This is a genomic window from Pseudomonas sp. B21-054, assembly GCF_026016345.1.
In the GTDB taxonomy this organism is placed as follows: domain Bacteria; phylum Pseudomonadota; class Gammaproteobacteria; order Pseudomonadales; family Pseudomonadaceae; genus Aquipseudomonas.
This window is the reverse complement of record NZ_CP087204.1, coordinates 3322204-3379874: the sequence shown is the minus strand read 5'-3', so window position 1 is coordinate 3379874 and position 57671 is coordinate 3322204. Positions and strand designations below refer to the sequence as shown.

The window sequence follows — 57671 nt, the reverse complement described above, 5'->3', positions numbered from 1 at the left end:
GCCGACTTGATGGGCGGCGGTCTGTCGGACCTTGCCCTGATCGGTCCGCGCAGCGTGCGCTTATACGCCAATCGTCGGGAAAAGGGGTTTGGCACAGGCAAGGATGTGGCACATGACGTCGAAAGTGCTCCCGCAGACCGTCTCCCATTGTTGAGTCAGGCACAGACCGAACTGGTGGCCTTCAGCGATGTACTGGGCAGCGGTCAGCAGCATTTGGTACGCATTCGCCACAATGAGATTGTCTGTTGGCCCAATCGCGGCCATGGTCGTTTCGATCCAGGTTTTCGCTTGGGAAGTTTGCCTTACAGCTACGAGTCCTTCGACGTTTCGCGGATATTGCTGGCGGATCTGGACGGTTCCGGCGCGGCGGACCTGATCTACCTCACCAGTGAGCATGCCGAAATTTTCATGAACCGGACCGGCATGGGCTTTGAAAGCACGCCACGAATCCAGCCCTGGCCGCCGGGTGTACGCTACGACCGGCTGTGCCAGGTCAGCGTCGCCGACTTGCAAGGGCTGGGTTGTTCCAGCCTGGTGCTGACTGTCCCGCATATGAAACCGCAACATTGGCGTTGTGACTTCGTCCAGGCCAAGCCGTATCTGCTGCATCGCACGGATAACAATATGGGCGCGGTGGGAGAGGTGATCTACCGCAGTTCGGCCCAGGAATGGCTGGATGAAAAACATGAATTGCTGGCGGTGCAGTTGGAGATCGCCAGTTATGTGCCGTTTCCGATGCCGGTGGCTATCGAGCAGCGCCAGCTCGATGAAATCACCGGTAATCGACTGACCCAGCGCTTTCAATACCGCCAGGGCTTCTACGATGGGCAGGAGCGTGAGTTCCGCGGCTTTGGCCTGGTGCTGCAAGGCGATAGCGAAATCACCGGTGACGAACAGCCGCGGACGGGGTTTACCGCGCCGGTACTGCGCAAGAGCTGGTTCCATACCGGGCGCACCCCGGACCTGCCAGGCCTGGACTACGACCGGTCGGACTGCGCGGCCCAGGTGTTGGGGCCGGCATTGCTGCTGGCGCCGCAAGGTGACGAGCTCGATGAGATCATCAGCCAGGCCGATGACGAAACCTGGCACGACATGGCCTACGCCATGGCCGGCTTACCGTTGCGGGTTGAAGTCTTCGGTCGCGATGACGCGGACCCATTGCTGGTAAATCCCTATTCGGTACAGCAATACCGTTACGCGGTGCGCCTGTGGCAGGTACGGGACGAGCACCAGCCTTACTGCCGGATGCAGCCGCTGGAGCTGGAGTCCATCGCATATACCTACGAGCGCCAGCCCGACGATCCCTTGTGCCAACACCACATCAGCCTGGCCTGGGATCGTTATGGTGGCCTGATCCATGAGGTGACGGTCGACTATGCCCGGCGCAAGGAGGTTGGCGATGAACCGCCGTTCAGCGAAGCCCACGAACAAACCTGGTGGCGTGCCGCCCACGATGAGGCGCAGCACTATTACTACCTGAACGAAAGCCGCGCGAAGCTCATTCACCTGGATGATCCACAAGCCTGCCGCCTGGGCTTGCCGTACCTGGCTCGCAGTAACGCCTTGGTACTGCCGAAGGCAGTGTTACGACCAGAAGATATTGCCTATGAGGCCATGCTCGACCGTCTCAATGCCCCGCCCGGTGATGACTTCAAGCGAGTATTGAGCAAGCTGTCCGAGCAGCGATACCAAGAGGCCGGCCAAACCCTGCCGGCGGGACAGGCGAGCTTCGAGGCGTTGGCCGACTACCTTGAATCTGCCGAGCTGGATGAGGCGGCGCTGCAGGCCTATGCGTCGGTGCTCAGCCCCCAGGAGTTGGCGGACAAGCTGCCCAGGCTCGGTTACCGACCCATGGCTGCCGCGCTGCCGGAGGAACCGGACAGGGTGTTGTGGTCGACGCGTAAGGGGTTCATGACCTACGCCGGATTGGAAGGTTTTTACCGGCTGATCAGTGCCCGTCCCACCGAAAGCCAAGGGTCGACGGACGTTAGTTTCGATCCCTATTACTGCCTGCCGCTCAGCGTCACCACCGCTGACGGATGCCGCACCCGCGTGGCCGAAGTTGACTATCGGTTTCTGCTACCCCGGTGCATCGTCGATCCGAACCAGAACATCCAGGAAGCTTGTTTTGACGGGTTTGGTGAACTGCTCGCCAGCAGTTTCCATGGCACTGAGCGTGGCATCGCGGTCGGTTTCGACCCCATAGACGAGTACCAGTCGGTTGTCCGTTCGCCCGCCGAAGCCATTGCCGACCCCGACGCGGCCCTGCAAGGCGCGGCCAGTGCCTTTTTTCGCGATGCGTTCAGCTGGATGCAGCGCCGTGAGCCGGTCCACGCGGCCGTGCTGCAAGCCGACCGCTATCCGCAACCGCCGGACCATCCCGGACGCAAGATCCGTATCGCTGTGCAGTGCTGGGACGGTTTTGGCCGCAGCCTACAGAGCAAGCAGAAGGTCGAGCCGGGCACGGCCTACCAGATTGCAGACGACGGCAGCCTGGTGCTTGATGGCGACCAGCCGGTGAGCGCGCCGGCCACCGAGCGTTGGCGGGTCAGCGAGCGAGTCGAATACAACAACAAAGGATTGGCGGTGCGCGTCTACCGCCCGTACTTTGCTGACGGCTATCGCTATATCAACGATGAGTCGTTTCGCCGCTTCGGTCATTGCGACCAGCAGTTCTACGATCCCTTGGGACGCCCGACCTTGACGGTGACCGCCATGGGCTATTGGCGTCGTCAGCGTTACCTGGGGTGGTACAGCATTGCCGAAGATGAGAATGACACCTTGGAAGAGTCCCGGGCTAACGAAGAGGCTTTGAATCACTGAACGGCCGTTGTCGTAGGCGACCGAGCCAGATGATGAGTCCTGGATAGGCTGCCAGACCAGAGGGGCATTCAAGAGTGATGAGCTCCATTCACGACCACACGCCGATATTGACAGTAGTCGATCCGCGAAAGCTGGATATTCGCCGGGTGGACTATTGCCGTTCTGTCGAGATGATGGAGGCCGAAGAGCGGATCAATCGCAGTGCCTATGATGCGCAGGGACGCCAGGTTGAGCAGTGGGATCCCAGGCTCTGGGCGCTCCGCATAGAGGATGCCGAAACACCCGCCAACCTCAGCAATCGTTATTCATTGTCGGGCAAGGTCCTGAGTTCGCTCAGCGTCGATGCCAGTGAGCGAATCAGCCTGTTTGGCGATGGCGATCAACTGATTCAAGCCTGGGACAGTCGAGGTAGCGAGCGGCAAATTGAGTACGACGATCTGCTGCGTCCCCTGGCGATCTTCGAGCAGGGCGAAGACGAAACACCACGCTGCACCGAACGTTATGAATACGCCGATGCTGAAGCCGAATTCGCCACGCATAACCAATGTGGGCAGTTGATCCGCCACGATGATCCGGCGGGTACTCAGGTGCTGGACGAGTACGCCTTGACGGGCGGAGTGCTCGATCAGACTCAGCGTTTTTTAAGTTCGCTGGAAACACCGGATTGGCCGCCCGCGCTGCCGGAAAGAGATGCCCTGGTGGAACCTGTCGCACAAGCGGCCAGCAGTTCTTCTCGCTTCAACCCGCTGGGCGATGTGCTGGAACAGATCGATGCCAAGGGCAATCGGCAATCGTTCGGCTACAGCGTCGACGGTCAATTGCTCGCCACTCACTTGCAACTCAACGATCAATCCACTTCTCAAAACCTGGTCAGCAACATCGCCTACAACGCCTACGGCCAAGTTGAACGGGAAACCGCCGGCAACGGTGTGGTCAGCACGCTGACCTATCGGCCTGAAGATGGCCGCTTGATGCGGCTTGAGGCGCGACGCGGAACTGAAGCGCTGCAAGACCTGCATTACGCCTATGACCCGGTGGGCAATGTGCTGAGCATCGAAGACGCCACCTTGCCAATTCGCTTCTTTGCCAATCAGCGGGTTGAACCAACCAAGCACTATTGCTACGACAGCCTCTACCAACTGACCGAGGCGACAGGCTGGGAGGCGGGCAGAGCCAGCCGAGGCCCCGGCTTCAATCGCTTCGATGATCCAGGCGCTGTCGCCAACTACCGCCAGACTTACCACTATGACGCCGGTGGTAACTTGCTTGAATTGATCCATGTCGGACCGCAGAACCACAGCCGTAAACTGACCGCAGCCCGCTACAGCAATCGCTGCCTGCCGGAAAAAAATGACCGACCACCCACCGAAGATGAAATTGCCGCAGCGTTTGATGGCAACGGCAACTTGCTGGAACTGCAACCGGGCCAGGCGATGAATTGGGATCTGCGCAATCAGTTGCGTGAAGTGCGACCGGTTGAGCGCAAAGGGGCCGACGATGACCGTGAGTTGTACCTGTACGGCGGTGATGGCCTGCGACGGCGCAAGATCCGTTCGACCCACACCAACGCTCGCTCGCTGATCTCGGAAGTGCGTTATCTGCCGGGCCTGGAGATCCGCACCCACGAAAGCACTGGCGAAGTGTTGCAAGTGATCTGCGCGCAGGCCGGACGCAGTGCCATGCAAGTGCTGCATTGGGAAACGGCACCGCCGTCCGGTATTGCCAATGACCAGTATCGCTACAACCTGACTGACCACCTGGGCTCCAGTTGCCTGGAACTGGATAACGAGGCCGAAGTGATCAGTCAGGAAACCTATCATCCCTTCGGCAGTACGGCTTGGTTTGCTGGACGCAGCGAAGTCGAGGCCAGTTACAAGACGGTGCGCTATTCGGGCAAGGAGCGTGATGCGACAGGGCTTTATTATTATGGGTTCAGGTATTACGCACCGTGGTTGCAACGATGGATCAATCCGGATCCTGCGAGCACTATTGATGGTTTGAATCTGTTTGTGATGGTTAGTAATCGGCCTGTTTTACTCCATGATAAAAATGGGTTGAATGGTGAAGGCTCGGTTTTCGCTCCCCCCGAGAACCTCGGTAAATGGCGTCTGGAGCGTCTGCAACTATCCCATTCAGAACTAAAAACCAGGAATAGTGTAGGGCATAACATTATTGCTCAGCTGGACGTTTCATACAGACCTGGCTGGATGGATCGTTGGTTGGGGAGTTTTGAGGAACCCCCAGCTTTGGTATGGTATGAAAAAATAACACTCAACGATTTCCAAAAGCAGGAGCGCTGGCAATTCGAGGCTGATATGTTCAAGCACAGTCCTTCTAGTAGAACGATGGAAGTTTGGCCAAAGCGCTATCTTGAAGCATTCAATACGTCTGCCGGTAAACCTGGCTTGGCCCGAGGGTCAATAGTTTTGCAGGACGTTGTAGGAGAGAAAGTAAAGCTCGATGCTCTGGGGAGCGAGTCATGGGATAACGAACGCAAAGCCGAATCGGTGCGTTCTTATCTTTCAAGAAATGGCGGGATACTTGCTTTTGAGATTCATGATGTGCCCTCAATTGTATTGCGTGCGGATACTCATAAAGAGCGATTGCTGGAAATACAGGTGGGGCTTGAAGGTGCGAATACGACGGCATCAATTAAACAATATCTGTATGTGAACGATTCCAAGTCATCCATGGGGTTTCAACGAATGGTGGGTACGAAAACCTTTGAGATGCGGGAGGGTTTGAACCTTGTCGATGCGCCGGTCCAAGTAACCATGAGAAGGCCCTATATAAAATTCCCGGGAGAATTTTAATGGCCATATTTCGATCCTGTACGGCTGTTAGTATCGTGCTTGGGTCGTCATTAAAACTGGCTGTCTCCATGAGAGCTTGAGCCATGTCCAGACTGATAGGTGGTATTCATGCTCACACCCCGACGCTGACGGTGATCGATTCACGCGGGTTCACGGTACGATCCGTGGCTTATTGCCGTTCTGTTGCGGTGGCGCAGGCTGCAGAGTGGATCAACCGCAGTGCCTATGATGCGTTGGGGCGCCTGATTGAGCAGTGGGATCCCAGGCTCTGGGTCGGATCAGCGGAAGCTAAAGGAAATACTCGCCAACAGCATATCAAGCGCTGACCTATATCGAAGCCCTAACCACCAACGGACAATCCACCCGCTGGGCCCCCGACACCTCAAGTCCCTCGATCAAGTGTCGGGCCGCCTGGCGGCCGATTTCGTAGTAGGGCAGTTGCACTGTGGTCAATGGCGGGATGAACAGTTCGGCGATGCCAATCATGTTGTCATAACCCAGCACGGCAACGTCGTCGGGGATTTTCAGGCCACGGCCCAACAACAGCTGATAGGCGCAAAAGGCAATGCGGTCGTTGCCGCAAATCAGGATGTCGAATTGCGGACGACCGTCGATGATGTGCCGGTCGAGGATGGCGGCGGTTTCACCGTAGGCATCGTGATCGGACAGGTCGTATTGCAGGAGGGCGTCAGGCGCAACTCCGAATGCCTGACAGGCAGTTTGCAAGCCTTCTTGCCGCAGGCCCCAGGCCAGGCTCTTTTTCGGCAGGTTGATGCACAGCGGGCGCCGATAGCCTTGGCCCAAGGCGTGATGCACGGCGCGATGCTGCCCGGCCTCATCATCGGGCACATAACTGACCAGGCGACTGTCATCGGCCAGGCAATTGGCGAGTACCAGCGGTTTGCTCTTCAATCGCTCGGGAATGCTCACTTGGCGCAAGCCCATGGCGCTGAAGATCAACCCGTCGGGACGGTGCGACAGCATCAGGTCGATATTCTGGTCGGTGGGCGGGTTGCTCAACAGGTTGAGGATGAAGACATTCCAACCCGCCTGCTGCGCGGTCTGTTCGATGGACAGCAGCAGCTCGACCGCGAACGGTGTGGTCGCGGTGTCCAATGCGAACACACCGATGGTGCGGGATTGCAAGTTGTCGCCGCGCATCTTGCGCGCCGACAGGCTCGGTACGAACTGCAGTTCATCAATGGCGCGACGTACCCGCTGAAGGGTTTCGGGGCTCAGCTTTTCCGGATTGTTGAGCGCTCGAGAAACCGTCATCAAGGACACGCCGGCCAGCTGTGCAACGTCTTTCACTGAAGTCATGCGAGGTGCGGCCAGTCAGGTGGACGCCGAATCATGACACAGGGCCCGGGCTTGTCGCGACTCCAATGGCGACGTTCATAGCCATCCCGAGGCCAGGGGCCATGCCTGGGGAATGGAGACGCTCCCGCCAGTCCCGTTTGCCAGGAGCTTCACCCCCAGACTGTCGGGCCGAGGATAGAGGCGGCTGCTGAGGCTGAAGCGCCCGGTTTCATCAAACACCTCGATGGATGAGCGATCCAGGAACACGCGCAGTTGCAGTGGCCCTTGTTCCGGGTCTATTGAGACGCTGCGCTGGCCAGTCACTTGCTCGCCCGAACGACTGCGGTCGAGCACCAGGCGTTGCAGGGACGCATCGTAATAAAGCAGGGTTTCTTCATGTCCATCGACACTGCAGCGCAGGGCAACGCCCAGTTGGCCCTCGGTGCAGCCGAGCAAATCCAGGTGCACATGGACTTCGAGGCGGTCGCCCTGCACGTGTGGCACCCATTGGCTGCCCGACTCGCCCCACGCAGGCGTGCTCGGCAACGGCGCCTTGCGCAAAGCTGTCAGTTCCCGGGCCGGAAACACGCCAAGGCGATCGGCCTGCAATTGCAGTTCGCGCGGCAAACCGAGCATCCCGCACCAGTGATGGGCCTGGCTCGGCATCGGGCTTTCCCACATGTCGAGCCAGGCCCACACCAGGCGGCGACCGTCGGCAGCCACCAGCGTTTGCGCGGCGTAGAAGTCATGGCCGTTATCCAGCTCGATGAAAGGCCCACCGGTGAAATGCCATTGGCTGTCGAGTTGGCCCACGCGGTAGCCGGTCTGGTACTTGTTGAGCCGGTCGTACCCCTCGGGCCGCATGCCCTGGGGGGAGTACAGCAACACATCGCGCCCGTCCAGGCGAAACAGATCCGGGCATTCCCACATATAGCCATCGCCTTCATCACCGCTGGCCACATAGTCGAGGAATTCCCAGGCGTGCAGATCCGTCGAACGGTACAGCGGGAGCAGCGGCGTGTCGCCCAGGCGCGCCCCGGCAATCAGGTACCAATGCTCATCGTCCTGCCAGACCTTGGGATCACGAAAGTGCATGATCGCGTCTTGCGGTGGCGTCTCGATGATCGCGCCATGCTTGACGAACTGGACGCCGTCGACACTGGTGGCCAGGCACTGGACTTGGCGGATCTGGCGTTCGTCACCCACGTCTCCCAGCCAGGTGTGCCCGGTATAGATCAGCGCCAGGGTATCGCCACACACCACCGCGCTCCCGGAAAAACACCCGTCGCGGTCAAAGTCATCGCCCGGCGCCAGTGCAATGGGCAGGTGCTGCCAATGGACCAGGTCGGCACTCTTGGCGTGCCCCCAATACATCGGGCCCCATTTCGCGTCGAAGGGGTGATATTGATAGAACACGTGATATTCGCCACGAAAGTACACCACCCCATTAGGGTCGTTCATCCAGCCCACCGGCGGGGCGAGATGATAGTCAGGTCGATAGTCGTGGATGACGCGAGACAGGCCATCACTCGATGCCCGCTGCGCCAGCTCAAGGGGCGTGGACATAGGGGCGTTCATGGTATTCGAAGACACAGTCATAGGGCGTTTGCTCGTACCGAGCGCAGGGTCACGTTATCCGGCGGGGTTTGCGGGTGACGTTTCAAGGCGGTACCGTCGGCGTCGAACAGGTGCAGATTGTCGAACGCCAGCTGCAGTTCAACCCGGTCGCCCACCTGCCACCCGGCGTTGACTTCACAGCGACAGATCAGGGGCTCCTCCTGGCCGGTGTCGAGGTGCACATAGGTTTCGCTGCCCAGGTATTCGACAACGGTCACGGCGACGCCAGTGCTGCTTTGCGCCGCTTTGAGCGCTACATGCTCCGGTCGAATCCCCAGCGTCAGCGGGGTGTTCGGCGCCAGTCCCGAGCTGTCGAAGGGCAGGGCGGTCATCCCCAATACGAGGCTTTTAACCAGGCTGGTTGCGCCTGGGGTGTGCAGGAATGCTGGAAGAAAATTCATTCTGGGTGAACCCAGGAAACCGGCGACAAAACGGCTGACTGGGCGCTCGTAGAGTGCTTGCGGTGAGCCGACTTGCTCGATGCGCCCGCCATTGAGCACGACAATTTTGTCGGCCAGGGTCATCGCTTCAACCTGATCGTGGGTGACGTAGATCATGGTCGAGCCCAGTCGCGCGTGCAGCCGGGCGATCTCATTGCGCATCTGCACCCGCAACGAGGCGTCCAGGTTCGACAGCGGCTCATCGAACAGCAAAATGTCCGGCTCCCGGGCCATCGCGCGGCCCATGGCCACCCGCTGACGCTGGCCGCCGGACAGTTCCTTGGGTTTGCGTTGCAGCAGCTTGTCCAATTGCAGGATCTGCGCGGTTTTCAGCACACGCTCGCGCAGCGTGGTTTTTTCGGTCTTGGCCAGTTTGAGACCAAAACTGATGTTGTCGTAGACGCTCATGTGCGGGTACAGCGCATAGGATTGAAACACCATGCCGACGCCACGCTCCCGCGGTTCCAAGTCGTTGACCCGGCGTCCGTCGATCAGCAGGTCGCCGCCGCAGATCGAATCCAGTCCGGCGATCAGACGCAGCAAAGTCGATTTTCCGCAGCCCGAGGGGCCGACGAACACCACGAACTCACCCGCGGCGATTTCCAGGCTGACATCGCGAAGAATGCGCGCGCCGCCCAATTGCTTGTTCACGTTGTCTAGCTTCAACTTGATCACGATGCTGTTCCTTGTCTTTGTTGGGCATCAACCCTTTAACGCGCCGGTAGTGAGGCCGGAAACGATTCGGCGCTGGAAGATCAGCACCAGAATCACCAATGGGACGGTGACCAGCACTGATGCGGCCATCAGCAACCCCCAAGGCAACTCATGGGGGCTGCCGCCGGAAATCAGGGCGATGGCCACCGGGACCGTGCGCTGCGTGTCGGTGAGGGTGAAGGTCAGGGCAAACAGAAACTCGTTCCACGCGGCGATGAACGCCAACAGGCCGGTGGTGACCAGTGCAGGCCAGAGCAGCGGCAGCAGCACGCGGGTCAATGTGACCCAAGGGGAAGCGCCATCCATGATGGCCGCCTCTTCCAGTTCATGGGGCAGTTGGCCCATGAAGGTGGTCAGCACCCAGACGGTGAAGGGCAGGGTGAAAATCGTGTAGCTCAGGATCAATGCCCAGGACGTGTTGTACAGGCCCAGGGCCCGAATCACCTCGAACAGCCCCGACAGCACCGCGACCTGGGGAAACATCGACACGCCCAGCACCATCATCAAGACCGTGCCACGCCCCCGGAACTTCACCCGGCCCAGGGCATAGGCGGCGGTCAGGCTGAGGAACAGCGCCAACGTGACCACGCACAGCGCCACCACCAGCGAGTTACCAATCGCCCGCAGGAATGAGGCTTGGCTGAGCACTGCGGCATAGTTGGAAAAGTCGGGACGGTCGATCCAGTAGCTCACCTGGAACAAGGCGCTGGATGGTTTCAGCGACGTCACGATGGCGTAGTAGAAAGGGAAGACCGCATACAGCAGCAGTACCCCGATCAGGCACCAGAACCCGAGGCGCAGCAGCGCTTTTTTCAGCAGGCGCGGGCTCATGAGCGCACCTCCAGCTGACGGCGACCGAGGTACAGGTAAACCATGGCGATCACCGCAACGACCAGGAACAACAGGGTCGAGGCCGCGCTGCCGTAGCCGACGTCCTGGAACTCCACTAGGTGCTGGCGGGCGTAGACCGACATGCTCATGGTGCTCGACGAATTCGAGGTCAGCACGTAGATGACGTCAAACACCCGCAAAGAATCGAGGATCCGGAAGATCGCCGCCACCAGCAAGGCCGGCATCAACAGGGGCAGGGTGACCCGCCAGAACACCTTCAGCGGGTGAATGCCATCGACCCGGGCGGCTTCGTAGCAATCGCCCGGCAACATCTGCAAGGCCGCCAGCATCAGCAGCGTGACAAAAGGAACGGTCTTCCAGACGTCGACGATGATCACCGCCCACATCGACAGGCCGGCGTCTGCCGTCCAGGCCAGGGGCGCGTCAATCAGGCCGAAGCTCAGCATCAGATGATTGATGATGCCGAACTGGTCGTTGAGCATCCAGGACCAGATCTTCGCCGAGACAATGGTCGGGATCGCCCAGGGAATCAGGATCAGTGCCCGCACCAGGGCGCGTCCGGTGAACTGAATGTTCAGCAGCAGCGCCACCAGCAGCCCCAGTATGATCTCCAACCCCACTGACACCACGGTGAAATGCAAAGTGTTGCGCACCGCGTTCCACCATTGTGGATCGACCAGGATGCCTGACCAACCGGTGCTGCTGTGGAACAGATAGTTGCTCAAGCCGACAAAGGTTGCGTCACCGGTATCGGCCAGGCTGGCGTCGGTCAGGCTAAACCAGAATGTGCGCAGCAGCGGCCAGGCCGCGACCAGGGCCAGACACAGCAACATCGGCGTCAGGAACAGCCAGGCGGCGCGAACCCGACGGCGTTGTACCGGCGTTTCGCGGGTAAGCAACAGCTCGTCAGAGGGGGCAAGGGCAGTGGAGACAGACATGGTGATTTCCTTCCTTGTGGCTTACCAGTTCCGGCGTTTGATGCGCGTGAGTTCGCTTTCCAGCTCGGCCAGCGCCTGATCGACCGGCCGCTCGCCGGCGAGGACGCCATGCACCTGATCGAAGAAGGCATTGGAGACCCGTGGATAGCGATCGGCGGTGATCGAGGCAGGGCGCATGACCCCATCATTGAGGATGCTGTGCAGCTGGCTGTAATAAGGCATCGCCGCGAGCAGCTCGGGATCTTGGTAGAGCGATTCGATCACCGGGTTGTAGGCACCGACCAGCGCACGATGTTTCTGCTGCCGGGCACTGCTCAGGTAGCTCACCAGTTCCGCGGCAAGCTTTGGATTGGCGCTATAGCGCGAGACCGCCAGGCCCCAGCCACCGAGGGTGGAGGCATGGGTGCCGGCCTCGCCACCGCGGGGCAGGGGGGCGACGCCGACCTTGTCTTTCACGGCGCTGTCCGGGCTTTGCACCAAGGCCCAGACATACGGCCAGTTACGCATGAACAGCGCATTTCCCGACTGGAACACGCCGCGGCCTTCTTCTTCGGTGTAATTGAGTACGCCCCGTGGAGAGATGTCGCCCACCCAGCTTTTCGCCAGGGTCAAAGCCGTTCTTGAAGCCTGGCTGTTGACCACGATGTCGCCTTTGGCATTGACCAGGCCACCGTCCGGTTGGCTGCTGATCCACTCCAGCGCATTACACGTCAGGCCCTCGTAGGCGCGGCCCTGGAATATGTAGCCCCAAGCATTGGCGTTACCGGCGTTGCGCTCGGCCAGCTGGATATCCCTGGCAGTGGTGGTCATTTCCGCCCAGGTCTGGGGCACCGGTTTGTTGTACTTCTCGAGCCAGTCCTTGCGGTAATACAGCAGGCCCGAATCGGTGAACCACGGCATCGTCACCAGGCGTCCATTCACCGTGGCGTTATCCACCTGGGCCTGGAAGTAGCCCTGGGTCGCGTCGGCGGGAAGTACTTCGCGCAGATCCAGCAGATGCTTGGCCAGCATCCCCGGCCACACCATGTCGATTTGAATGATGTCGATGTCGCTGGACTGCGCACTCAGGATCTGTTGGTAGAACGACAATCTCTCAGTCGCCGAGTTAGGCGTGGACACCACCTCCACGCTGTTGCCGGTCTGTTTCGACCACACTTCGACAGCCTCCTTGCACAGTTGCAATTCGGCACCCACCGCGCCGCAGGAGATCGTGAGATTGGCGGCAGTCGAGAGGGATGGAAGTCCCCCACAAAGTACCAGTAACGCTGCGGGAAGGAGCGATTTGAGCTGTTTCATAAAGCCCTCTTTATTTTTGTTTTTAGAAAAGTTAACGTTAACATCGCCAAATGTAGCAGTGTATTTGCGATGAGGCATCCTTTTTTTCCTGGAGTCTGACAATTCAGAAACCACGAGAAGAAGGCGGTCGCGGGAACAAAAAAATAAAAACAAAACAGGGAAATCCACATGCAGAAAGCATCAAGCTGGCTTCTCGCAGGCGTGCTCGGCACCTCGGCGGCCACCGCTCAAGCCGCGACTCTGGAAGAACGCATGGCAGCGTTCGAGGCCCGCGCCAGCGCCGCCGAAAAACGCGCCGCCGCCGCCGAACAGCAAACCCAGGCACTGGCCAGGGAACTGCAACAACTCAAACTCGCCACACCCGCCATCCAACCGGTAGCGTCCACTGCAAACGTTGCAGCGCCGACGCTGGACACGCGATTAGCGAAACTCGAAGCCCGCCAGCAAAGCCTGGAGAAACAGGACAGCAGCCCACACCTCACGGATGGGTTCAGCTTCAAGGGTTACGCTCGCTCCGGATTGCTGGTCAACGATGGGCTGGGCGGAGGCCGTGGCGGCCCGTATACCACCCCGGCCGGTTCGGTGGGTGGCGCCGTCGGGCGATTGGGTAACGAAGACGACACCTACATGCGCATCGACCTGTCGAAAGAGCAGTACGCGCAGAACGGCACCCGTTCCATATTCACGGTATCCATTGCCGATGGCGTGGAAAGCTCCAATGATTGGACTGCCGACGAAAGCAACCTGAACGTGCGCCAGGTGTTTACCGAACTGGATCACATCGCCGCGTTCAAGGGCAATTCGATGTTCGAAAATTCCACCCTGTGGGCCGGCAAGCGATTTGATCGGGACAATTTCGATATCCACTGGCTGGACTCGGACGTCGTCTACCTGGCCGGTACCGGCGGAGGTATCTACGATGTGCAGATGAACAAGAATTGGCGCTCGAATTACTCATTGATCGGGCGTAACTACGGCGAATTCAGCGAGGGTGGCATCAATGCCGATGTGGAGAGCTACATCCTGACCTCCAACCAGTTTTTCGACAACGGGCAGTGGCAATGGATGTTCAATGCCATCGGGTCAAAGAAAAACGACATCGATATCCGCAGCAACGAAGCGGGCCTGACGCCAGCGGACTCCGGTTTGCACAGCATGGTGGCCAACCACCAGAAAAACTTCTTCGGCCGGGAAGGCTTTACCAAGGCGGCGTTGCTCTATGGGCAGGGGCTGGGCGCGGAGGTCAAGAACATCGGCTCCGATGGCGAGCTGATCGACGATGCCCGCGCGCTGCGCCTGGCGCTTTACGGCGAGACCCCCATTGCCCCCGGCTGGCGCATCGGTCCCAGCTTGCTGGCCGAACAGAGCAAGGACCGGTACGTCAAGGGTGACGACTACCGCTGGATGACGCTGAACGTTCGACTGGCCAATGAAATCAACAGCAATTTCGAGATGGCCTACGAGATGAGCTGGCAAACCATGGACCTCGATCCCAAGGGTTACCAGCAACGCAACGCGGTCGACGGTAATTTCTGGAAATTCACGATCGCCCCGACCTTCAAGCCTGACTTTGGTGACTTGCTCACACGCCCCGAACTACGGGTGTTCGCAAGCGTCATGGACTGGTCTTCGGATCTGGACCGCTACAGCGCCTCGGACTCCTTCGGCAAATCTGACTTCAATGCTGGCGGCGTGTGGCAATACGGAATACAGATGGAGACCTGGTTCTAAATGACTGAGGGCATCCTCTTCACAAACAGGGGATGCCGCTCATTTCAGCAGGGCGCTCATGACGTCTGCGACGCCAGGGATTGGAGTATTTCCCGGCGGCAGACCTCAAGGATTTCGTCCGCCAACGGCGAGTCATCCGGGCAAGCGCGGGACAACATCACCGCACCGACGGCATGGGCCAGCGTGTCGAGCATCTTCGCCCTGATGGCCTGCTGGTCCACTTCACTCTGTTGCACGCCTTCGCGCCCGAGGGCATCCAGGATGTTTTCAATGCCCTCGGCGAACGTGGTCTTGACCTCCGTTGATTGGCGCGCGGCATCCCCGCAAAGGGCGGACATCGTGCAACCCGCGTCGCGGGAATCACGATGGTCCCGGGACACGTAAAGATCGAAGAATGCCTTGGCCCCCATACCTGCGTTGTTGGTCAAGGATTGGGAAAGCCCGCACGCCGCCGCTTCCGCCATCAAATCGGCCTTGGAGCCAAAGTGCTTGTAGAACCCGCCATGGGTAAACCCGGCCGCCGCCATCAGGTCGGCGACGCCGACGCCGTCATAGCCACGCTCACGAAACAACCTGGACGCCGTTTCGACGATGTGCGCCCGGTTTAACTGCACCTGCGCTTTGCTGACTCTCATGACCCCATGCCTCTCTGCTTGGCTTGTTTCCAGAGCGCCAATATACATTGATGTTGATCAACATCAAAACTGTTGACGCCTTAGATTATGATCGTCATCCTATAAATCAAGGCCCGGCCCCACAACGCAATCCCATTGAACAAGAGAGCAAAGCCATGTCCCAATCCTCAGCTGTCCTTATCACCGGTGCGTCCAGCGGCATTGGTGCCACCTATGCCGAACGATTCGCCCAGCGCGGTCATGACCTGGTCCTGGTGGCACGCGACAAGGCCCGCCTGGAGACGCTCGCGGCGCGTTTGCGCCAGGCGCACAGCGTCAGCGTAGACGTTCTCCAGGCCGACCTGACCCAATCCGCAGACCTGGCCGCCGTCGAGGCACGCCTGCGTGATGACGGTCGAATCGGCGTGCTGATCAACAACGCCGGCGCGAACCAGACCGGGAGCTTTCTCGAGCAGACGCCGCAGAGCATCGAGCAACTGGTGGCGCTCAACATCACCTCGCTGACCCGGCTCGCCCGCGCGATCGCGCCCAGGCTGGTGCAGGCCGGCGAAGGGGCGATCGTGAACATCGGTTCGGTCGTTGGCCTGTCGCCAGAGATCGGGTTCACACTCTACGGGGCGACCAAGGCGTTCGTGCAGTTCCTTTCCCAGGGGTTGAGCCTGGAGCTCTCGTCCAAAGGCGTCTATGTGCAGGCGGTGCTGCCTGCTGCCACCCGCACCGAGATCTGGGAGCGTTCTGGCATCGACATCAATGTGCTGCCCGAGGTCATGGAAGTGGAGGAACTGGTGGACGCGGCCCTGGTCGGTTTCGACCGTCGGGAAAGCGTGACCATCCCACCTCTGCACGACGCCGCCCACTGGGATACCTTCCAGGCCGCGCGCCAAGGTGTAATGGGCAACCTGCGCCAGGCCCAGGCAGCCGAGCGCTATCGCACCGTTTGATCGGTTTGGGCGATACCCGCGTCGCGGCTGCCGGATCCACGGCAGCCCACCGAGCCAATGTCGACCATCGAGGGCTCTGACGCCTGCGCTATGCCGCTGGCAAGGCGCAGGCCAGCTACAGTTCATGCAAAGCATGCAAATCGGGTGGATAACCAGCTCATCCACACAGGAGAAAAACAATGACATTCAAGGCTCTGCTTGCCACCAAAACCGGTGATGCAATCTCGACTCGCCTGGTCGACTTCAAGGAGGAGGACCTGATGCCGGGCGACGTGACCGTCGTGATCGATTACTCCACCGTGAACTACAAGGACGCCATGGCCCTGAGTGGTCGTTCCCCGGTTATTCGCCAGTTTCCGTTGATCCCCGGCATTGATTTCGCCGGTATCGTCGAGGCCTCCAGCCACCCCGATTTCAAGGTTGGCGAGCGCGTGCTGGTCAACGGCTGGGGGCTGAGCCAGACCCACCACGGCGGCTTTGCGCAGAAAGCGCGGGTGAGCGGCGACTGGCTGGTGAAGGTCCCGGAGGTATTCTCGACCCGGGAAGCCATGGCCATCGGCACCGCAGGCTACACGGCCATGCTCAGCGTGCTGGCGTTGGAGCATGGCGGCCTGACTCCCGATCGCGGCGATATCCTGGTGACTGGCGCCAGCGGCGGTGCCGGCTCGGTGGCGATCGCGCTGCTGTCAGGCCTGGGATATCGCGTGATCGCCTCGACCGGGCGTCAAGAGGAAGCCGACTATCTGCGCGACCTCGGCGCGGCACAGGTCATTGACCGCCGGACCTTGTCCGAGGCAAGCGCCCCGATCGCCAAGGAACGCTGGGCGGGGGTCATCGATTCAGTCGGTAGTCATACCCTGGCCAATGCATTGGCACAGACCCAATACCGGGGTGTCGTCGCCGCTTTCGGTTTGGCCCAGGGAGCCGATCTGCCCGGGTCGGTGCTGCCCTTCATCCTGCGTAACGTGACCCTGGCGGGCATCGACTCGGTCAATGCCCCTCAGGCTGTCCGCTTGCAAGCCTGGTCGCGACTTGCCCGGGACCTTGACGTGGCCAAGCTTGCCCGCACCACCCAGGTTGTCGGTCTCGCCGAGGTTCCGGCAGTCGCCGGTCGGATGCTGGAAGGGAAGGTTCGCGGACGCACCGTCGTCGATGTGAATGCATGACTGTTTGTTCCGTTGATCATGCTGGCCAATATCCGCCCTGTCTTTCTACACCGTCACCCTACAAAGAGCTGTATCCATGAAGGCATTTTTCATCGAGCGTTATAAAGACACAGGCCGCGTTGGCCAGTTGCCTGATCCCGAAGTCGGGGAGGACGAAGTGCTGGTCCAGGTCCATGCGGCCAGCATCAATCCGCTGGACGCCAAGATAAGAAGCGGCGAGTTCAAGCTGATCCTGCCGTATTCTTTTCCGTTGGTCTTAGGCAACGACTTGGCTGGGGTTGTCGTTCGTGTGGGGCCCAAAGTCCGGCGCTTCAAGCCTGGCGACGAGGTTTATGCGCGTCCTGCCGAGGATCGCATCGGTACCTTCGCCGAACTGGCTTGTGTGAAGGAAGAGGCCCTGGCGCTCAAACCCAGCAACTTGAGCATGACGCAGGCGGCTTCCTTGCCCTTGGTCAGTTTGACGGCCTGGCAGGTATTGGTGGAGACCGCCAAGTTGAAAAAGGGCCAGAAAGTGCTGATTCATGCCGGCTCGGGCGGTGTCGGAACGGTCGCCATTCAGCTTGCCAAGCATCTGGGCGCCTTTGTCGCCACGACAACGAGCACCAGCAATGTCGATTGGGTCAAGGCTCTGGGCGCTGATCTTGTCATCGACTACAAGCAACAGGACTTCGCCTCCGTCCTGCACGATTACGACGTGGTGCTCAATAGCCTGGGCCCAGACGTATTGGCCAAATCCCTGAAGGTCCTCAAGCCCGGTGGACAGCTGATTTCCATTTCCGGCCCGCCGACTCCGCAGTTCGCGCAGGAGCAAGGACTGTCTTGGGGGTTGAGGCAAGTGATGCGTTTGCTGAGTTACGGCATTCGCAGCAAAGCGCGTAAATGCGGTATCAGCTATACGTTCGTTTTCATGCGCGCAAGTGGCCGGCAATTGCGTGAGATCACTGCGCTCGTCGAGTCTGGCGTCATTCAACCTGTGGTGGATCGCTCCTTTGCGTTTGATTCGACGGCGCAGGCTCTGGCCTATGCGGGGCAGGGAAGTGCGAAAGGAAAAGTCGTGGTCAACGTAATCTGAATCTCGCGGCGTTTCGCCCGACTGGCTGGCCAAGCAGGCACGTATCAATGGGGCGCGCTTTCATAGTCGACATCAGCCGCCGCGCTGTATCTGCTCCAGTATCAGGCTGTCGGTGATGTTCATGTCGTCCAGCAGCAGGAACATCTTGCTCAGCACCTCGGCCATTTTCTTGTCGGTGTCGGCGAAGGGCAGGTAGAAGTCCGTGACGCCGCTGCCTGCGGGCACGACGCACAGGTAGTTACCGGGTTCGATATGGATGGCTGCGCTACCCAGATGAACGCGGTAATTCGCACGCTGGCCGATGATTCGCAGAAAATGCCCGTCACATTTAACGTTCTGCAACCCTAGTCCTTGAATCAACTCGCCGACCAGTTCGGCGCGCCGTTGCAGGGTTTCGTTGCTGGTGTTGTAGCCGTCAGCGGCGTGGGCCACGGAGACCAGCAGATCGGCGTCACGCATGATTTCTGAGAACAGCAGCGGCGGTACTTGCTCGAGGGCAATGGCTTGCTGGTCGCGGTAGAACGCAATCGTGTCGAAGGTAAAGTGTTCTGTTTCCGAAAGGTAATGGCCGGTATCCAGAAAGTTGAACATCGCGTAGATGCCGTGCTCTTTGCTCTCGTAATAGATGTCCTCGACGCTTGAAGTCGACCAGTTGCGGACTTGCAGCAAACGGGCGGCTACTTTGCCTTTCAGAAGATGACCGGCAAATCGATTGGACCACAGGCCGCTGTCTCGTTCGGCCGGTGTCAGCAGGTACAGCTCGCGAAAGGCCTGTTTGAACGGCTGCACCCGGCGATGGCTTACCACTTCTTTCTGCCAGTCCGACAATTGTCCTGCGGTGAACAGATGAAAAGGGTGAGCAATCCGCAGGTTCTTTGCCGCGACGTGTTGGCGGCCTTCAAGGTCAGTCACGGTCAGCGTCGCGGTATCGAGCCAGCCCAGCACAGCGTCGTCGGCCAGCACGATCAGTTGTTCCAGCAGCAGACGAACCGCCGGCATTTTCAACAGCGGCTTCAGGTCGTCCAGGGCCAGGGTTTCGCCGCTGCTCATCATCGCTTCCAGGGTGCTGCAGAAGCGTGCGATCTGTTCCTTGAGCTGGGTTTGCTGCGTTTTGAGGGCGACGAAGTCTGGGCTCTTGCGAATCGCAGGCGGTGCGGTCTTGAGCGTCTTTCCGGCTTTGCCGATGTGCAGCGTGGGCGACAAGCCGTCGATCACCAGCCTGACGTCATAGCCATCGATGGTGGCGGCCGTCAGGGCGGACTCGGCGATCTCCGATTCCATGGCCCATTCCAGGCGAATCGCCGAGGGGTAACCGGCGACACGCGCCAGGTTTTCCAGGCCTGCCTGCACGGCTGCATGGGAATTGGCCTGTCGCTGAGGGCCGTACTTTCGCACCTCTTTGTGCAGTTTCTTGAGCGTCAGATAACGCTGGCGTACGTCGTCCGAATCCATGACGGGGAGTACGCCATAGATGCGCATGGCCGCCTGTGCGTGGCGGGCCAACTTCTTTTCCAGCGCCGGTCGACCGATGCCCTGGTAGGCATCGAGCAGCACGCGCGTCTCGGGGAACGCCCAGTGCGAGGGTTCGAGTGCCGCGAGGTACTCGCGCAAGTGGTCTGGGTCGGCCTCGGCCAGCGCCTTGTCCAGCAGGTAGCGGTCCACCACACCGACGGTTTCATCCAGCGTATTGGGCAGGTCGGTGCCCCAGCCAGAGCGAGGTGCCAGGGCAATGTTCAGGTATTCGCGCTGGAAAGCTTGCAGATCACTCCAACCGAGCGCGTCGAGCACCACTCGGCTGGCTTGTCCGGCATAGGGCAGGGCGGTCAGCAGGGTGTTTCTCGAAAAGCCGGACAGCGCCGCGAGCAGCTCTGCCGATTGGTTGTTTGGCAAATCCTGAAGCAGCAGGAAGCATTGGAGCACGGCGGCCGTATCGCCGAAGCTGTCAAAGTCATCCGGCGTCATGCCCAGTCGTTCGATCACCGCCAAGGCCTGCAGCAACCAGCGGGGCTGATACACCTCGACCGAGCGGAAGGTGTCCGCCAGCTTCGTGGCGTTATCGGGCAATCGAGCCAGGGCGTCCTCGACGTAACGAACGGTGAAGTTCACCAGTTCAGCAGGCACTGCAATGGGGTCTTCAGTGGGCGGCTCATCGCCCTGGGACGACTCGTTATCGACGGCTTCGTCTTGCGGTTCCTCGTCGTTTGAATCGTCCTCGTCGAACGCTTCATCAGTGTATCGATCCAGCTCCACATCATCGCTGTACAGTCCGCTGTCGTCTGAGTAGAACATCATGGCGCGGCCCCAGGTATCGGCTGCCTGGACGAAGCGAGGGTAATCGAGGCGGCCCGCTTCCTGCAGGCCCAGAGCGATGCGTTTGATGTCTTTGTGCACGTAGATATACGCGTCGGCGATTGTCCTTTCGTCGTCAGGCGGGGAAGGCGGCTGTACGCGGTTCCAGCTGCCGTCCAGCAACCATTCGGCGAAGGTTTGCCAGACCGGGGTGCACGGGAAATTGCTCAAGCGATTGATGCAGGCCTCAACGTCAGGGAAAGCCCAGGCCTGCTCCGGTCTTCTTCGGTAATAGGCCGGGCCATCTTCGTCGGTGGGCAATGGATAGTCACTGTCCTCGAAGGCCAATTGCAGCATGTGCTGCAGCCGCGCGCCGATCTGCTCCAGCCCATAGGCATCCGGGTGAGCCGTGATCCACGCATCGCAGAGTCGATATTGCAGGCCGTAACGCTGCTGATCGCGGCGGTCTTCCAGATCGTCCCAAACGGTCGGGAACACAAAACCATCCGCCAGTGCCTTGGGACCATCCGTGGGATGCTGCCTGACCCAGTCATCGGCGATGCGCAGCAAGTCGATGCCGTCCCAGAAATCGGGCTCGAATTCGTCATATCGGCTGAGCTCGGGATAGTCATCCAGCGCCTTATCGCAGAATGCTCGCAGCGCAGCGAGGCGCGTGGCTTGTTCGGGCACAGGACGGCGTGATTGCATGAAGGTATCCGAGGGAAGTAAGCGACGAGGATCAACCGCCAATCAGCGGCACCAGGCGGATAAACGCGAGCGTGGAAGGAGGACTCAATTCGATTGACTCATCCAGGCTTTGCAGCATGACGCCGTTGTGCAGAACGCGAAATGCACGGGTTTCAAAACCGTTCAAGGCTCGCTCGACCTCAACGCCGACATCCAGGTCTAGGGACGCGCTGGCCTGAGGCATGACAACCGCGCCTTCGCTGGCTTGCTGAAGAATCTCCCGCTCGCTCAGGTATTGGCGGTCGAGCACTTCACGTACCGACACTTGTTCCTCGCAGTGCCGGATCGACAACGCGGCGATCTGCTCGGCAACGGCCAGGCGAATCAGCTCGGCGACCGTCAAGGTCAACGAGGCCGGCGTCACGCTGACAGGGGGCAGCAAAGGCTCCTGGCGTGCACCTTTGAGGCAATAACTATGAACCACGAACTCCATGACGCATGTCTCGCAAGCCAGCCCAGCCGGGCGCAGGGCTGCCTAGCATATCCCGGTCTGCAATAAACTTCATCGCGATGCGCTCGGGTGCAGAATCACACCGTCAGCTTAACCTCCGCAGCTTCGTCGAATTTCGACCGTGCCGCTTCAACCTCAGGCAATTTGTCGAGCGTCCATTTATGCAATTGGCGAAATGGCTGCTGCAGAGTTCGCCCCAATGGGGTGATCTCGTACTGCACTGCCACGGGCGAGAACGAAATGATCTGGCGCGAGACGAGACCATTTCGTTCCAGCCGCCGCAGGCACTGTGTAAGTGCCTTTTGGGTGACGCCTTCCAGGCGGCGTTTGATGGCATTAAAGCGATGCGGCCCGTCGTCAAGCACCGCCAGAACCATCATTGACCACTTATCCGCGATTTGGTCGAACAATGCCCGGCTTGGGCACTCCGACGAAAAACATTGCGGCTTTAATTCCAGCATCGAAGTTTCCTCGTGTATACCTAGGCGACTCTAGGTGCCTAATTGACATCTGGTTTACAAAATATACTTATATGGCTTCCCAAAGCAAATGGAGCCCATCCAATGTCGAACCCTGATACCAGCATTTTATTTCGTCCTCTTTCCATCCGGTCGCTTGAACTGAAAAACCGGATTGTCATGGCGCCGATGACGCGTCTGTTCTCACCCGAAGGCATCCCGGGTGAAGCGAGCACTGCCTATTACCGGCGCCGGGCGGAGGGAGGTGTTGGCCTGATTCTGTCGGAAGGCACCGTGATTGATCGCCCAGCATCGCGCAATGATGCCGGCATTCCTTTTTTTCATGGCGAAGCGGCGCTGGCTGGATGGAAGAACGTGATCAATGCTGTCCACACGGCTGGCGGGCGCATGGCACCGCAAATCTGGCACACCGGCTCCACGCGTTACATCAACGACTGGGAGCCAGATGCGCCAGTGGAAAGCCCGTCGGGCCTTGTTTCGCCAGGTGACCTGCGTGGCGTGGCGATGAGTGAAGAGGACATTGCCGACACGGTGGCAGCGTTCGCCAAGGCCGCAGCGGATGCCAAGCGACTGGGCTTCGATACCGTCGAGATCCATGGAGCCCATGGTTACTTGATCGATCAGTTTTTCTGGTCTGGTAGCAATCTGCGCACCGACCGCTACGGCGGCCCGACAATCAAGGAGCGCTCGCGTTTTGCCAGTGAGGTCGTCTCTGCCGTTCGCCAGGCTGTTGGCCCGCAATTCCCGATCATCATGCGCGTCAGCCAGTGGAAGCAACAGGACTACGGGGTGCGCGTTGCTGAAACGCCAGCGGTGATGGAGGACTGGTTGCTGCCACTGGTCGAGGCCGGTGTCGACGTCCTGCACTGCTCGCAGCGCCGCTTCTGGGAACCTGAGTTTCCCGAAATTGACGGTGAGAACGGGATGAACTGCGCGGGCTGGGCGAAGAAAGTCACTGGAGCCACAACCATCAGCGTCGGTTCGGTTGGGCTGGACAATGATGTCACTAACGCCTTCGCCGGCAAGGGATCAGCCCCTGCGAGTCTGGATCGGCTCATCGAGCGCATGGAGTGCGAGGAGTTTGATCTGATCGCTGTAGGGCGTGTTCTGCTGAGTGACACGGATTGGGTCGCCAAAGTGGAAAAAGGCGATTATGCGGATCTGAAGGGTTTCAATCCGGCATCTTTAGCTGAATTGGTTTGAAGCAATTGTTGGCCAGCTTGAGCGCTAACAACTAGCGAAAGGAGGGCGATCTAGCTCGACGCCCTCACTTCCAAGTAGAGACCAGGGACTTCGCCGTCGACGTGTTTGTCGGGTTTGGTCAGCGAGCGACGAAGGCTATCAAGAGTTTCTGAAAGTGGGTGGAATTCTATTGCAGGCTTTCGAGCTCCCTACCTAACCATACAACCGCTGTTCAATCTCTTCGAGGGTGCTGCCTCGTGTCTCCGGTACCCATACCGCGACGAAGGTCAGAGATAGAAGTCCTGCTCCCACGAACACAAAGAAGGTTTGGCCGATCCCGATCGTCGCAACCAAAGATGGAAAGAACATGCCGATCATCACGTTGGTCAACCAGAACGCTGCGATCGCCATACCCATGCATCCGCCGCGGATGCGCATTGGGAAGATTTCCGCCAAAAGCACCCAAAAGGCAGGCCCGATCAGCCCTTGCATGGAGGCAAGGAACATCGCCATGGCGCCGAGAATGAGCATGGCGCGGGTAACGGAGGGATCGACAAAAACTGAAACCAGGCCAATCAACAGTAAAGACAATGTGGTACCAGTGAAACCGAGCAGCATCATTGGGCGACGGCCCACGCGGTCCAGCAGCGCAATGCCAATCGAGATAACGCCGTTTACGACATTGGCGATCAGTGGCCTGCTTCTGTGAGGATCTGGGTGCCGAAGTACATGATTGAATTGACTCCGGTCAGCTGCGACGTAACAGCGATACCGATGCCAATCAAAAAGATTCGTCGCGCGCCCTTTTGAGACAGGTCGCGCCAGCCGCCTTTTTTGATGAATCGTTCGTTGCTGATCTGCTGGGTGATGGCCTCCATTTCAGCCTTGGCGTAGTACTCCTCCCGTACCAGTTTCAATACCTCCAGGCCCTCTCTGAAGCGCCCTTTGGTGGCTAGCCAGCGCGGGCTTTCCGGCATGTAGAGCATTCCCAACCAGAGTGCCACTGCTGGCAGGGTTGCCAAGGCAAGCATCCATCTCCAAACACCGTCGAGATCGCTAAACAAATTGCCCAGTGTGGCGTTGGTGGTGAAGGCCAGGAACTGCCCAGTGACGATCATCAACTCGTTGCGAGTGATGATGCGACCGCGGATGCTGGATGGGGCCATCTCCGCCAGATACGCCGGCACGACGACCGATGCGCCGCCCACCGCTAACCCCAACGTGAAGCGGGCGGCCACCATGACGTTGAGGGTGGGCGCCAGCGCACAAGCCAACGCGCCAAGAAAAAACACTACGGCGAGGAAAAGAATGATACGGCGGCGACCCTAGAGGTCCGATAGGCGACCGCTGAACAGCGCCCCCATCATTGCGCCGATCAATAGGGCGCTGGCGACCAAACCTTCCGTGAAGGGGGTCAGCGCCCATCCAGAACAGATGCGAGGGATCAAGGTTGGCGCCAATCACCGGTCCGATTGCATTGCGCAGCTTCAGCAGCGAGCGGACGTTGTAGACGCACTGGTTACCGTGCAACTCCAAAGCGATGCGCTCCACGCCGTTCTCCTTGGCCAGATCAGCTATTTCGCTCCAGAAGGGCAGCAGGCGTTCTTCCCATTGATAGCGCAGCATTGCCTGGGTTTCGGGAGGCCATGAGGCAACCACCCAGTTCGGCATCCTGTCGCCGGCCCGCCCTTCAGGTAAGCCAGACATGGTGCAGACGGTCTTGACTCCCAGTTCACCGGCTACGCGTATCGTATCCCTGAGGCATTGACCTTGTTCGGGCTGCGTGGGATGCAAAGGGTTGCCGTTGGCGTTCAAGGAAATGATTTCCAGACTGTGTTCCTGGAAGCTACGTTTGAGGGCCTTGCGGTCATCGGCGCTGGCGAGCATCTGCGCCAAGTCAAAGTGCGGCGCGGTCGACCATCCGCCGGTGTTGATCTCCAGGCCCGACACTCCCAGCCGTTCAGCCTGCTTGAGCATCTCCCGCAGGGGCAGGTTACCGAGGCTGTCGGTGACGAATCCCAGCCTGCACAGCCTCATACCGCTGGCGAGCCGAGGTCACCCTACCTTGTGCAAACGCCTGCCGGCTTCCGTGAGTCGTCGTTCGCAGGAAAATAAAAAATCATCCACACGGTTGACACATCAAATCGTGCGCCACGGTGGCCGATATATCTATGAAGAGCTGCGCAAGCAGATCCTCACGCTCAAGCTCAAACCAGGGTCGCCACTGGACGAAGTTTCGCTCGCGGCGCAGTTCGGTCTTTCCCGTTCGCCGGTCAGAGACGCCTTGGCACGACTGATAAGTGAGGGCTTGGTCACCATCCTGCCCAACCGGACAACACTGGTCACACCCTTTGAGATCGAGGATTTCCCCAATTACGTGTCGGCGCTGGATCTCATCCAGCGAGCGGTGACTCGTCTGGCTGCGACGCAGCACGACGAGGAAGACCTCAAGCGCATACGTGCGGCAGACGCTGCCTACCTTGAGGCCGTGACGTCGGGAGATTTCCAGGCGATGTCCGAAACAAACAAAGCATTCCATATCGCGATTGCCGAGGCGGGCAAGAACCCCTACTTCATCAGCTATTACGAAAAACTGCTGGGCGAAGGCCAGCGGTTGCTGCATCTGCATTTCGACTACATCATCAGCACAGCGTGTACCACCACGCGCTTGGGGCGTGACCATGATGTCATCGTTAACGCTATTGCGGCGCGTAACGCCGACGACGCTGAGCAGGCAGCGCATGAGCACACGATGTTGTTCCAGCGGCGTTTTCTCGCTTATATGCAGCAGAACCTGACAAAAGCAGTTTCGGTGAAGTAGCGGCGCTTACCAAGCATCTCAATCATGCCGTCGAGCGCAGCTAAACAGCCTGCCCAACGACGCCTATAGACTCTCAGGGTCACCAAAGAACATCTGAATCCGCGAACGCAACCAGCGTTCACCCGGATCATTGTCCTGAGAACCACGCCAGGCCATGTGCAGCTCGAAGCTGCGTACCGGGATCGGTGGGTCTTCGGCGCGCACGCCACCGGCGGCGGTCAGGGCGTCGGCAGTGTAGTCGGGGACGATGGCGATGATGTCAGTACCCGCCAGCAGCGTGCTCAGGCCGTTGAACTGGGGCACCGCCAAGACCACATGGCGTTTGCGATCGAGTTTTTCCAGCTCTTCATCGATAAAGCCGCTCAAGTCACCGGCGAAGGACACCAACGCATGGGGACGGGCGCAGAATTCATCCAGGGTCAGTCGTCCTGGCGCGGTGTCGGCCCGTAGCACTTTGGGCAAGCTGCGCCGCAAGACCTTACGCTTGGCGTTGGCTGGCAAATCTTCGGTATAACTGACGCCGATGGAGATTTCACCGGAGGCCAGCAAGCCGGGCATCAAGATGTAGTTGACCCGACGCACCACCAGCACGATGCCTGGTGCTTCGGCTCGCAGGCGCTTGAGCAGCATGGGCAGCAGGGCGAACTCGGCATCGTCCGACAGGCCGATGCGGAACACTGAGGTGCTGGTGGCCGGGTCAAACTCCGCCGCCCGGCTGACCGCCGTGGAAATCGAATCCAGGGCCGGGGAGAGCAGGGCGAAGATTTCGACCGCCCGGGCCGAAGGCTCCATGCTGCGACCGGTGCGCACGAACAATGGGTCATCGAACAGGCTACGCAGGCGCGACAGCGCGGCGCTGATGGCTGGCTGGCCGAGAAACAATTTCTCGGCCGCGCGGGTCACGCTGCGCTCATGCATCAATGTTTCGAACACGATCAACAGGTTCAGGTCGACACGACGCAGGTCATTACGATTCATCTGGGGTCCTGGCAGGTTCAGCAAGCTTGACGTCAGCGGCCATATGGGAACAATGGCCGGCATGAATCTTACGGGGAAAGGCTGGTACTCTGCACCGGCTAATTACTTTTTCCTACAGAACGGACCTGATTTCTTGCTGCGGAATCAATGACAGGCATGTCGACTATTAATAGCCACTGATGGTCTTGGGTGCAAAGCCCGGATAGAGTTCATGGCATTAGAGGTTACTTTGACGAGGTTTGCGATGTCCCGCACGATCCGTTTTCACAAGTTTGGCGGTGCCGAGGTGCTCAAATGCGAAGAGCATGCGGCGGCCCTTCCTGCCCCAGGAGAAGTGCAGGTCCGTGTCGAAGCGATCGGCATCAGTTGGTACGACACCCTGTGGCGCCAGAACCTGGCGTCGTCCCAGGCGCGCCTGCCATCAGGCCTGGGCCATGAAATGGCCGGCGTGGTCACGGCTGTCGGCGACGGTGTCGATGATTTGGCCGTGGGCGACAAGGTCGCCAGCTTCCCCGCCGAGAGCCCGAACGATTATCCGGTGTACGGCGAGGTCATTGTGCTGCCGCGCACCGCCCTGACCCGCTATCCCGACGTGCTCACCCCGATCGAAGCTTCGGTGCACTACACGCCGCTGCTGATCGCATATTTCGCCTACATGGACCTGGCGCGGGTCAAACCCGGGCAATTTGCCCTGGTGACCGATGCCAGCCATTGTGCCGGTCCTTCCTTCGTGCAACTGGGCAAGGCCTTGGGTGTGCGGGTGATCGCGGCCACCAAGACGGCTGACGAGCGTGAGTACCTGCTGTCGCTGGGCGCGGAAAAAGTCATCGTCACCGAAGAGCAGGATTTGCTGATGCAAATCAACAAGCTCACCGACAACCGTGGTGTCGATGTGGTGTTCGACGGCCTTGGCGGGCCGCAGATGTCGCTGCTCGGCGATGTCCTGGCGCCGCGAGGCAGCCTGGTGTTGTATGGCCTGCAGGGTGGCAACCAGACACCGTTCCCGGCGTGTGCGGCGTTCCAGAAGAACATTCAGTTCTTTGTGCACTGCATCGGCAACTTCACCGGCAAGCCGGAACTGGGCATCGTCCAGGACCAGGTGGCTTTGCAGCGGGCACTGCGTGATATCAATCAACTGACCGCCGATCGGGTGGTGGTGCCACTCAAGACCCGGGTGTTTCCGTTCTCCGAGTTTGTCGAGGCCCACCGTTACATGGGCGAATGCCCTTGCCGTGAGCGCGTTGCCCTTCAGGTCGTCGATCCTTCCTGATACCTGTCTTGCGCAAGAGTCTTTGTCCGGACTCTTGCGTTGCCTTCGGCTGGACCGGCCCTCCCTTTCTCCATGATTGCTACGCCTCTCGCCTGACGGTGGTGCACTCGCGCCCGGCAAGCGAGCGCTTGTGCGGGCTGCCCCTATTCGCGGGAAACCAGAATCGAATCTGTTTGCCCGTCGACATCTGAACTGGTTTTTGTCCCTAATCTGTATCTTCTAATCATTGTTTAAGTCCTGATAATTGAACGCTGATTTCCATCTCAAGGAAGAAGGCGTGGCGCGGTATAACTTTTTCGAAGGTTTCGAGCCTTCATTGCCTAATCAAGGCGCTTCAAGCGTTACTTGGTATAAGGCTATCTATCGACTATGGGGAAAACAGGATGAGGCGGGCGGTCAATTAAAGATCAGCTTGTTCTTTATTTCTCGTACTCATTGTCTGTGGGACGTTGTCGGAATTCTCCTAGGACGTGCCGCCGGATCGGCTAAGACCAATGATTTAGCGGTGTTCAGGGCGATCCTGAAATGGAACGGGCCGGCACCCAACGTATGTATCAAATAATTACGACAAGCAATGCTTGAGCGTATTGCTAATACTCTCTGCAGTACTAGAACACTTCATTCAGATCTACACGTCGCACGATCACATTGGTGCGGGTGCGACGCCGATATTCGAATTCCAGGTAAATGGCTATGAGTGCAATTCACGAGCAGGCAATGACTCACGTGTATCAGCAGATATTGCAACGACTGTTGGGTTTTTATTCCCGGGCAGAGCGTACCGCGTTGCAGCTTTTGATCCAGCGTTTAATTGTCGCCGCCGGAGGCATTGAGCGGATTGGCGATTATCGCGTGCTGACGGTCCAGAACGGCAGTCGGGACAGCTTTTACGTGCTGACGGCCTTGCGGGCCGCGCAATTAAGTATCGCTGGCAGGCATCCGGTGACCTTCGACTTGCGTGTCGCCACACCGCGCCTGAGCGAAACCACCCACTCGGCCCTGGAAAACATCCATCGCTGCTACAGCGCACTGTTTGTCTACGACGATCCCCGGGTCGAGCTACTGATGGCGGATAACCGTGAGGTGCTGCCCTTCAATCATAACCAGCCGCTGTCGGTGGCCGGGCATGAGGCCTGCCGCACGGACATGCTGGTGCTGGGGCATCTTCGCTCACCGGACAGTCCCTTGGAGGTGGGCGACGACAGTTATCTGGCGATGGCGGAGTTCTATCGGCATGTGGCGCGCTGGGAGGCGGGGGTGGATTCGTTGGTCAGCAGCGAGACGCCGCGCCAGCAGAAACAATTCATGTCGGGTCTTCGCCGCGCGGCCCGCAAGATCGACCTGGCCATCGACAACGGCGGCTTTGACAGTCTTTTTGCGCAACTCGATACCCTGGGCAACGATCCCTACCAGTCATTTTATGGTCAGGATCGCCTCCGTGGATGGCAGCCCGAAGGTCATTTCGAGGCCTGCCGGCGAGTCGGGCACATTGGTATCGACGACCTGTTCCTCGACCGCTCGGAAGAAACCAACTGGCCGCTTTTCAACGAGTTCCTGCGGATACAGACCGAGAGTCTCATCGTATCGGCACCCGAAAACGAATATGTCAGTCCTCTGCTGTCGGCGCATTTACATGGCTTGCAGGCCTGTTACCTGCAAGGGCGCAGCTACGAAACGGGCTACGGGGATTACGTACAGCGGGCGATCATGCTCATGCATCGCAAGCAACTGCCGGAACATGCCTGCCAGCACACTCGGGAGTTGTTTGGCACGCCTTCGACTGTCCCTGAGCGCCGCGCCCAGGCCGCCATCGAAGCGCAGAAAAACCTGGGGCTCAACGAAACGCAACTGGTGTGCATGCTGTTCGCCCCCTTCGTGGCGCAAGGTGCAGGCCTGGAGCATTTCCTGCGTTGCTGCCACCCTGGCATGCTGGTGGCTTTGCCGGATCTGCACAGGGCCATGCAGGGTGCGCCCATTACCGATCAGGTGGCGCAGTGGATGATCGACGTCAGCGGCCTGTCCATCGATCTGCTCGGCAAGTTGTACCGGGCCAGCATTGCGCTGCCGGAACAGGACACCGTATCGGGGATCGAGCCGCAAGCTGTAGACGCTGAAGAAGCCGGGCAGGGCGCCGATGGCCTGTGCGAACGCTCGGCAAGGCACTGAGGAACGCGGTTTGGCGGATTCATCCTCCCCATATCCGGCCATTGTTCCCGGTGTTCCGGCTGGGCCGGTCATGGCCTGTTTTTTGGGGCAGACCCCATGAAAAGTTGCCGGGAACCAGACTTCGCCTACCAGGCGGTGTATCGATACCTGACGACCCTGATCAACGAATTGGGTGCCGATGCCCGGGTACGCCTGCCGTCGCTGCGACAGTTGGCCGAGCGTCTTGACGTGTCGATTTCTACCATCCAGTACGCTTATTCGTTGCTGGAAAAGGAAGGCCGGGTCTACTCGATCGCCAAGTCCGGTTACTACGCGCTGCCAGTGCCTTGCGTTGCCACCCTGGACGGCGGCGATGATTTGCTCGAGACCCTGTACGTCAATGCGCGGCGACCGGGCATGCTGGTGCTCAGTGCGGATGAACCGGCGTCGATGCAACCACTGGATAGCCCATTGTTGTTGCTCGAGCGCGAGCTGCTACGCCAGTACCCGCGGTCCTCGCAGGCGCCTTCGCAACCCTGGGGCGAGTTGGAGCTGCGTGCGGCACTGGCCGCCCGCTACACCTCTTCTGCATCCCGCTGCTGGAGTGCCGATGACGTCTATATCGGCGCCGATCTGCGCGGCGTCCTGGAAATCCTCATTGCCGCGCTGGCGCTCAAGGGCGCCACGGTACTGATCGAATCACCCTGCGACTGGACCATCCTGCGCCTGCTGCAGGCCGCCGAAATCCGAGTCATCGAGCTGCCGTTGCGGACGGACGGCCAGATCAATACCGAGCAGTTGGAGCAACTGCTGGTGAGCGAAACGGTGCGCCTGGTGGTGCTGTCTTCGGTCCTGAGCATGCCGAGGGGCACGCTCATGCTTGAGCACAACCGCCATGCCGTGGCACATCTGCTGGCGTTCCACGGCACGTGGGTGCTGGAGAACGACAGCTACGCCGACCTGGCCTTCGAGGCAGGCGTGGTGCCTTTTCGGGATTTGCTCGACCCGGACCGGTTGATTGTCTATTCCACGTTCGAGAAAACCATCGGCCCGGAGGCCCCCTATGGGTATGTGTTGTCGCGCCAGTTGACCCTGCAATTGCAGCGGCATTTCCTATTGCGCGCCTTTCGTTTATCGCCGATTCGCCAGAAAGCCATTGCGCGCTTGTACAGCAACGGTCGGATCGATCAACACTTGCTGGTTTTGCGGCGTTTGCTGCGTGAAAGCGCGGTTTCGGCAACGCAATTGCTGCGTGAACGGCTCGGGGACAGCCTCCAATGGGTCGCACCCGAAGGCGGTGCGACGATCTGGATGCGATCCTCGCGTCCGGTCGATCTACGGCGGGTTTTCCAGCGCCTGCTTGCCCAGCGAATCGTCATCGCGCCAGGCGAGCTGTTCAGCATCCAGGGGTTATATGCGCAACACATGCGCTTGACTCACGCCTTGAACGGGTCGGACGACCTGGACACAGCGCTCTGCGCGCTGGCCGATGCCTTGAGGCTCGAGCAATCCTGATGAGGATGGATCGAACCCATCGCGCCATGGTCGAACTGTCAGTAAACTGCATCCCATTTCTCGAGCCATTCCATCCAGAGGTATTGCATGACAGTCAGTCCATTTGCGGGCAAGCCGGCACCGGCAGAGTTGTTGATCGATATCCCGCGACTGGTGACGGCCTATTACACCGGCCGACCCGATGCCTCAGTTGCCACCCAGCGCGTGGCGTTCGGCACCTCCGGTCACCGTGGCAGTTCCTTCGATCTGGGGTTCAACGAGTGGCACGTGCTGGCAATCAGTCAGGCGATCTGCTTGTACCGTGAAGCCCAGGGCATCAATGGGCCGCTGTTCATTGGTATCGACACCCATGCGCTGTCGACCCCGGCGGGCGCAAGCGCACTGGAAGTGTTCGCCGCCAACGGTGTAACCGTGATGATCGCCGAAGGTGATGAATACACCCCGACGCCAGCGATTTCCCACGCCATTCTCTGCTACAACCGAGGTCGCACCTCAGGCCTGGCGGACGGCATTGTCATCACACCGTCCCACAACCCGCCGCAAAGTGGGGGCTACAAGTACAACCCCACCAATGGCGGCCCGGCCGATACCCATATCACCAAATGGATCGAGGCCAAGGCCAACGAACTGCTGGCCAACCAGCTGGCGGGGGTCAAGCGCATCAGCTACGAACAGGCCCTGAAGGCCGATACCACCCACCGCCACGACTACGTCAACACCTACGTGGCAGACCTGGGCAACGTCATCGATTTCGATGCCATTCGCGGTGCCGGGTTGCACTTGGGCGTCGACCCACTGGGCGGCGCGGGTGTGCGCTACTGGCCGGCCATCGCCGAACACTACCGCCTGGACCTGGAAGTGGTGAACACCCATGTGGACTCCACCTTCCGCTTCATGACCGTCGATTGGGACGGGCAGATCCGCATGGACCCGTCCTCCAGCCATGCCATGCAAGGGCTGATCGGCCTGAAGGAACGTTTCGACGTGGCCTTCGCCTGCGACCCAGACCATGACCGCCATGGCATCGTGACGCCGTCCGGCGGCCTGTTGGCGCCGAACAGCTATCTGGCGGTGTCCATCGACTACCTGTTCCAGAATCGCCCGCAATGGCGCGCTGACGCCGCCGTGGGCAAGACGGTGGTCAGCAGCGGCCTGATCGATCGCGTCGCCAAACGCCTGGGTCGGCGCCTCTATGAAGTGCCGGTCGGCTTCAAGTGGTTTGCCGACGGGTTGTTCGATGGCTCCCTGGGCTTTGGTGGCGAAGAAAGTGCCGGCGCTTCGTTCCTGCGCAAGGACGGCGGCGTTTGGAGCACCGACAAGGACGGCCTGATCCCGGCGTTGCTGGCGGCTGAAATGACTGCCCGCACCGGTCGCGACCCAAGCCAGGCCTACCGCGCCCTGACGGATGAGCTGGGCGAACCGTTCTCGGTACGCGTGGACGCCAAGGCCAGCCCGCAGCAGAAGGCGTTGCTAAGCAAACTGTCGCCAGACCAGGTGGCGTCCACCGAGTTGGCCGGGGAGAAAATCCAGAACATCCTCAGCAATGCGCCAGGCAATGACCAAGCCATCGGCGGCTTGAAGGTCATGACCGAAAACGGCTGGTTCGCGGCGCGACCGTCCGGCACCGAGGACATCTACAAGATCTACGCCGAGAGCTTCATTGGCGATGAGCACCTCAAGCAATTGGTGGTTGAGGCGCAATCGTTGGTGGATGCAGCCATTGCCGGCAAGTGACCCCGCTGTGGCGAGGGGCTTTGCTCCCTCGCCAGTGATCTCTTGTATCGCAGTATTATCTTTAGATAATTCCTCTAACTGGTTGATCTACAAATTTTTAGTCTTTGATCGCCTCATCGCGAGCAAGCTCGCTCCCACATTTGGATTTGCAGTGATTTGCGATTCCGACTCCGCCGCAAATCCCTGTGGGAGCGAGCTTGCTCGCGATAGCGATCCCTAGCCTACGATGATGCCAATGTGGGATACCACTTTCACTTCATCGCCTAAATACATGACTTAAAAGCTTTTTGGTGGAACCTGACGGCAAATCCAGACACCATAGCCGTCATGATTCAGAACACCGGAGTCTCCCAGCGTGTCGCAACACACTCCCGATCTTCCCCCTGACTTGCTGCCTTTGGCTCAGATGCCGTTATTCAAGCGCCTGGCCGCCCGATTTTTTGGTCATGGCCTGACGCGCCTGCGCGCCCAGCACCGGGCGTCCTGGCTGCACGGTCAGGCCGATGGCTTTCGCAGCGGGCATACCGCCGGTTTTGACTATGGTTATCAAGAAGGCAAGGCCGAAGGGCTGGAAGAGGGGCGCCAGGTCCTGCTGATCCGCGACTCGCGCAGCACCGAACATCCAGCTCCGAAGGTCGATGACCTGCTGTTTGACGATTGGCGCCTGCCGTTGCCAGCTGAACTGAAGAAACGCATCAAGGCGGATGTCGCTCGATTGCTGCCGGCACAGGCGCAACCCAGTGCGGCGCAATGGAAAATGATTTTCAGTGATACGCCCGCGACATCGGTGGTGGCCGGCGCGGGTGCGGGCAAGTCCACCACATTGGTGCTGCGTATCGTGCTGCTGTCGCATTACCTGGGTTTCGAGCTGGACTCGATGACAGTGGTGACCTTCACCCGTGAATCGCGCAAGGACTTCATCCAAAAACTGATTGAAGTGTTTGCCCTGTGGGGGCGAACGATCAGCCTCAAGCAAGCTCGCGACCTGGTGCGCACCTTTCATTCGCGCATCTTGCCCATGGTGCGCAACCTGCCCGGATTCGAGCGGCTCCAGGCCTTCGAGACCCTGAGCCCTCGTGCAGGACAGGGCGATGACGATGCCCTGGACAATCCATTCGACTTGCGCATCAACGAGGCTCAGCGCCAACAACTCAACGCCTGTTATCACGCGCTTTACCAGCGTGACGAGCGCTTCCGCGGGCTGATCAAACCGTTGTCGCGGCATGCATTGCAGCTCAAGGAGTTGGAGCGGGACCACCCGGATGTGCAAAAACGCGTGGCCGTGACCGAACTGGCCGCCCAGCGTGACGAAGAACTGTGCGACGGGATCGAAGACCTGTGGTTTCGGGCTGGCGCCTGGCCAATCAAGGGGATCGAACCCAAACGGCAGACATTCGAGATCAATGGCTCGACATTCCATTGCCACGGCTACGTCCCCGCCTTGGACGCCTGGGTGATGTTGGGTTTCGACCCGCGAGAGGACGCCCGACTGAGCCGGCCGGGCGCCAAGTTGAGTATCCGTGCGGAATGGGCGGTAAAGCGCACCCTATTTCAAGCTTTCTGTCGCAAACCACTGATATGGCTTGAAAGTTATGAAGCGTCAAAACGCGTATTGGCGTCTCTAGCGGGCGATGCCAGCGCGGGGCCCGGGTTCGATTACAAGGTCAAGGGCGAGCTGGGCTCGGCGCCGCTGCTGGATTGTTTTGTCGCCGCCGCGGGGTTTATCGAGAACCTTGGCCTGGACGTGCCGGATGCCGTGGGAAGGATGTGTTTTTCCCAGGATGACCCGGATCGCTATTTCTTCGAGGCATTGAGCCGTTACTGGCGGGCATTCGAAGATCATTTACTTGATCAGTCGCCACCGATCATGACCTACAACCGGATGTTCGCGTTGTTCAGCGAGCACTCCCCGGAAAATTTCAAATTGCTCAGCGATTCATTGCTGCGGCCCTTGTCACACCTGATGATCGACGAATTCCAGGACGTTTCGCCGCAGATTGTCTCATGGCTTCGCGCCAGTCTTCGCGAAGTGCGCCGCCGTGGCCCGGCCATGCACGTGGGGCGCGGCGCACAGCGCTCTTCCTTGCTGTGTGTCGGAGACGATTGGCAATCGATCTACGGCTGGCGTGGCAGCTCCCCCAGCTATTTCATGGGGTTCGACAAGCAATTCCCATCGCCGAAGAGCACCCGGGTGATGCTCACCGACAACTACCGCAGCCACCAGCACATCATCGATGCCGCTGAGCACATCGTGCGCGCAGCGACGGCTATCCCAGGGAAAAAGGCCAAGGCCAGTGGCAAGCCTCGTTCGCTGAGTCCGGTCAACGTGCTGGATCGCGACGACGAAGCCTTGGCGCAGCGGCTGGATGAGCACTATCGAAAGGGCGATTCAATCTTGATGCTGTATCGAAAAAGTAGCGATAAGTTAATGATTCAAAATCATATTAGCTCGACAGTTAATGTGGATTCTAACTTACCTTACGAGGAACGACGCCTGCGGCAGATGACCTATCACAGCGCCAAGGGGCTGCAGGCCGATGCGGTATTTTTGCTGGGCGACTGCCAGCATCTGACTAGCTCGCCCTACAAGAATCAGGTCTACCGAATGGCCGGGTTGGGCCGGGACGGTGATGCCGAGCCCTACGACACCGCGCAAAAAGACGAGATTTTGCGCCTGGCCTACGTGGGGATTACTCGCGCCGTGCAGCATTGCTACTGGTACGTTGACGGCCAGGATGGGCAGACTGCCAATGGGCCGAAAGCGTCGGACTGTATCGGAGCGGGCAAGCCGTTTTTTGCTGATCATCGTCGGACTCGCGGTTGATCGAGCCCTTAGCGGGAGTTGGTGCTAAGCCCCACAAAAAAGCCCACTTGATGTGGGCTTCTTTTTGTCAGGAGGCAAATCGCCGCAAGCCAACCGGTGGCACAAAAGCTTCCAGCTCGGCCTCCACCGCCTCGATGATTCGCTCCACATCCGGGGCGTTCATCACGGTCGCGCAGGGGATGCCCGCAATAGCGATCATGGTCTCGCCGCTGGCACGGTCAAACAGCCGGGCAACCATGCTCCCCGGTGCGTCCATACTGGCTTCAAATCCCATGGGATGGAAATGCCAGCGCATCAACTGGCAGGCATTGGGGAACGTAACCTTGCTGAAAGATCCTTTATTCATGTATTGCCCGCCTTCTTCAATCGAGCGCTTCCTTTAGCTCATGTCAGGAAGGAAGAGCCGTCATGGCTCTACCAGTGAGAACTAAAAATAGCACCTGAAAATGAAAGTCATATGGCTTTTTTCAGTCCGTTTTGCGATTGGTTCAGTTTTTTTGATCTGCATCACGACCTAACCAGGAATACTCACAATGCCATCATCCTTCGCAAGGGGTGTCCTGGTGTTGGTTCGAAGGCCCTGGCACGCGGCATTTCAGGGCGATTGCACCTGCCAGAACCATCAGCGCCAAAGCGGTGGCGAAGGTGATTTGCAAGCCGTTTGCGACGGCTTCCGGCGTGGCGGAAGTGATCCCGTTCGTCGGTAATGCCATCGCAAATATCGCACCGAGGACCGAGGCCCCTGTAAAGAAACCCAGGTTGCGCGACAGATTGAGCAGCCCGGCGATGACGCCACGCCTGTCGGCGGGAACGTCCGCCATGACCGCCGTGTTATTGGCCGTCTGGAACAACGCATAGCCAAGGGTCGTGACCACGATCGCGGCGACATAGCCACCTACGCCAAAGACCGGTGACATCAGCGACAGCATCAGGCAGCCGAGAACCATGATCCCCAGCCCGACGAGCCGCATGGGACGCACGCCGAACCGGTCTGCCAGGCGCCCGGCCGGCACTCCGGCGAGCGCGGCAACGGACGGTCCGGCCGCCAGCACCAGCCCGACCAGCGCTGCGGGCAACCCAAGGGCGATGGACAGGTAAAAGGGCCCGACCAGCAACGTCGCCATCATGACCGCCGCGACCAAGGCACTGGTGGCCAGCCCCGAAACCAGCAGTCGGTCTCGAAACAACACCAAGGGGATCAGTGGCGACGCAACCCGGCTCTGCGCCAGGATGAACAGTCCACCGCCGAGGATCGCCGCAAGCAACAGCGCGACATTCGATCCGCCGAAGTGGCCGCGTCCCGAAGTCATCGCCAGGGCATAAGCCGCCAGTGTTGCTGCCAGCAGCAGGGTACCTGTCACATCGAAGCGGTTTTTTTCCACCTTGGCCGGCGGCTGCCGGGCAGGCAGTGAACGCCATGCCAGCAACAACGTCAGCAGCCCAAGGGGCAAATTGACCAGGAACAAGGCTTGCCAGCCGAATTGAGTGATCAGCACGCCACCGAAAGAGGGCCCCAGGGCCGTGCCGACCGCCGACAGCGTAGCCAGCAGCCCCATTGCGCTGCCGGTCTTATCCTTGCCAACGGTTTCGCCAACCAAGGCCAGGGTCAGCGTCATCATGATGGCTGCTCCCAGGCCTTGCAGCGCTCGGCCCGCGATCAATCCGCCAAGCGACGGCGCCAGGCCGCACAGGGTCGAGGCGAGGGTGAACAACAGAATCCCGGCCAGGAGCAGCGGCCGACGCCCGATCATATCCCCCAGTCGCCCGACGCTGACAATCAGCGTGGTGATCGCCAGCAGATAGGCGAGCACCACCCATTGAACCTGCTGGAAGGAGGCGTTGAATGCCTGCGCCAGCGTCGGCAGCCCCACGGTGGCGACACTGGCGCCCAGGGACGCCAGCAGCGTCGAGAGCGCCAGGCTGGCCAACGCCCAGCGCGTTGAAAAGATCCGTTCCACGCCCGCTGCCGTCGGCAGGGGGTGTTGCGTATTGACTGGCTTCATCGTGTCCTCTTCTCTGTCGCGGCCGAATCGGCGCTACCCGAACCTTACGCCTGGGCATAACATGGCGGAAGACGCACCATTTGCATGTTATAGCTGCACTTAACGCCATCTATCACGCCAGGGCCCAACCATGTCCACACCCGACCTCAACTTGCTGGTCACCCTCGATGTATTGCTGTCAGAAGGCAGCGTGGCCCGGGCTGCTCGGCGGCTGCAGCTCAGCCCGTCGGCCATGAGCCGGGCGCTGGCGCGGTTACGGGAAACCACCGGTGACCCGTTGTTGGTGCGGGCCGGGCGTGGCCTGGTGCCGACGCCTCGGGCCTTGGCGTTGCGCGACCAGGTCAGCCAACTGGTCCAGGATGCCCAGGCGGTGCTGCGACCGGCGCAGGTGCCGGACCTGCGCCGGTTGAGCCGGACCTTTACGCTGCGCACCCGCGAAGGGTTCGTGGAAAACTTCGCCCTCGACTTGATGGCCCACATCAATGCACAAGCGCCTGGTGTACGTCTGCGCTTCGTGGACAAGGCGGACCGGGATAGCAGGGCGCTGCGCGAGGGCTCCGTGGACTTGGAAACCGCCGTTGTGGACGCGAGCACCAGCCCGGAACTGCGAACGCAAGCGTTGTTCGACGACCGTGTCATCGGTGTGGTGCGTTCAGGGCATCCGCTGAGTCGGGCAGCGGTGAGCCCTTCCGAGTACCTGGCAGGCGGACACATTGGCATTTCCCTGCGCGGGTTGGATCATGGCCCCGTTGACGACGCCTTGGCCCCTCTGAATCTTGCACGGGACATCGTCACGACCGTCCCGGGATTTTCCACGGCGCTGGGGCTGGCCCGCTCCAGCGACCTCATCGCCAGCGTCCCGGAACGCTATACCGCCAGCCTGCGCGTGGGGATGCACAGTTTTGCGCTGCCGTTTGCGGTGCCCGGATTCACCATCTCCATGCTTTGGCACCCGCGCCTGGATGCCGACCCCGTGCACCGTTGGTTCAGAGGCTGTCTGCGGGAAGTGTGTGGGCGCAAAACCGCCGAGATTTAGTAGATATTAATTAATAGCGTTTCACTGGCACTTAGTTGGCGAAACTGCGACACGGTGCGCATTTGAGTGTTTATCGATATTTAATATTTAAATAGAGTTTTGTCCGACAATCTTAAAGTTTTCGCTGTAAGCGAGTATTAGCTGGGAACCAAAGCCTATTGTCTGTGGGGGTTGAAGGCTTATCCGTGCAATTGAATAAAAAAATGGCTGGACGATTGATTTCGAATTGTGTCAGCTTTCTTGCGTCCTCATTGGGCGAGTGATAGGACGATCTCGCCAGAGATTGTCTGTCTGACAAAAACGGTTCCATTACAAACAAGGAAGTGTGTTTATGTCGAAAGTCAAAACCAACGCTATTGATTCTTCCGAACAACTGCTCTGGGCCCCGCAACCCTTGGCGGCCTCCAGCAGTGCATTCAACCAGATCAATAATTTCAGCCATCAATACGACCGTGGCGGCGACCTGACCGTCAACGGCAAACCGTCGTATTCCGTCGACGAGGCGGCCACTCAGTTGCTGCGCGACGGCGCGGCCTATCAGGATCGGGATGGCAGCGGCAAGATCGAGCTGACCTACACGTTCCTGACCTCCGCCTCCTCAAGCACCATGAACAAGCACGGGATCAGCGGTTTCAGCCAATTCAGCGCCCAGCAGAAAGGCCAGGCATTCCTGGCGATGCAATCCTGGGCGGACGTGGCCAACGTCACCTTCACCGAGAAGGCCAGCGGTGGCGACGGCCACATGACCTTCGGCAACTACAGCGGCGGCCAGGACGGCGCGGCGGCATTCGCCTATTTGCCGGGAACCGGCGCCGGTTATGACGGGACGTCCTGGTACCTGATCAACAGCAGTTACACCCAGAACAAGAACCCGGACCTGAACAATTACGGCCGCCAGACCTTGACCCACGAGATCGGCCACACACTGGGCCTGGCGCACCCCGGCGACTACAACGCCGGTGAAGGCAGCCCGACCTACGATGACGCCACTTACGGCCAGGACACCCGTGGCTACAGCGTCATGAGCTACTGGAGTGAAAGCAATACCGACCAGAACTTCAGCAAAGGTGGGGTCGAGGCCTATGCGTCGGGTCCGCTGATGGATGACATCGCGGCCATCCAGAAACTCTACGGCGCCAACACCAACACTCGGACCGGCGACACCACCTACGGTTTCAACTCCAACACCGGCCGGGATTTCCTCAGCGCTTCCTCGTCCTCGGACAAAGTGGTGTTCTCGGTATGGGACGCAGGCGGACGCGACACCCTGGATTTCTCCGGTTTTACCCAGAACCAGAAAATCAACCTCAATGACGCCTCGTTCTCCGACGTTGGCGGCATGGTGGGTAACGTTTCCATTGCCAAGGGCGCGATTGTCGAGAACGCCACTGGCGGCTCGGGCAGCGACCTGCTGATCGGTAACTCGGTGGCCAACGAACTCAAGGGCGGTGCCGGCAACGATATTCTCTGGGGCGCTGGTGGCGCGGACAAGCTGTGGGGCGGTTCCGGTTCGGACACCTTCGTGTTCGCCGCCAGTACCGACTCGCGGCCGGGGGCAACGGACCAGATCCTCGATTTCGTCAGTGGCTTTGACAAGATCGACCTGACCGGTATCACCAAAGGCGCGGGCCTGCATTTCGTGAATGCCTTCACGGGGGCGGCGGGTGACGCGGTGCTGTCGAGTTCGGGTGGCAACAGCCTGCTCTCGGTGGACTTCTCCGGGCATGGTGCGGCTGACTTCCTGGTCAGCACCGTCGGCCAGGCAGCGCTCTCGGACATCGTGGCCTGATCATCCGATCCCGTGGGAGCGGCTGCTCCTGCGGGATCCCCAGCCAGGATCAGAGCCGTGCGCAGAGAATCGATACCGTGTAGCGTCCGGGCAATCGCCTGGTTAAGCGCTACGTTGATGATGTTTTGTGGAGAAGTCGCCATGGCGCGCAGCCTGTTGTTAGCAGAACCCTCACAGTTGGCCGGTCAGTGGCAGGCCGTTTTGTCGGGGCCGCAGGAAAATGCGCAAACCCAGGCGTTGCAGGATAAGCCGTCCAATACGTGCCTCGTCGAACTCAGGGCGGACCAGACCCTGGGCGGGCAAACCGATTGCCTGGGCCATTGGCTGGGGGATGAGCCGGTCCATTGGTTCACCGAGCCCGACGGTCTTTCACTGATTGGCAAACAAAACTCCAGGGTTCATCTGGGGCTGCGCCAAGCGCAGCACTATCAAGTCACCTTAAAGTCAGGCCTGATCATTACGTTGGAACGAAGCAATAGCCAAGACACTCGTTAACGAACGAGGACAACTTGGAAAAGACGCTGGTTGATCAGCGCAGGCTGGTTAAACAGATCTGCGGATCAGCATGATCCGATTTAATTATTAAAGATGGGTAAGTTGAGTCCCTGTCGGGTATCTGGCTAAGCCTACAGCAAGGAAGATTCATGAATACGGCAAGGAGCAATGCCGCAGTGCCACTCTTTAAGGCGCTGGGCGACTACAAAAATATTCTGATCAGCGTGGGTTGTTTCACTGCATTGATTAATGTCCTGATGCTGGCGCCTTCGATTTATATGTTGCAGGTATATGACCGGGGACTGTCATCGCAAAACGAAACCACCCTGGCGATGTTGTCATTGATGGTAATCGGATTCTTTGTCTTTATCGGGCTGCTGGAAATGGTGCGCAGCTTCATTGTCATCCGTATCGGCAGTCAGTTGGAAAGGCGTTTCAACCTCCAGGTGTACAAAGCGGCGTTCGAGCGCAACCTGCTCCAGGGCGAGGGCAATGCCGGGCAATCCCTGGGCGACCTGACCCATGTTCGTCAGTTCGTCACCGGACCTGCGTTGTTCGCCTTCTTTGACGCGCCGTGGTTTCCCATCTACCTGCTGGTGATCTACCTGTTCAACGTCTGGCTTGGGGTATTCGCCACTGTCGGCACGCTGTTGCTGATTGGCCTGGCCTGCCTGAACGAAGCCATGACCAAAAAACCGTTGGGACAGGCCAGCATTTACTCGCAACAGTCCAGCCAGCTCGCTACCAGCCATTTGCATAACGCCGAGACCATCCAGGCCATGGGCATGCTCGGCGCGCTGCGCAACCGCTGGTTTGCCGTGCACTCGCGCTTTCTCGGCCTACAGAACCAGGCCAGCGACACCGGCGCGGTGATCAGTTCCTTGAGCAAGACTCTGCGCCTGTGCCTGCAATCCCTGGTGCTGGGATTGGGTGCACTGTTGGTGATCAAGGGCGACATGACCGCCGGGATGATGATCGCCGGTTCGATTTTGATGGGCCGGGTGCTGAGTCCCATCGACCAGTTGATTGCTGTGTGGAAGCAGTGGAGCGGCGCCAAGCTGGCATATCGTCGTCTCAATGCGTTGCTGCAGGCTTACCCACCGCAGAACGACGCAATGACGTTGCCGCCGCCCAAGGGCCAGGTGAGCTTCGAGCAAGTGAGCGCGGGGCCGCCGGGGCAACGCAATGCGACGTTGCACCTGCTCGGCTTCAGCCTCGCGGCCGGGGAAGTGCTCGGGGTGCTGGGGGCTTCGGGCTCCGGGAAATCCACCCTGGCCCGGGTGATGGTGGGCGTGTGGCCGACCCTTGGCGGCACCGTGCGGCTCGACGGGGCCGACATCCACCGCTGGAAACGCGATCAACTCGGCCCGCATATCGGCTATCTGCCCCAAGACATCGAACTGTTCAGCGGCAGCATCGCCGAGAACATCGCGAGATTTAGCGAAGCCGACCCGCAAAAAATCGTCGCCGCCGCGCAACAGGCCGGTGTGCATGAGCTGATCCTGCGCATGCCCCAAGGCTACGACACGGTGTTGGGGGAGGACGGCGGTGGGTTGTCAGGCGGGCAGAAGCAACGGGTGGCGTTGGCCCGGGCGATGTATGACCGGCCGTGCCTGGTGGTGCTCGACGAACCCAACTCCAACCTGGACACGGTGGGCGAGGCGGCACTGGCCAGCGCCATCGCGCAGATGAAGGCCCAGGGCACCACCGTCGTGCTGGTCACTCATCGCTCCTCGGCGTTGGCCCAGGCCGACAAGCTGCTGGTGCTCAACGAGGGCCGACTACAGGCCTTCGGCCCGAGCCAAGAGGTGCTGCGGGCATTGTCCGGCCACTCGGAGTCCCAACGGGACTCACAGCGCGGCTCACAGCAGGGCTCACAGCAAGAAAACCCCCAGCCGACCCCCAACGGACTGAGCATGAGTCGCCAGTACCAGGCCGCCAGCAAACCCAGCGGCGCATGAGCAAGGATCGCGACATGAACCTCGAACACACTCAAATACCTGAAACCCTCGAACGCTGCGAACATGACGCCCGTTTCTACACTCGCCTGGGCTGGGCACTGGCGATCCTGGGTGCCGGCAGTTTTTTCATCTGGGCCAGCCTGGCACCGTTGGACCAAGGTATCCCGGTACAAGGCACCGTCGTGGTTTCCGGCAAGCGCAAAGCCGTGCAGTCCATGAGCAGCGGGGTGGTCAGCCGGATCCTGGTGCGCGAAGGCGAGACGGTGAAGCAGGGCCAGCCGTTGTTTCGGCTCGACCAGACCCAGGCCGCCGCCGACGTGCAGTCGCTGCAAGCCCAGTATCGGATGGCCTGGGCCAGCCTGGCGCGCTGGCAAAGCGAGCGGGATAACCTCGGGCAAGTGATTTTCCCGGCGCAACTGAGCCACGACCCGGATCCGCAGTTGGCGCTGGTGCTCGAAGGCCAGCGGCAGTTGTTCAGCAGCCGCCGCGAAGCGTTTGCCCGGGAGCAGGCCGCGTTGCGCGCCAATATCGAAGGCGCCACGGCCCAACTGGCGGGCATGCGCCGGGCCCGCAGTGACCTGAGTGCCCAGGCCGAATCCCTGCGCCTGCAACTGGGCAACCTGCAACCCTTGGCGGACAACGGCTACATCCCGCGCAATCGCCTGCTGGACTACCAGCGCCAGCTGTCGCAAGTGCAACAGGAGCTGGCACAAAACAGTGGCGAAAGTGGCCGGGTGGAGCAGGGCATCGTTGAGTCTCGCCTGAAACTGCAACAGCACAATGAGGAATACCAGAAAGAAGTGCGCAGTCAACTGGCCGACGCCCAGCTCAAGGGCGAGACCCTGCTACAGCAGCTGAAATCCGCTGGATTCGAGCTGCAGCACAGTGAAATCCTCGCCACCGCTGACGGTATCGCCGTCAACCTCGGGGTGCACACCGAAGGCGCGGTGGTGCGCCAGGGCGACACCCTGCTGGAAATCGTGCCCCAAGGCACGCGGCTGGAAGTGGAAGGGCACCTGCCGGTGCACCTGATCGACAAGGTTGGCAGTCATTTGCCCGTGGACATCCTGTTCACCGCCTTCAACCAGAACCGTACGCCGAGGGTCTCGGGAGAGGTCAGCCTGATTTCCGCCGACCAAATGCTCGATGAGAAGACCGGTGCGCCGTATTACGTCCTGCGCAGCAGCGTCAGCGATGTGGCGATGGAAAAGCTCAACGGCCTGGTGATCAAGCCGGGCATGCCGGCGGAGATGTTCGTTCGCACCGGCGAGCGCTCGCTCCTCAACTACCTGTTCAAACCGCTGCTCGACCGAGCCGGCTCCGCGTTGACCGAAGAATAAGGATGGCAGCTGGTATGAAGCGCTTTTATTGGCTCGCCGCATTGACGGCGGCTGTCTGCAGTAACGCCTGGGCCATGGGACCGTTCGACATCTACGAACAGGCGCTACGCAATGACCCGGTGTACCTGGGCGCGATCAAGGAGCGCGATGCCGGCCTGGAAAACCGTGCCATCGGCCGCGCGGGACTGCTGCCGCAGCTGGGCTACAGCTACAACAAGGGCCGCAACCAATCCAAGGTCACTTACCTCAATGACCGCGGCGCCAGCCAGCATGACGACCGCAACTACAGCAGCTATGGCTCCAGCCTGACCCTGCAACAGCCGCTGTTGGACTACGAGGCGTACGCGGCTTATCGAAAAGGCGTGGCGCAGGCGCTGTTCGCCGACGAAAACTTTCGCGGCAAGAGCCAGGAGCTGCTGGTGCGGGTACTCAGCTATTACACCCAGGCCCTTTTCGCCCAAGACCAGATCGACATCGCCCAGGCCAAGAAAAAGGCCTTTGAACAACAGTTTCGCCAGAACGAGCACCTGTTTCGCCAGGGGGAAGGTACGCGCACCGACATCCTCGAGGCCGAGTCTCGCTATGAGCTGGCAACCGCCGAAGAAATCGAGGCGCGCGACGAGCAAGACGCCTCCTTGCGCGAACTGGGCGCGCTGATTGGCGTTCCGGCCCTGAATATCGCTGACCTGGCCCCGCTGAACGAAACCTTCCAGACCTTCGCCCTGCAACCGGCCAGTTTCGACACCTGGCACGAACTGGCGGTGAGCAACAACCCGAACCTGGCGTCCCAGCGTCAGGCCGTGGACGTGGCGCGCTTCGAAGTCGAGCGCAATCGCGCCGGGCACCTGCCCAAGGTCAGCGCCTACGCGACGATGCGCCAGAACGAGTCGGAAAGTGGCAACACCTACAACCAACGCTACGACACCAACACCATCGGCCTGGAAGTCAGTGTGCCGCTGTACGCCGGTGGCGGGGTCTCGGCCTCGACCCGCCAGGCCAGCCGCAACATGGAACAGGCCGAGTACGAACTCGACGCCAAGACCCGGGAAACCCTGATCGAACTGCGCCGTCAGTTCAGCGCCTGCGTCTCGGGGGTGAAGAAACTGCGGGCCTACCAGAAAGCCCTGGCCTCCGCCGAAGCGCTGGTGGTGTCGACCCGACAAAGCATCCTCGGCGGCGAGCGAGTCAACCTCGACGCGCTCAACGCCGAACAACAGCTCTACACCACCCGCCGCGACTTGGCCCAGGCCCGGTACGACTACCTCATGGCCTGGACCAAGTTGCATTACTACGCCGGCACCCTTGGCGCGCAGGACCTGGCGAAGGTGGATGAGGCGTTTGTGGTCCGGGAGCAATGACCGATCCACAGACAACCGTGCAAACCAAAGGATTATTGCAACAACTAAGGATGGTTCACGATGAAAGCGGACAACAAAAAACAGCCCGGCCAAGCGACTCGCCCACACCTGCTCAAACCCTTCAGCCATGCCATGCTCTGCACCCTGGCGGCCGTGGGCAGCGCTCAGGCGGCGCCGTATGTCGAGAGCGGCACGCCAGGGAATCCGGACAGCTGGCGCAGTGCTGAATTCAACGCCGAGTGGGGCCTTGGGGCAATCAATGCGCAGCAGGCCTACGCCGCCGGCTACACCGGCAAGGGCGTCAAGCTGGGGATTTTCGACCAACCGGTCTATGCGGCTCATCCGGAGTTCTCCGGCAGCGACAAAGTCGTGACCCTCGTCACCAGCGGCATCCGCGAGTACACCGACCCGTACATCCCGGTGAGGGCTGGAGACCCGTTCCGCTACGACGGCTCGCCCACCGTGGGTTCCGACGGCAAGTTGGGTTCCCATGGCACCCACGTCGGCGGGATCGCCGCCGGCAGTCGCGATGGCAGCCCGATGCACGGCGTGGCGTTCGATGCGCAGATCATCAGTGCCGACAACGGCGATCCCGGGCCCGAAGACGGCATCATCCTGGGCAACGACGGTGCGGTGTACAAGGCCGGTTGGGATGCACTGATCGCCAGCGGCGCGCGGATCATCAACAACAGTTGGGGCATCGGCATCACCGACCGCTTCGACCAGGGCGGCCGCGACCCGGCGTTCCCGCACTTCACCGTGCAAGATGCGCAACTGCAATTCGACCAGATCGAACCGTTGCTGGGTACCCGGCCGGGTGGCGCCTACGAGGGGGCTATCGCCGCCGCCCGCAGCGGTATCGTGACGATCTTCGCCGCCGGCAACGACTACAACCTCAACAACCCAGATGCCATCGCGGGCCTGGCGTACTTCGTGCCGGATATCGCGCCAAACTGGCTCACCGTGGCGGCGCTGCAAGTCAACCCGGATACGGCCAGCCCTGACCCATACACCCTCAGCACCTTCTCGTCGCGCTGTGGCTACACCGCCAGTTTCTGTGTGTCGGCGCCGGGCACCCGAGTCTACAGCGCCGTGATTGGCGGTACCGGGGCCGATGACCTGACCGTGGGATACGCCAATAAGAGCGGCACCTCCATGGCCGCGCCTCACGTGGCCGGCAGCGTGGCGGTGCTGATGGAGCGCTTCCCCTACATGACCGGCGCCCAGGTCGCCAATGTACTGCGCACCACCGCCACCGATATGGGCGCACCGGGCGTCGATGCGTTGTATGGCTGGGGCATGATCAACTTGGCCAAGGCCATTGACGGCCCATCGATGCTGGTGACCGAACAGGACATTGCCGAGGAGTTTCGGATCGACGGTGCCTATGGCACAGGCCAGTTTGTGGCGGACCTGCCTGGCGTCGGCGCGATCATCGATGCCGGTAAACCTACGGAGCGCGTGTGCAGCGGCATCCAGTGTGGCCTGGACGTCTGGCGCAACGACATCTCCGGTCACGGCGGCCTGACCAAGGAGGGCGTCGGGACCCTGGTGCTGACCGGGGAGAGCACCTACAGCGGGCCCACCCTGGTCAATGAGGGCCGCCTGGCGGTCAACGGTTCGCTGGCGTCGGCCGTCACCGTCAACGACGGCGGCATCCTCGGTGGCACCGGGCGCCTGTCCAGCCTGACGGCCAATCGCGGCGGCGCCGTGGCGCCAGGCAATTCCATTGGCACCTTGCAAGTGGCTGGGGACGTGACGTTCCAGCCCGGCTCGACCTACGCCGTGGAAGTGTCCTCCACGGCCAGCGATTTGATTGTCGCGGGCGGCAAGGCCTCCATCGAAGGCGCAACGGTGTCATTGTCCCTGGAAAACAGTTCGACGCTGCTCACCGCCAGCGAGGTGAAAAGCCTGCTCGGTCGGCAATTCAATATCCTCCAGGCGGCCGACGGTATTGAAGGGCGCTTCGGTGAAGTCCTGCCCAACTACGCGTTCCTTGGCGGTGACCTGGCGTATTCAGCCAGTGGCGTTCAACTGGCGGTGGCGCGAAACGCCAGGTCTTTCAGCAGCCTCGGCCTGACGCCGAACCAGCGTTCGGTGGCGACTGCCGCCGAGCAACTGGGCGCGGGCAACGGCGTGTACGAAGCCTTGTTGTTGTCACCCAGCGCCGCCGTGGCGCAACAGGCATTCCAGCAACTGTCTGGTGAGATTCATCCGGCCATCGGCACGCTGTTGATCAACGACAGCCGTTACCTGCGCGAAGCCGTAGGCGACCGCCTGCGTCAGGACGCGCTGTACGACGCCAATACGCCCACGGATACCCATAGCAATGCCTGGGTCAAGGTGCTGGGTGCCTGGGGTAAAAACGATGGCGGCGGCGATAACGCCAATTCCACCCGTTCCATTGGCGGGCTGCTGGCGGGTGTCGATGGTTTGATCAGCGACCAGACACGGCTGGGTTTCGTCACCGGTTACAGCGACAGCTCCTTGAGCCTGGGGGACGGCACGCATTCGTCGGCCAAGGCTGACAGTTATCACCTGGGCGCGTACCTGGGCCATGAGATCGAGCACCTGCGCCTGACCGTCGGCGGTGCCTATAGCTGGCATCGCATCGACGTCAAGCGTGAGGTTCAGTTCGACGCGGTGAGTGGCCAGGAAAAAACCAAGCGCGACGCCCAGACCGCCCAGTTGTTCACCGAAGCCGCGTATCGCCTCGATTTTCAACCAGTGTCTCTGGAGCCGTTCGCCAACCTGGCCTACGTACACCTGGACAGTGACAGTTTCCGTGAAAAGGGCGATGCCGCGGCCCTCAAGGGTGGCGACGAGCGTCGTGACGCCGTGCTCTCGACACTGGGCGTGCGGGCCAGCCATACCCTGGCGCTGTCGGAGCAACAGCAGTTGCAGTTGTCCGGATCCCTCGGCTGGCAACACAACCTGAGCAATACCCGTTCCGAGCAGGACCTGGCATTTACCGGCAGTACCCACACCTTCGCGGTGCAGAGCGTGTCGATGGACCGCAATGCCGCGGTGATCGGTGCCCGTGCCGGGCTGGCGGTGGCCAAGGATGTCCGGGTCAACCTGGATTACAACGGCCTGCTGGGTCCACGGGATAAAACCCATGGCGTGGGCCTGACGCTGGATTGGCAGTTCTGACCCAAGGCGGGGGGCACATGCCCCTTCATCCTGCAAATCACTTGAACCCGGTTTTAGCATTCCAACAACAAAAGCGAGTAACCACGATGGGTGTCTACGACTACAAGAACCTCAGTACCACCGAGTCCAAAGCATGGGTCAGCGATGCAATGGCGATCATGCTGTATTCCTACCACAACCTCGATCACGGCTTTGCCGCCGGCTATCAGCAGAACGGTTTCGGTGTCGGCCTGCCAGCGACCCTGGTGACGGCGCTGCTGGGTGGCACCGATTCCCAAGGGGTGATCCCTGGCGTGCCGTGGAATCCCGACTCGGAAAAGCTCGCGTTGGAGGCGGTGCAGAAGGCCGGCTGGACGCCCATCAGTGCGTCGCAACTGGGCTACACCGGCAAGGTAGACAGTCGCGGGACGTTTTTCGGCGAGAAAGCCGGCTACACCACCGCGCAGGTGGAGATCCTTGGCAAGTACGACGCCGAGGGGCACCTGAAGGAAATCGGCGTGTCGTTTCGCGGCACCAGCGGCCCACGGGAGAACCTGATCGGTGACGCCATTGGCGACATCATCAACGATGTCATGGCCGCGCTGGGCCCTAAGGATTACGCGAAAAACTACGCAGGCGAAGCCTTTGGCAACCTGCTGGGTGACGTCGCGGCATTTGCCCAGGCCCATGGCCTGACGGGCAAGGACGTGCTGGTCAGCGGTCACAGCCTGGGCGGGCTGGCGGTCAACAGCCTGGCGGACTTGAGCGCGAGCCAATGGTCGGGGTTCTACACCGACGCTAACTACATCGCCTACGCCTCGCCGACCCAGAGCAGTACCGATAAAGTACTGAACATCGGCTATGAAAACGATCCGGTGTTCAGGGCGCTGGACGGCTCGACGTTCAACCTGTCTTCAGTGGGCGTGCATGACGCACAGCAGGAATCGGCCACCAACAACATCGTCAGCTTCAACGACCACTACGCTTCAGCGACGTGGAATGTGTTGCCGTTTTCCATCCTCAACATTCCCACCTGGATTTCCCACCTGCCCTCCGGTTACAGCGATGGCATGGGTCGGATCCTGGGCTCGGCGTTCTACGACCTTACGGAAAAGGACTCGACCATCATCGTTGCCAACCTGTCGGACCCGGCGCGTGGCAATACTTGGGTACAGGACCTCAATCGCAATGCCGAAACCCATACGGGCAGTACCTTCATCATTGGCAGCGACCGTGATGACCTGATCCAGGGCGGCCAGGGCAGCGATTACCTGGAAGGCCGCGCCGGTAACGACACCTTCCGCGATGGCGGGGGTTACAACGTGATCTTGGGCGGGCAGGGCAGCAATAGCTTGCAACTGCAGCAATCGATCAAGGAGTTCAGCTTCGCCCATGACGGGGCCGGGACCTTGTATGTCCGCGACGCCCAGGGCGGGCTCAGCCTGACGCGGGATATCGGCACGCTGGTCAGCAAAGAGCCGGGGTTGCTCTGGGGGTTGTTCAAGGATGAGGTCAGTCACAGTGTCACCGCCAACGGGTTGCTGGCGGGGGGCAACCTGGCGGCGTACGCGTCATCGGTCAACGGCAGCGCGGCCAACGATACGTTGGTTGCCCGGCCCACGGGCGACTGGTTGTTCGGCCAGGATGGCGATGATGTGTTGGTGGGGGGCGCGGGTAACGACACCTTTGTCGGCGGCGCGGGCAATGACGTGATGCAATCCGGCGGTGGCAGCGACACATTTGTCTTCAATGGCGCGTTCGGCCAGGATCGGATCAGCGGTTATGAGGCGGGCGACAAACTGCTGTTCATCGGCGTGCAGGACGCCGGGGCGGGTTACGACTACAGCCAGCACCTGTCGCAGGTGGGCAGCGACACGTTGCTCAAGGTGGGCGACAGTTCGGTGACCTTGGTGGGTGTGGGCCTGGGGCAGGTGGGAGGCGAGGGCATCGTGTTCGCCTAGTTGTTATCCGTCAACGTGACGAGAGGCCGTTGGCGTTCTCGTCACGTCATGGCGATGATTTGACAACCGGCGCTCTCGTTAAAGGCAAGGGCTCGGAGAGAATCAGTCTTCCTTGCGGATCGTCGCCACGTCATCGGCGCGGACCCGGACTTTCTTGCCGGAAATGTCTTCGAATTCGTAGAAGCCGTCAGCGGTACGGGTATTGGGGGTGTCCTTGGTCAAATACTGGGTACCGTTCTGCAAGGTCACCACGGTAGGTGAAGCGCAGCCGGCCAGAGCCAGGAATGCCACTGCGGCCAGGGGTAGGCCCAGAAACCTGATCTTCATATCCATAACCTCTCAATCAAAAATACGCGGGCAGCTGATTCGGCCACGCCATCACAATAGCCAACCGCCATTGGTCTCGCTTGCCGTAGGAAAGTTCATCACCGACTGAGGGATTTCACCTCAAAATATAGGAGACCGCTCATCTTTTGCAGTTGCCTGGGCCGTTCGTAGCTGATATCTGTACGCATAACCAGTACTCCAGCATCCGTGGCGCTTCTCTCCGTGACAGCCAACCCTCTCGACGATCCCTTTTACTACCTGAACAATTTTCAGCGCGTGCTCGCCTGGCTGGCGCAACGTTATGCCGATGTGCTCAGCGCCGAAGAACAGCGCTTTATCGACGATTTTGCAGCATTGCCGCGCTCGTCACAGGGCTTGCTGGTGCGGATGGTGATGCGCAAAGGGCTGCGGTTCCGCCACAGCAAGCTGCATTACCCGGAAATCGGTGACATCGGCCGCGCCGTCGAGCCGTTGCTGGCGCTGGGCTGGATCGAAGAACAGGCCCACCTGAGCCTCGTTGAGGTGTTCGACGTGCTGCTCAAGTCGGAAATCCTCCAGTGCCTGGGCCACCTGATTGAACAACCCAAGGCGAAAAAGACCGAATGGCTCCACGCCCTGAATGACGGGTCCAGCCAGCCACAACCCTTTCGCGCCTGGTGCCCGCAGCTTGAGGATCGCCTGTTCAGCCTAACGATCATGGACCTCTGCGACCGGTTGCGGCTGATGTTTTTCGGCAATCTTTACCAGGACTGGTCAGAATTCGTGCTGGCGGACCTGGGCATCTTCACCTACGAAACCGTCGAGTTCAGTGCTGAATCTCGCGGCTTGCGCAGCCGCCAGGACGTCGATGCCTGCCTGTTCCTCCACGCCTGCCAGCAGTGCTTCGAAGCCGGCGAGCCGGTTGAAGACATCGTCGCTCAAGTCAACGCCCAGGCCCTGGATAACCCATGGTTGGAACGACGCCGGGGCAAGTTGCTGTTCCAGATCGGGCAATATGGCGAACGCATCGGTGATTTCGCCCTGGCCCTGTGCATCTATCGCGAGTGCACTTATCCCGGTGCACGGTTGCGGATGATCCGCGTGCTGGAGCGGATCGGTGAGTACGCCCTGGCCCTTGAGCTGGGCGAAACCGCCGCGCAATCGCCGCAAAGCGCCGCCGAAACCCAGGCCTTGCTCAGGATCGTGCCCCGGCTGCGACGCAAGCTTGGCGGGCCGCCGGTACCGCGAACCATGGCCCGAGAGGTAGAACGGCTGGATCTGCATTTGGCTCGGGTCGATCCAGCCTTGTCGGTGGAGTATCACGTCCAGGCCCATCTGCACGACGACACCGCGCCAGTGCATTACGTGGAGAACAGCCTGATCAACTCACTGTTCGGCCTACTGTGCTGGCCAGCGATTTTCGCGCCATTGCCAGGGGCGTTTTTCCACCCGTTCCAGCGCGGGCCGGTCGACCTGCTCAGCGAAGACTTCCATGCCCGGCGCGCCGAGCTGTTCGCGGCCTGCCTCGCAGAGTTGGACGATGGCCGCTATCGAGCCACCATCGGCCGTCGGTTCGTGGAAAAGTGGGGCGTGCAATCGCCTTTCGTGTTTTGGGGGGCGCTGTCCGAGGACCTGTTGAACCAGGCCCTCGATTGCCTGCCGGCCGAGCACCTCAAGCAGTGGTTCAGCCGCCTGCTGTTGGACATCAAGGCCAACCGCGCCGGCATGCCGGACCTGATCCAGTTCTGGCCGCAGCACAAGACCTACCGGATGATCGAAGTCAAAGGCCCTGGCGATCGCCTGCAAGACAACCAACTGCGCTGGCTGGAGTTTTGCCATGAGCACCAGATGCCCGTTGCCGTTTGCTACGTGCAATGGGCGGAGCAGGGCGCATGAACCATGCGCCGGGCTACAGCATTGCCGTACGGGCGTTGTGTGAATTCACCGCCAAGGTGGGCGACCTCGACCTGCGCTTCACACCGTCGCCCACGGCCCTGGAAGGCATCGCCGGCCATCGCACCGTGGCGTCACGACGCAGCGAGGGATACCAGGCTGAAGTGGCCCTCGAAGGTCTCTACCAAACGCTGAAAGTCAAAGGCCGGGCCGACGGCTATGACCCGGCCCGCAACTGCCTCGAAGAAGTGAAGACATACCGGGGCGACCTGAGCAAGCAACCGGCCAATCACCGCCAGCTGCATTGGGCCCAGGCGAAAATCTACGGCTGGCTGATGTGCCAGAAACTGCAGTTGCCGCGCATCGACATCGCCTTGGTGTATTTCGACATCGTCAGCGAAAAGGAAACCTGCCTCACGCAAAGCTTCGAGGCGGCGCAATTGCTGGCTTTTTTCGAAGAACAGTGCGCGCTATTCCTCGCCTGGGCCGAACAGGAAATGGCCCACCGCCAGGCCCGCAATCTCGGCGCCCAGACGTTGGCTTTTCCTCACGCCAGCTTCAGGCTAGGGCAGCGGCACTTGGCTGAGTCGGTGTTCAAGGCGGTCAGCACCGGCCGTTGCCTGATGGCCCAGGCGCCCACCGGCATCGGCAAGACCGTCGGCACGCTGTTCCCGATGCTCAAGGCCCTGGCGCCGCAGCAACTGGATAAAGTGTTCTTTCTCACCGCCAAAACCCCGGGACGCAAGCTGGCATTGGACGCCGCTCAAGTGATTACCCGCAGCGCACCGTCGATGCCGTTGCGCGTGCTGGAAATGATTGCCCGGGACAAAGCCTGCGAACACCTGGACAAAGCCTGCCATGGCGAATCCTGCCCGCTGGCGCGCGGGTTCTATGACCGTTTGCCCGGAGCCCGGGCGGCGGCGAGCCAGGTCACGCTGCTGGATCAGGCCGCGTTGCGGGAGATCGCACTGGCCCATGAGGTCTGTCCGTACTACCTCAGCCAGGAAATGGCCCGTTGGGCCGACGTGGTGGTGGCTGACTACAACTACTATTTCGACTTTAGCGCCTTGCTCTTCGGCTTGGCCCAGGCCAACGGCTGGACGGTGGCGACCCTGGTGGACGAAGCCCACAACCTGGTGGAGCGGGGGCGGCAAATGTACAGCGCGACCCTCGATCAGTCGACGCTGGCGGCGGTGCGCAAAACCGCCCCCGAGCCCCTGAAGAAATCCCTGGAGCGGGTCAATCGCCAATGGAACGCCTTGCATGCGTCGCAGGTAGCGGCCTATCAGGCTTACGAAAAAACGCCGGAAAAATTGCTCCAGGCCTTGGCCACCTGCACCACGGCCATTGGCGACTACCTCAACGATCACCCACAGGGCCTGGACAGCGGATTACAGGCGTTTTACTTCGACGCCTTGCAGTTCGGCCGCGTGGCCGAGTCCTTTGACGAGCACTTTCTGTTCGACATCCACAAGCGCGAACTCGGTCGCCAGCGCAGCTTGTCGACGTTGTGCCTGCGCAATGTAGTGCCGGCGGCGTTCCTGCGACCCAGGCTGAAGGCGGCCCGTAGCAGCGTGCTGTTTTCCGCGACCCTGAGCCCTCGCCACTATTACGCTGACCTGCTGGGCACGCCGGCGGACACGGTATGGATTGATGTTGAATCGCCGTTCCAGGCCGAACAGCTGGATGTCCGGGTGGTCAGCCGGATTTCCACCCGGTTTGCCCACCGCCAGGCGTCCCTGGAACCCATTGTCGCGTTGATGGCCCGTCAATTCAGCGAACGCCCGGGCAACTACCTGGCATTCTTCAGCAGCTTCGATTACCTGCAACAGGTGGCCGGGCTGTTTGCCGAGCGGCACCCGCAGATTGCCACCTGGGCGCAATCGCGCGGCATGGGAGAAGCGCCCCGGCAGGCCTTTCTCGAGCGCTTCATGGAACACAGCCAAGGCATCGGTTTCGCCGTGCTGGGCGGGGCATTCGGCGAAGGCATCGACTTGCCGGGCTCGCGCCTGATCGGGGCATTCATCGCCACTCTGGGGCTGGCGCAGTTCAACCCGGTCAATGAGCAGATGAAACAGCGTATGGCGGCGATCTTCGGCGATGGCTACGATTACACCTATCTGTATCCTGGCTTGCAAAAAGTCGTGCAGGCCGCGGGCCGAGTCATTCGTACCCAGCAGGACCGTGGGGTGGTGATGCTGATTGATGATCGGTTCGGCGAGGCGAGGGTGCAGCACTTGTTGCCGCGTTGGTGGTCTGTCAGTCAGGAGGAGTACAGCCTCAATCAATTTTCCTGACACTCGACTTGCTCCATAATCCGCCAAAATCCACACGGATGCCCCGGCCAGATGCTCGACAATGACCCCAAGACCGCGCTCATAAACGAAGACCAGCGTTTTCACCTGCTCATCGACGCCGTGGTCGACTACGCCATTTACATGACCGATCCCTCGGGCATCATCACCAGTTGGAACTCCGGCGCCAGGCGTTTCAAGGGTTACGAAGAGTCCGAGATCCTGGGCCAGCATTTTTCCCGTTTCTATACCGATCAGGATCGCGCCGCCGGCCTGCCGCAACAGGCGCTGGACACGGCCCTGCGCGAGGGTCGTTTCGAGGGTGAGGGCTGGCGGGTACGCAAGGACGGCACGCTGTTCTGGTCCCACGTGGTCATTGATCCGATCATCGACAGCCAGAGCGGCGCATTGCTCGGTTTCGCCAAGATCACCCGCGACCTGACCGATCGCAAGATGGCCGAGGAAACCCTCAAGCAAAGCGAGCAGCAGTTTCGCTTGCTGGTACAAAGCGTCACCGATTACGCCCTCTACATGCTCGACCCGGACGGTCAGGTGACTAACTGGAACCTGGGGGCGCAGCGGATCAAGGGCTATCTTCCGAGCGAGGCCATCGGCCAGCATTTTTCCATGTTCTACACCCCTGAGGACCGCGACGCCGGTGAGCCGCAACGGGCATTGAGCATTGCCGCCAGCGAGGGGCGTTTCGAAAAAAAGGGCTGGCGCATGCGCAAGGACGGCACCCGGTTCATGGCGCACGTGGTCATCGACGCGATCCGCAGCGACACCGGTACACTGCTGGGCTTTGCCAAGATCACCCGCGACATCACCGATGCCACCCAGGCGCAGCAGGCCCTTGAACAGACCCGTGAAGCCTTGTTCCAATCCCAGAAACTGCAAGCCATCGGCCAGCTCACCGGCGGCATCGCCCATGACTTCAATAACCTACTGACAGTGATTCTCGGCAACCTGGAAATCGTGCGCAAGCGCATGCCCGCTGAGCCGAAACTCGCCCAGTTGCTGGACAACGCGACCCAGGGCGCGCTACGCGGTGTGTCACTGACCCAGCGCATGCTGGCGTTTGCCCGTCGGCAGAAACTGACCTCCGAATCGGTCGAGCTGTCGGCGCTGGTGCGCGGCATTAGCGGCTTGCTGCAAAGCTCCATGGGGCCTTCGATTCACATCCAGACCGACTTCACCGAGGCGTTGTCGCCCGTATGGGCTGACGTCAACCAGTTGGAGCTGGCGATCCTCAACCTGGCGACCAATGCCCGGGACGCCATGCCCCACGGCGGTCGCATCGTGATTGCCGCCGATGAACGACAGGGGAACGA

42 protein-coding genes and 1 pseudogene (2 of these 43 only partly in view) are annotated in these 57671 nt (G+C 60.3%); 26 read left to right on the top strand and 17 right to left on the bottom strand.

Features of this window, described 5'->3' with window-relative positions; all coding sequences use genetic code 11:
* The 3 genes from LOY70_RS15150 to LOY70_RS15140 all read left to right on the top strand — a co-directional run.
* On the top strand, positions 1–2823 hold the 3' portion of the coding sequence (locus tag LOY70_RS15150; RefSeq protein WP_265037900.1) for a SpvB/TcaC N-terminal domain-containing protein. It extends 1512 nt beyond the left edge of the window; the window shows 2823 of its 4335 coding nt (coding positions 1513–4335); the start codon falls outside the window, past its left edge; it ends in the stop codon at positions 2821–2823.
* A gap of 77 nt (positions 2824–2900) precedes the next feature.
* Positions 2901–5636: an RHS repeat-associated core domain-containing protein gene (locus LOY70_RS15145; protein ID WP_265037898.1), complete on the top strand. Its 2736-nt coding sequence runs from the start codon at positions 2901–2903 to the stop codon at positions 5634–5636.
* Between the two features lie 83 nt (positions 5637–5719).
* Complete coding sequence (locus tag LOY70_RS15140; protein ID WP_265037896.1) at positions 5720–5962, top strand: hypothetical protein; 243 nt, start codon at positions 5720–5722, stop codon at positions 5960–5962.
* 1 nt (position 5963) lies between these two features.
* Here the strand turns inward: LOY70_RS15140 and LOY70_RS15135 are convergent, their stop codons facing one another.
* The 6 genes from LOY70_RS15135 to LOY70_RS15110 form a co-directional block, all read right to left on the bottom strand.
* Positions 5964–6956, bottom strand: a complete 993-nt coding sequence (locus LOY70_RS15135) for a LacI family DNA-binding transcriptional regulator (RefSeq protein WP_265037895.1) — start codon at positions 6954–6956, stop codon at positions 5964–5966.
* Positions 6957–7031: 75 nt separating this feature from the next.
* Complete coding sequence (locus tag LOY70_RS15130; RefSeq protein ID WP_265037893.1) at positions 7032–8534, bottom strand: glycoside hydrolase family 32 protein; 1503 nt, start codon at positions 8532–8534, stop codon at positions 7032–7034.
* Positions 8531–9667: an ABC transporter ATP-binding protein gene (locus tag LOY70_RS15125; RefSeq protein ID WP_265037891.1), complete on the bottom strand. Its 1137-nt coding sequence runs from the start codon at positions 9665–9667 to the stop codon at positions 8531–8533. The genes LOY70_RS15130 and LOY70_RS15125 overlap by 4 nt, the downstream gene beginning before the upstream one ends.
* A gap of 27 nt (positions 9668–9694) precedes the next feature.
* On the bottom strand, positions 9695–10537 hold the full coding sequence (locus tag LOY70_RS15120; protein ID WP_123417397.1) for a carbohydrate ABC transporter permease: 843 nt from the start codon (positions 10535–10537) through the stop codon (positions 9695–9697).
* Entirely contained in the window at positions 10534–11496 is a 963-nt protein-coding gene (locus tag LOY70_RS15115) for a carbohydrate ABC transporter permease (RefSeq protein ID WP_265037889.1), read from the bottom strand. The genes LOY70_RS15120 and LOY70_RS15115 overlap by 4 nt, the downstream gene beginning before the upstream one ends.
* 21 nt (positions 11497–11517) lie before the next feature.
* Complete coding sequence (locus LOY70_RS15110; RefSeq protein ID WP_265037887.1) at positions 11518–12792, bottom strand: ABC transporter substrate-binding protein; 1275 nt, start codon at positions 12790–12792, stop codon at positions 11518–11520.
* 168 nt (positions 12793–12960) lie between these two features.
* Between LOY70_RS15110 and LOY70_RS15105 the strand changes: the two genes are divergently transcribed.
* Positions 12961–14523, top strand: coding sequence for a carbohydrate porin (locus tag LOY70_RS15105; RefSeq protein ID WP_265037885.1), 1563 nt, complete (start codon positions 12961–12963; stop codon positions 14521–14523).
* Positions 14524–14579: 56 nt separating this feature from the next.
* Here LOY70_RS15105 and LOY70_RS15100 read toward each other — a convergent pair whose 3' ends face one another.
* Complete coding sequence (locus tag LOY70_RS15100; protein ID WP_265037883.1) at positions 14580–15158, bottom strand: TetR/AcrR family transcriptional regulator; 579 nt, start codon at positions 15156–15158, stop codon at positions 14580–14582.
* A 155-nt stretch (positions 15159–15313) separates the two neighbouring features.
* Here LOY70_RS15100 and LOY70_RS15095 point away from each other — a divergent pair, with 155 nt between their 5' ends.
* The 3 genes from LOY70_RS15095 to LOY70_RS15085 all read left to right on the top strand — a co-directional run bounded on the left by LOY70_RS15095 (position 15314) and on the right by LOY70_RS15085 (position 18337).
* Positions 15314–16099 carry an SDR family NAD(P)-dependent oxidoreductase gene (locus LOY70_RS15095; RefSeq protein ID WP_265037881.1) on the top strand — a complete coding sequence of 262 codons (786 nt, stop codon included), beginning with the start codon at positions 15314–15316 and terminating at the stop codon, positions 16097–16099.
* A 179-nt stretch (positions 16100–16278) separates the two neighbouring features.
* Positions 16279–17265 carry an MDR family oxidoreductase gene (locus tag LOY70_RS15090; RefSeq protein WP_265037879.1) on the top strand — a complete coding sequence of 329 codons (987 nt, stop codon included), beginning with the start codon at positions 16279–16281 and terminating at the stop codon, positions 17263–17265.
* Positions 17266–17341: 76 nt separating this feature from the next.
* The gene (locus LOY70_RS15085) at positions 17342–18337 is read left to right on the top strand and encodes an NADP-dependent oxidoreductase (RefSeq protein WP_265037877.1); all 996 of its coding nucleotides are present in this window, start codon (positions 17342–17344) and stop codon (positions 18335–18337) included.
* Between the two features lie 72 nt (positions 18338–18409).
* On the opposite strand, the gene LOY70_RS15080 is transcribed toward LOY70_RS15085, so the two are convergent.
* The 3 genes from LOY70_RS15080 to LOY70_RS15070 all read right to left on the bottom strand — a co-directional run bounded on the left by LOY70_RS15080 (position 18410) and on the right by LOY70_RS15070 (position 22285).
* The gene (locus tag LOY70_RS15080; protein WP_265037876.1) at positions 18410–21334 is read right to left on the bottom strand and encodes a DUF4132 domain-containing protein; all 2925 of its coding nucleotides are present in this window, start codon (positions 21332–21334) and stop codon (positions 18410–18412) included.
* Between the two features lie 31 nt (positions 21335–21365).
* The gene (locus LOY70_RS15075; protein WP_265037875.1) at positions 21366–21806 is read right to left on the bottom strand and encodes a hypothetical protein; all 441 of its coding nucleotides are present in this window, start codon (positions 21804–21806) and stop codon (positions 21366–21368) included.
* Between the two features lie 95 nt (positions 21807–21901).
* Positions 21902–22285, bottom strand: a complete 384-nt coding sequence (locus LOY70_RS15070; RefSeq protein ID WP_265037874.1) for a winged helix-turn-helix transcriptional regulator — start codon at positions 22283–22285, stop codon at positions 21902–21904.
* A 102-nt stretch (positions 22286–22387) separates the two neighbouring features.
* Between LOY70_RS15070 and LOY70_RS15065 the strand changes: the two genes are divergently transcribed.
* The gene (locus tag LOY70_RS15065) at positions 22388–23506 is read left to right on the top strand and encodes an NADH:flavin oxidoreductase (protein ID WP_265037871.1); all 1119 of its coding nucleotides are present in this window, start codon (positions 22388–22390) and stop codon (positions 23504–23506) included.
* 192 nt (positions 23507–23698) lie between these two features.
* On the opposite strand, the gene LOY70_RS15060 is transcribed toward LOY70_RS15065, so the two are convergent.
* The 3 genes and pseudogenes from LOY70_RS15060 to LOY70_RS15050 all read right to left on the bottom strand — a co-directional run.
* Complete coding sequence (locus LOY70_RS15060) at positions 23699–24106, bottom strand: MFS transporter (RefSeq protein ID WP_265037869.1); 408 nt, start codon at positions 24104–24106, stop codon at positions 23699–23701.
* A gap of 68 nt (positions 24107–24174) precedes the next feature.
* Entirely contained in the window at positions 24175–24777 is a 603-nt protein-coding gene (locus tag LOY70_RS15055) for an MFS transporter (RefSeq protein ID WP_265037867.1), read from the bottom strand.
* Between the two features lie 178 nt (positions 24778–24955).
* A pseudogene (locus LOY70_RS15050) lies at positions 24956–25462 on the bottom strand (sugar phosphate isomerase/epimerase family protein); the annotation flags it as partial.
* A gap of 88 nt (positions 25463–25550) precedes the next feature.
* On the opposite strand from LOY70_RS15050, the gene LOY70_RS15045 reads away from it, so the two are divergent.
* Positions 25551–26306, top strand: coding sequence for a GntR family transcriptional regulator (locus LOY70_RS15045; protein ID WP_265037865.1), 756 nt, complete (start codon positions 25551–25553; stop codon positions 26304–26306).
* A gap of 63 nt (positions 26307–26369) precedes the next feature.
* Here LOY70_RS15045 and LOY70_RS15040 read toward each other — a convergent pair whose 3' ends face one another.
* Positions 26370–27284: a LysR family transcriptional regulator gene (locus tag LOY70_RS15040; protein ID WP_265037863.1), complete on the bottom strand. Its 915-nt coding sequence runs from the start codon at positions 27282–27284 to the stop codon at positions 26370–26372.
* Between the two features lie 244 nt (positions 27285–27528).
* On the opposite strand from LOY70_RS15040, the gene LOY70_RS15035 reads away from it, so the two are divergent.
* The 6 genes from LOY70_RS15035 (at position 27529) to LOY70_RS15010 (ending at position 36772) form a co-directional block, all read left to right on the top strand.
* Entirely contained in the window at positions 27529–28554 is a 1026-nt protein-coding gene (locus LOY70_RS15035; protein ID WP_025213738.1) for a zinc-dependent alcohol dehydrogenase family protein, read from the top strand.
* Between the two features lie 244 nt (positions 28555–28798).
* Complete coding sequence (locus LOY70_RS15030) at positions 28799–29116, top strand: hypothetical protein (RefSeq protein ID WP_265037860.1); 318 nt, start codon at positions 28799–28801, stop codon at positions 29114–29116.
* Positions 29117–29247: 131 nt separating this feature from the next.
* Positions 29248–30720: a hypothetical protein gene (locus LOY70_RS15025; RefSeq protein WP_265037858.1), complete on the top strand. Its 1473-nt coding sequence runs from the start codon at positions 29248–29250 to the stop codon at positions 30718–30720.
* 96 nt (positions 30721–30816) lie between these two features.
* Positions 30817–32214, top strand: a complete 1398-nt coding sequence (locus tag LOY70_RS15020; RefSeq protein ID WP_265037856.1) for a PLP-dependent aminotransferase family protein — start codon at positions 30817–30819, stop codon at positions 32212–32214.
* 87 nt (positions 32215–32301) lie between these two features.
* Positions 32302–33948, top strand: a complete 1647-nt coding sequence (gene pgm / locus LOY70_RS15015) for a phosphoglucomutase (alpha-D-glucose-1,6-bisphosphate-dependent) (RefSeq protein WP_123344192.1) — start codon at positions 32302–32304, stop codon at positions 33946–33948.
* A gap of 355 nt (positions 33949–34303) precedes the next feature.
* Entirely contained in the window at positions 34304–36772 is a 2469-nt protein-coding gene (locus LOY70_RS15010; protein ID WP_265037854.1) for a UvrD-helicase domain-containing protein, read from the top strand.
* Positions 36773–36839: 67 nt separating this feature from the next.
* Here LOY70_RS15010 and LOY70_RS15005 read toward each other — a convergent pair whose 3' ends face one another.
* Both LOY70_RS15005 and LOY70_RS15000 read right to left on the bottom strand, forming a co-directional pair.
* Entirely contained in the window at positions 36840–37118 is a 279-nt protein-coding gene (locus tag LOY70_RS15005) for a DUF1652 domain-containing protein (RefSeq protein ID WP_003201764.1), read from the bottom strand.
* A 193-nt stretch (positions 37119–37311) separates the two neighbouring features.
* Positions 37312–38775 carry an MFS transporter gene (locus LOY70_RS15000; protein ID WP_265037853.1) on the bottom strand — a complete coding sequence of 488 codons (1464 nt, stop codon included), beginning with the start codon at positions 38773–38775 and terminating at the stop codon, positions 37312–37314.
* Between the two features lie 130 nt (positions 38776–38905).
* Here LOY70_RS15000 and LOY70_RS14995 point away from each other — a divergent pair, with 130 nt between their 5' ends.
* The 8 genes from LOY70_RS14995 (at position 38906) to LOY70_RS14960 (ending at position 51847) form a co-directional block, all read left to right on the top strand.
* Positions 38906–39811: a LysR family transcriptional regulator gene (locus tag LOY70_RS14995; protein WP_265037851.1), complete on the top strand. Its 906-nt coding sequence runs from the start codon at positions 38906–38908 to the stop codon at positions 39809–39811.
* Positions 39812–40142: 331 nt separating this feature from the next.
* The gene (locus tag LOY70_RS14990; RefSeq protein ID WP_265037849.1) at positions 40143–41600 is read left to right on the top strand and encodes a serralysin family metalloprotease; all 1458 of its coding nucleotides are present in this window, start codon (positions 40143–40145) and stop codon (positions 41598–41600) included.
* 117 nt (positions 41601–41717) lie between these two features.
* Positions 41718–42095, top strand: coding sequence for an AprI/Inh family metalloprotease inhibitor (locus tag LOY70_RS14985; protein ID WP_080712551.1), 378 nt, complete (start codon positions 41718–41720; stop codon positions 42093–42095).
* Between the two features lie 149 nt (positions 42096–42244).
* Positions 42245–44056: a type I secretion system permease/ATPase gene (locus LOY70_RS14980; protein ID WP_265037848.1), complete on the top strand. Its 1812-nt coding sequence runs from the start codon at positions 42245–42247 to the stop codon at positions 44054–44056.
* Positions 44053–45396 (top strand): HlyD family type I secretion periplasmic adaptor subunit, encoded by a 1344-nt coding sequence (locus tag LOY70_RS14975; protein ID WP_265037846.1) that lies wholly within the window; start codon positions 44053–44055, stop codon positions 45394–45396. The genes LOY70_RS14980 and LOY70_RS14975 overlap by 4 nt, the downstream gene beginning before the upstream one ends.
* 14 nt (positions 45397–45410) lie before the next feature.
* Positions 45411–46754 (top strand): TolC family outer membrane protein, encoded by a 1344-nt coding sequence (locus LOY70_RS14970; RefSeq protein WP_265037845.1) that lies wholly within the window; start codon positions 45411–45413, stop codon positions 46752–46754.
* Between the two features lie 132 nt (positions 46755–46886).
* Complete coding sequence (locus LOY70_RS14965) at positions 46887–49907, top strand: autotransporter serine protease (RefSeq protein WP_265038074.1); 3021 nt, start codon at positions 46887–46889, stop codon at positions 49905–49907.
* 86 nt (positions 49908–49993) lie between these two features.
* Positions 49994–51847 carry a polyurethanase gene (locus LOY70_RS14960; RefSeq protein ID WP_265037843.1) on the top strand — a complete coding sequence of 618 codons (1854 nt, stop codon included), beginning with the start codon at positions 49994–49996 and terminating at the stop codon, positions 51845–51847.
* Between the two features lie 102 nt (positions 51848–51949).
* Here LOY70_RS14960 and LOY70_RS14955 read toward each other — a convergent pair whose 3' ends face one another.
* Positions 51950–52174: a YgdI/YgdR family lipoprotein gene (locus tag LOY70_RS14955; RefSeq protein WP_123344327.1), complete on the bottom strand. Its 225-nt coding sequence runs from the start codon at positions 52172–52174 to the stop codon at positions 51950–51952.
* Between the two features lie 222 nt (positions 52175–52396).
* Between LOY70_RS14955 and LOY70_RS14950 the strand changes: the two genes are divergently transcribed.
* The 3 genes in view from LOY70_RS14950 to LOY70_RS14940 are tightly spaced (at most 51 nt apart) and all read left to right on the top strand, a layout consistent with a single transcriptional unit that may run on beyond the window.
* Positions 52397–54049 (top strand): VRR-NUC domain-containing protein, encoded by a 1653-nt coding sequence (locus LOY70_RS14950; protein WP_265037840.1) that lies wholly within the window; start codon positions 52397–52399, stop codon positions 54047–54049.
* A complete protein-coding gene (locus tag LOY70_RS14945) occupies positions 54046–56343 on the top strand; it encodes an ATP-dependent DNA helicase (protein WP_265037838.1) in 2298 nt (765 codons plus the stop codon). The genes LOY70_RS14950 and LOY70_RS14945 overlap by 4 nt, the downstream gene beginning before the upstream one ends.
* Positions 56344–56394: 51 nt before the next feature.
* Positions 56395–57671, top strand: partial view of a PAS domain-containing sensor histidine kinase gene (locus LOY70_RS14940; protein ID WP_265037836.1) — the 5' portion only. Its footprint extends 655 nt past the window's final position; the window shows 1277 of its 1932 coding nt (coding positions 1–1277); its start codon is at positions 56395–56397; the stop codon falls past the right edge of the window.

Excerpts from the sequence above, each read along its gene's own strand:
- LOY70_RS15135 (WP_265037895.1), bottom strand. The coding sequence starts at position 6,956 with ATGACTTCAGTGAAAGACGTTGCACAGCTGGCCGGCGTGTCCTTGATG.
- LOY70_RS15065 (WP_265037871.1), top strand. The coding sequence starts at position 22,388 with ATGTCGAACCCTGATACCAGCATTTTATTTCGTCCTCTTTCCATCCGG.
- LOY70_RS14975 (WP_265037846.1), top strand. The coding sequence starts at position 44,053 with ATGAGCAAGGATCGCGACATGAACCTCGAACACACTCAAATACCTGAA.
- LOY70_RS15035 (WP_025213738.1), top strand. The coding sequence starts at position 27,529 with ATGTCCCGCACGATCCGTTTTCACAAGTTTGGCGGTGCCGAGGTGCTC.
- LOY70_RS15145 (WP_265037898.1), top strand. The coding sequence starts at position 2,901 with ATGAGCTCCATTCACGACCACACGCCGATATTGACAGTAGTCGATCCG.
- LOY70_RS15000 (WP_265037853.1), bottom strand. The coding sequence starts at position 38,775 with ATGAAGCCAGTCAATACGCAACACCCCCTGCCGACGGCAGCGGGCGTG.
- LOY70_RS14995 (WP_265037851.1), top strand. The coding sequence starts at position 38,906 with ATGTCCACACCCGACCTCAACTTGCTGGTCACCCTCGATGTATTGCTG.
- LOY70_RS15115 (WP_265037889.1), bottom strand. The coding sequence starts at position 11,496 with ATGTCTGTCTCCACTGCCCTTGCCCCCTCTGACGAGCTGTTGCTTACC.
- LOY70_RS15080 (WP_265037876.1), bottom strand. The coding sequence starts at position 21,334 with ATGCAATCACGCCGTCCTGTGCCCGAACAAGCCACGCGCCTCGCTGCG.
- LOY70_RS15105 (WP_265037885.1), top strand. The coding sequence starts at position 12,961 with ATGCAGAAAGCATCAAGCTGGCTTCTCGCAGGCGTGCTCGGCACCTCG.
- LOY70_RS15090 (WP_265037879.1), top strand. The coding sequence starts at position 16,279 with ATGACATTCAAGGCTCTGCTTGCCACCAAAACCGGTGATGCAATCTCG.
- LOY70_RS15100 (WP_265037883.1), bottom strand. The coding sequence starts at position 15,158 with ATGAGAGTCAGCAAAGCGCAGGTGCAGTTAAACCGGGCGCACATCGTC.
- LOY70_RS15025 (WP_265037858.1), top strand. The coding sequence starts at position 29,248 with ATGAGTGCAATTCACGAGCAGGCAATGACTCACGTGTATCAGCAGATA.
- LOY70_RS14980 (WP_265037848.1), top strand. The coding sequence starts at position 42,245 with ATGAATACGGCAAGGAGCAATGCCGCAGTGCCACTCTTTAAGGCGCTG.
- LOY70_RS14965 (WP_265038074.1), top strand. The coding sequence starts at position 46,887 with ATGCTCTGCACCCTGGCGGCCGTGGGCAGCGCTCAGGCGGCGCCGTAT.
- LOY70_RS15110 (WP_265037887.1), bottom strand. The coding sequence starts at position 12,792 with ATGAAACAGCTCAAATCGCTCCTTCCCGCAGCGTTACTGGTACTTTGT.
- LOY70_RS15095 (WP_265037881.1), top strand. The coding sequence starts at position 15,314 with ATGTCCCAATCCTCAGCTGTCCTTATCACCGGTGCGTCCAGCGGCATT.
- LOY70_RS15005 (WP_003201764.1), bottom strand. The coding sequence starts at position 37,118 with ATGAATAAAGGATCTTTCAGCAAGGTTACGTTCCCCAATGCCTGCCAG.
- LOY70_RS14985 (WP_080712551.1), top strand. The coding sequence starts at position 41,718 with ATGATGTTTTGTGGAGAAGTCGCCATGGCGCGCAGCCTGTTGTTAGCA.
- LOY70_RS15070 (WP_265037874.1), bottom strand. The coding sequence starts at position 22,285 with ATGCTGGAATTAAAGCCGCAATGTTTTTCGTCGGAGTGCCCAAGCCGG.
- pgm (WP_123344192.1), top strand. The coding sequence starts at position 32,302 with ATGACAGTCAGTCCATTTGCGGGCAAGCCGGCACCGGCAGAGTTGTTG.
- LOY70_RS14970 (WP_265037845.1), top strand. The coding sequence starts at position 45,411 with ATGAAGCGCTTTTATTGGCTCGCCGCATTGACGGCGGCTGTCTGCAGT.
- LOY70_RS15140 (WP_265037896.1), top strand. The coding sequence starts at position 5,720 with ATGTCCAGACTGATAGGTGGTATTCATGCTCACACCCCGACGCTGACG.
- LOY70_RS15075 (WP_265037875.1), bottom strand. The coding sequence starts at position 21,806 with ATGGAGTTCGTGGTTCATAGTTATTGCCTCAAAGGTGCACGCCAGGAG.
- LOY70_RS15130 (WP_265037893.1), bottom strand. The coding sequence starts at position 8,534 with ATGACTGTGTCTTCGAATACCATGAACGCCCCTATGTCCACGCCCCTT.
- LOY70_RS15060 (WP_265037869.1), bottom strand. The coding sequence starts at position 24,106 with ATGATGCTGCTCGGTTTCACTGGTACCACATTGTCTTTACTGTTGATT.
- LOY70_RS15040 (WP_265037863.1), bottom strand. The coding sequence starts at position 27,284 with ATGAATCGTAATGACCTGCGTCGTGTCGACCTGAACCTGTTGATCGTG.
- LOY70_RS14945 (WP_265037838.1), top strand. The coding sequence starts at position 54,046 with ATGAACCATGCGCCGGGCTACAGCATTGCCGTACGGGCGTTGTGTGAA.
- LOY70_RS14960 (WP_265037843.1), top strand. The coding sequence starts at position 49,994 with ATGGGTGTCTACGACTACAAGAACCTCAGTACCACCGAGTCCAAAGCA.
- LOY70_RS15085 (WP_265037877.1), top strand. The coding sequence starts at position 17,342 with ATGAAGGCATTTTTCATCGAGCGTTATAAAGACACAGGCCGCGTTGGC.
- LOY70_RS14990 (WP_265037849.1), top strand. The coding sequence starts at position 40,143 with ATGTCGAAAGTCAAAACCAACGCTATTGATTCTTCCGAACAACTGCTC.
- LOY70_RS15120 (WP_123417397.1), bottom strand. The coding sequence starts at position 10,537 with ATGAGCCCGCGCCTGCTGAAAAAAGCGCTGCTGCGCCTCGGGTTCTGG.
- LOY70_RS15020 (WP_265037856.1), top strand. The coding sequence starts at position 30,817 with ATGAAAAGTTGCCGGGAACCAGACTTCGCCTACCAGGCGGTGTATCGA.
- LOY70_RS14955 (WP_123344327.1), bottom strand. The coding sequence starts at position 52,174 with ATGAAGATCAGGTTTCTGGGCCTACCCCTGGCCGCAGTGGCATTCCTG.